The organism is Thermanaerothrix solaris (genome assembly GCF_032334255.1).
GTDB lineage: Bacteria > Chloroflexota > Anaerolineae > Anaerolineales > Anaerolineaceae > Thermanaerothrix > Thermanaerothrix solaris.
The window spans coordinates 1-56,875 of record NZ_JAUHMF010000002.1 but is presented as its reverse complement, the minus strand read 5'-3'; the positions used below and the strand labels follow the sequence as shown (position 1 = coordinate 56,875).

Genomic DNA, 56,875 nt, shown 5'->3' with positions numbered 1-56,875 from the left:
TTTGCCCTTAGTGCGCTTTTTCGCCTTGCCAAGAGCCTCAACCTCCTCACGCAGAGATGCGATTTGGAATTGGAGATGCCGAATCTCTTCGCGCAGTAGATCAACATGATGGCGCAGGTTCTGCACTTCCGCCCAAACCCGCTCGGTTGGAGGTTCCGATGGTGATGGCGCTTCGGCGAGTTCCACCCTCGCCGAGTCATCTGAAGCAGGCGCCTTGGTGATGGGCGCGGTGGCCAGAAGAGAGGGTTGCCGGGAATCGGACGTGCTGGCCGTTGGCAAGCGGGTGGTTTTGGCGGCGTTCACCGCTTCTACGAGCCACTGTTTAAATGCACCCGGTTCAATCTGGAGCAGCCGTTCATACGGGAGCGCCACACCGCCCTTTTCAATCAGCGCCGGGTTGCCCGGGGGCATACCGTTATAGGTCAGCACCAGCACCGGCACCCAGCGATAGCGAAGTGCTTCGATTGCCCCGGCCCAGGTGCCCCCCTTCTCTTTATCGCTTGCCACCACCACCGCCCAGTCGGCCAGGGTGTAGATGAGTTTATTACGCCCCATGGCATTGGGGACCGAAAAACCGGCTTCTGGGTGATAGGGGGTGAGGAGACACAGGTGGCCGCTGCGAATCCACTGCCCCCAGGTGCGTAAGGCGCGCATCAGGCTGTCCCCCAAAACCCCCACCGCATAACCGTGGGCGTCAAGCGCAGCTTGCATGCTCAGGCTGTCCACGCCTTTTGCCCCGCCGCTATAGACAATCCATCCGGAGTAACCACAGGCTTCTCCGATGCGTTGAGCTGCCTCTTGCGCCACCGCATCCGCGTGACGTGAACCCACCACGGCAACCCCGGACTGTTCGACCAGTTCGATGTTTCCGGCATAAAACAAGACCGGCGGCGCTAATTTGCCCAAACGTTCCTTATAACGCTTTGGGTAGAGCGCGTCGGCACGGGTGAGAGGAAAAATCCCCACATCGGCCAAGCGCTCCAGTTCGAAGGCCAACCCCACCCCGCGCTCAAGCAAAACCCGGTAGCGGTGAGCATTGCTTTCATCCCCCTCTAAAAGGTGGATGAGGGCATCTTCTTGCATCTGCAACAGATGCGCCGGGCGCAGATTATGCTGGCGCAACCGCTCGGCTAAGGCGTTCCATTCCGTCGGGGTGAGGGGAACAATTTCTTCGTCTCCCGACGTTTCTCCCTTTGCTCTTGGTTTAGCAGCCCTGGGTTCAGAAGGTAAACCCAGTCGTGAACAAAGGAGAAGGATGGCTTTTGCATCATCGGAAACAGGGGTCATGTGTTCCTCGCGGTCGCTTGTGCCAAGGCAAATGGATAAACGATCCCACTGCCATTCTTTCGGAGCAAATAGCCGGCGATGGTCATCGTCCAACCCGAGTCAAAGACATCATCAACCAGCAGGACTGGTCCGGGAAGGACCTTACCGCTAATTTTAATCGTGTTGAGCACATTTTTTGCCTGCATATAGTTGTTTTGCATGTCCTTTTGGGGCGGCGCATCGGCGATACGCTCCAAAACCGGGTAGAAGGGCAGGCCCAAACGTTGGGCTAAGCGCTGGGCGAAATCGGGCACCAGATGCGGTCGTCGCCGCGAGGGGATCGCCGTCACCCATTGGGGAAACGGATTAGGATTCCACACTTCCTTGATCAGTTGCGCCGCCGCTTCAACCAATTCATCCGCAAAACGGCCTTCCTCATATTTACCACTTCGCACCAGGCGTCCCCATCCGACGCGGCCATAGCGACACAAGGCGCGTCCAGTTGCATTTTGATAACTGGAGGAAAGGAAGGAGAGATCAGGAACCAATCCTGGTGGAAGTTGCTTGCGGGGAGGCAGGAGAATGATCTCATGCTTCAGGAAATCTTCGGCTTTTAGCACCAAGTCCGTCGAAACCGAGGTGGGTAGTCCTTCCCCGCGACACTGCGCGCAATGTCCGCAGGGCTCAGCATAAGGGTCATCCAACGCTTGCTGTAAAAATGCCATCAGGCAGCCCTGGTGGTAAATGTATTCCCGCATTTGGGTCTGCTCATGCCGACGTAACTGAGTAATACGCTCAATGCGCTCGGTATCTAGATTCAACGTCTGGCTGCGTGCAAAGTAACTACTATTATGGCCATTGAGCCGGCCAATATGACCCTCGACCTCTAAAATCTTGAGCGTCTTTTCAAGCATCCCTTTACTTACATTGATCTTCGCCATCAATTGGTTAAGCGAAAGCCCGCTATTTTGAGCCAGGGTCTGATGAACCTGATTGAAAACATGAACCGGGGGAAAGGCGGATTCGATGAAGTAGTCTTGGATATCTTCATCCTCGTCACCGGTGAGCAAAATACAATAAGCATGGTCTAAGCTGCGGCCTGCCCGCCCGATTTGCTGGTAATAGGCGATAGGAGAGCCCGGTCGCTGATAGTGGATGACAAAGCCAACGTCCGACTTATCAAACCCCATGCCCAAGGCCACCGTTGCTACCAAGACCTTGATCTCGTTGCGTAAGAAGCGTTGCTCCAACTCCTCACGTTTTTCGCTCCTGGAATGATAGGCTTCGGCCGCAATTCCTTGAGACTTTAACCAGGCAGCCACCTGTTCGGTATCGGGGACGGTCAGGCAGTAAACAATCCCGCTCCCAGGTAAACGGGGTAGATTCTCGGCCAACCAAGCCAAACGTTCGCTTTGATTGTGAAGCACGATATTCTGCAAATACAGGGATTTACGTGCCAGCGGGCCGCGCAGGATTAACAGGTCTTCGCCCAGTTGCTCGCGGATATCCGTTAGGACACGGTCGTTGGCGGTGGCGGTTGTACCCAACACCGGCACATTGGGCGGTAACGCCTTAAGAATGCGCACAATGCGCCGGTAATCGGGACGGAAATCATGCCCCCAATCCGAAATACAATGGGCTTCATCCACGACAAATAGCCCGATCCGACCGCGGATAACGTTGGTCAATAGATTTTGGAATTTATGGTTGGCTAACCGCTCGGGCGCGATCAGTAAAACATCACATGCATCTTGCCACAGTGCACGCTCCACCGACGGCCATTCCTCTTCATTATTGCTGTTGATGGTGTAGGCACGAATACCGATGCGCTTCGCCATTGCAATTTGATTGCGCATGAGCGAGAGCAAAGGGCTCACCAACAGCGTCAACCCTTTACCCTCATCTCGCAACAGCCGGGTAGCGATGAAATACACTAAGCTCTTGCCCCAACCGGTGGGCTGTACCACCAGAGCCCGCTGTTTGTGGATCGCCACTTTTTCAATGGCTTCCCATTGGCCGGGCCGGAACTCCGCGCCGTCGCCAAGCATTTGATGCAGGTGAGAAAGAGCGCGCTGGTAAGAAGGATCGGACATGAATGATAACCCCCGTCATTGGTGATGTGGTGAGCAGAAAAGCGACAAAATTCTAACCAAAACATATCTGTGTGTCAAGAAAATTGCTACCGGGATCGTGCAATCCAACTTCATGATGAAGAACGCCCAACCAGCGCTGCGAAAAAATAGCGTGGGGAATAATCACCTCGCTACTCCGCGAAGCCCGGCCGAAAAGCGCCCCCGGCCGGCCTTGCTCATCCGACTCGGTGCACCTGCTTACCGTCCTGCTCCCTAATTTCTCCCCTGCTCCGGGTTGCTCAGCGCCGCACTTTGGGCTAAAGTTAATGCATGCTGATCGCTACCACGGCCTGCACTTACCTGGGCATTGACCCGGGCGGGGGGCGTCCGCCCTTTGCCTACGCCGCGCTGGATGCCGATTTGCGCCTGCTGGCGTTGGGAAAGGGGCGGCTGGCCGATGTGTTAGCCTTTGCCGCCGGGCAGAGCCGTGCGCTGGTTGCCATCAATGCCCCACCCCGGCCGGTAGTCGTATCTCAGTCTCAATCTGCGCTCACGGGGATGGAGCTGTCCTCTGCACCCCAAGGGCAGCGCCTGGCCGAACGCCAGGTGCGTGAACGTGGCTGGCCGATCTATCGCACGCCGGCGCACTGGGACGAGGCACCTCCCTGGATGCGGCGCGGCTTTGCCCTCTACCGTCACCTGCACGATCTCGGTTACCAGCCGTATCCCCTGGACGAGGCAGCGCGCCAGTGGTTGGAAGTGCCCGCCGAGGCGGCGTTTACCGCCCTCTTGGGCCAGCCCCTGCTGCCGGCCCATCATCTTGAAGGGCGCTGGCAGCGCCAGATCCTGCTCGCCGATGCCGGGCTGGGCATCCAGGATCCCATGCGCTTTTTCGAAGAAATCACCCGCCACCGCCTGCGCCGTGGGCAATTGCCGATGCATCTCATTTACACCCCTGGCGAGTTGAACGCGCTGGTGGCGGCGTTTATCGCCTGGCTGGTCGCCCATCACCCCGACCAGGTGGTCATCCTGGGTGATCCGGAAAGCGGGCAGATGATCTTGCCCCGGGGTGAAGTCGCTCCGGGGGATTAACCCTGGGCCTGGCGGCGGCGCACCAGCAAATCGCACAATTCGCGCACCGCGCCGTAGCCCCCACGGCGGGTGAGGATGAGATCGGCGGCCCGCAGCACCTCCGGTTGGGCATCCGCCGGCGCTACGGCGCATCCCACCAGGGGGAAACAGGGCAGATCATTCGTATCGTTGCCCATGTAGACGACCCGCTGAGGATCAAGCCGGCGTTCGGCCAGCAGTTGACGCAGGGCCGGGGCTTTATCCTTCACCCCCTGGATAAACGGCAGGCCGATTTTACGGCAGCGCGCTTCCACCACCGGGTTGGTCTCGGCGGAAAGCACCAGCGCCTGAATGCCGGCCCGCATCAGCGCCTGGACGCCGATGCTATCTGAACGGTAAGCGGCAACGAACTCGTGCCCCTCACCATCAACCCAGACCCGGTTATCGGTCATCACCCCGTCGAAATCAAAGATTACCAGGTCCACCTGCTCCGGGAGCGGTCGCCGCTGCCCCGGCTGCACCATCGTCAGCCCGCCAAAATAGACCAGCCACTCCGCCCGCTGCCAGTCGGTGGGGGTATCAATGTCCACCGTGTAGCGCGGGTCAATCTGGAGCGGCAGGATCACCGCCCCGCTCATAGAGTGCTTCTCCAGGATGGTGCGAGTGCGGATGGCGTCAATGTGCCCCGTCTGCCAGAAGACCGGGGGCAGGCTCTGGCGCGGGGCGTTATAGGGTTCAGGCACGCCGGGCAGGGTGAGCAGGGGCTGTAAATGCCCATGCTCGGGATCAATGCGCCACATCTTGAACGGGTTCTGCCCTGCCGGCACCACCCCGCGCACTGAATCGGCCTCGGGATGGGCGAGCAGCAGGCGTACCGCCGCATCCACCAACCCCGGTGGGCGCACTGGCGAGGTGGGGCGCAACTGCACCACGATCTGCGGATGATAGTCCTCGTGTTCGGCCAGCCAGCGCAGCGCGTGCTGAAAGACCGGGAGGTCGGTGGTATCATCCTGGGCCAGTTCGGCCGGGCGCAGGAAGGGGGTTTCGGCGCCGTACTCGCGCGCCACCGCTGCGATTTCGGCATCATCGGTCGAAACCACCACGCGGGTAACCATCTCGGCCTGGCACGCCGCGGCGATGCTATAGGCAATCAGGGGGTGCCCGGCAAAGGGGCGGATGTTCTTACGCGGGATGCCCTTGGAGCCACCCCGCGCCGGGATGAGCGCAAGTACCTCGGGCGTCACCATGCTGTCCATCCCCCATCCACGATCAGGTTGGCCCCGGTCATATAGGATGACGCGTCCGAGGCGAGGAAAAGCAGCGCGCCGTTCATCTCATCCTTGCGCGCCATCCGCCCTAAGATCGTGCGGGCGGAATAGTTGCGCACGAAGTCTTCATCGTGTTGGTTATAGACCCCGCCGGGGGTGAGGGCATTGACCCGAATCTGCGTCCCGGCGTAGTAGGCAGCCAGGTATTTAGTAAAGCCCAGCACCCCCGCCTTGGTGACGGTGTAATACACCGGCTTGTAGCCCACCCGTTGACCATTGGCCCGCACATAAATGCGCTGATCGGGGCCGTTTAACCCATAGGTCGAGCAGATATTGATGATGCTCCCCTTGCCCTGCGCCAGCATGGGCCGGACACACGCCTGAGTGACCAGAAACACGCCGGTCAGGTTGACCGCCAGCGCCTGGTTCCACAGGTCGAGCGGGAAATCCTCGAACCGCCCGGGGATAATACCCCGCGCCAGGGCTTCGGGGTCAAACTTGGGGTCGAGTGCCGCGCTGTTGACCAGGATATCCAGGCGGCCATAGCGCGCCAACGTCGTTTCTACCATGGCTTGAACTGAAGTGGGGTTGGTCACGTCCAGGCTCACCCCCAGTGCCGTGTAGCCGTGGGCGGTCAGGTCGGCGGCAACGGCCTCTGCGGCGGTGTCCTGAATATCTGCCACCACTACCGCGGCGCCGGCCTCGGCCAGGGTGCGCGAGAATTCACGCCCCAACAAGCCCGCTCCGCCGGTGACCACAGCGACGCGACCATCCAGTTTGAACGAATCGAAAATGGTGGTCATGGCCTTCCCTCAAGGGCTGATGATAAAAACGCCTCTAACAGCACCCGTTGGCCGCGGCGGTTAGATTCATGGGCGGCCAGGGCAATTGCCAACGCGCGGATGCCATCGTCGAGGGTGCATTGCGCGGGTTCCTCGCCCCGCACCACCTTGCGGAAGTGGCGCAATTCATCCACGAACATGTGGTTGCGTTCAAATCCGGTGGGTGGGGTGTAGGTTTCCCAGGTTTCGGTGCTGGCATGATAAATGCGAGCGGTGCCATAGGTGTTATCCCAGCGGATCATGCCCTGGGTGCCAATGATTTCGAGGTGATGGTTGGGCGGGCGTTGGAGATAATCCAGGTGCACCTGGGCCAGGGCGCCGCTGGCGAACTGCAAGGTGATCTCGGCGGTATCTTCCACCGCCAGGTCGAGATCGCCCAGGGTGGCCAGGTGGGCGCTCACGCTTTCTACCTCACCCAGCAGCCAGCGGAGGTAGTCGAAAGGATGACACAGCGTCAGCACCACTCCGCCCCCCAGGTCGGGGCGGGCGGCGTAACTGCGGCGGTAATCCTCCCAGGGATGCCAGGCAGGCAGGTACTCACCCCAATGGGCGCGGGCGTGCACCACGCGGCCGATCAAGCCCTCATCCAGCCACCGCTTGATGCGGCGTAAACTGGGGTGAAACCGGAACTGAAACCCCACCAGCACCTGCACGCCGCTCTGCGCCACGGCGGCGCGCAGGTCGGCAACCCCTTCAAAAGTGTGGGCAATGGGTTTTTCCAACAGCAAATGGCAGCCCTGGCGGGCGGCGGGAATGGCCACATCCAGATGTAGCGCGGTGGGGTTGGCGACGATAACGACATCCGGGCGGTGCGCCAGTGCCGCCTCCAGGTCGGTCTCGACCACATAATCACGGAGTTCATCGTCGGGCAGGGTACTGCGGTGGGTGCGGTAGAACACCAAATCGCGCTCGCCCAGTTCGAGCAGGTTGCGAAAATGCCGCCGTCCGATGGAACCAAAACCGGCAATAAGGAATCTCATTCCCAACCTCCCTTAGGGCGTTGGAGCAGCGAGAGCAGGAACTCCCCGGTGCGCCGTCCGGCACTACCATCGGTGTAAGTGACCTCGTCACGGATGAAGCGCTGGCGGTTTTCGTGATCGGCGTGTGGATTTTGCAGATAATCATTGAGCGCCGCCGCCAGTTCGCGTTCGTTCAGCGCCACCTTGCCTGCCCCTGCGCGGCGAAAGCGCAAATGGGTGGGCCAGTTGCCGATTTTGGAGAGGGGCAGCGAGTATTTGCGCGGCACGTTCCAGCCACCGGGTACGTCCAGGCACACGCTGACGATGGGGCGGTCATGGATGGCCGTCTCTACCACCATGGTGGAGTAGACGGTGGTGAAGACATCCGCATGCGCCATCATCGAGGCTTTCTCGGGCATATCCTCGCCGGAGTAATGCCCCAATTCACCCCCGAGCGGCACCGGCTCGACGACATGGACGTGCGGAAGTTCGCGTGCCAGGCGGCGAATCTTTTCCGCTTCGTCCTGGAAGAGTTTGACGTTCCAAAAATGGTTGGGATGCAGACGCACCAGTAATTGCGCCGGTGCGACCAGAGCATCGCTGGCCACCAGGCGGGCCAGGGCTTCCACGTTTTGGTAATTAGGCGAGAACGAGACGAAACTGCAGGCATAGGCGATCAACTTGCGCTGGGGATCGAGACCATGCAGGCGGAAGTAATCCTCGCGCGGCATTTCCCAGGTGCGGCGGAAGTAGCCATCATACGAGGGGATGCCACCGATGTGGACGCGTTCCGGCGGCCAATCGGAACCGAGCACCAGTTCCTCCTTTTGGATCTGCGACCAGCAGGTGATCCAATCCACCGGGGCGCCGGGCAGGCTATAACTGCTGGGGTTGTCCCAACCCACGACCACAGCGGCGGTACGGATACCGCGGGCGGCGGCCTCGCGCAGCAGGTAGCGATCCAGCCGCCACCCGGGGGTGGCGGCCACGACCAAATCGGGCTGGTAGCGTTCGAAAAGGTCGGTATACAGGCCGGGGGTGAAGCGCAGTTGGGCACGGCGCAAGGCGCGCCGCGCCGCGCGGCTGTGGCGCAAAGCCAGCACGGCCAGCAAGGCCAGGGGCAGGAAAATGCGGCGGCGGTTGCCTGCTTCCACCATCACCTGGCGGATATAACTATCCGTAGCGCCGGTGTTAATGCGGCGCGAACTGCCCACACGACGCAGGAAGCCCAGCCACCACTGCCATTCGCCATGGTGCTGACGTTCGTAAGCACGCGCCTGAGCCAGACGCAAGCCCTCAAAGGTCAGGCCGGGGCGGCCGAAGCGTTGGGCCAGTTGCGCGGTCAGGCTGTCATCGCTGAGGACGATCACTTCGGCTCCGGCTTCGAGCAAAGTCGGGACGACATCACTTTGGAGGAAATAGACCACGGCCAGGCCGTGATCGGCGGAGATGAAAATGCGTGGTTTCTTCGTTTCCAGGATCATCGCTCCGAGTAGATTTCATATAACGCATTATAGAGTTGTAAAAAGTAACGTTTGAAGGGGCGGGCTTTGGCTAAGCGTCCCAACCATCGCCGGGGCAAACTGCCACCCGAGGGGAGAGAGAGTTGCGGGGACGCTGATATCGCGGTACCAAGCGCAGCCTCGACCTCGGGTTGCAGATGCGGGTCAATGGTGTTCCCCATGTGCACTACCAAGGGGCGAGAAGTGGAAAGATGCAGATACCCCAGGTCATCAATGCGTTGATTGAAGACCCGGTCTTCTTCGGGTGAAAGTCCACGCGTGGCCGGAAGCGGCAAGACTTGTTGTAAAACCTCGCGGTAGGCAATGAACTGCATGTGTGAAGCACCCAGCACCGCCGCCACGCCCTGTGCATTGCGCACCAGGGGCAAGGGCGTACTAAGATAACGCTGGCGCAGGTCGGCGGGAGCGTTGATCCCACGGCAGTATTCCTCCACCACCCAGGCTTCGGGAGTGTAGGGTTCGATTTGCTCGGGGGTGAAAACGTGTGCCGCGGCTCTTCCCTCACCCCGCAGGATATCAAAGAAGCAAGGTTGTGCGGTGACGATGCCGACCTGGGGAAATCCTTCCAGGATGTCCAGACTGGCCTGCAACCAACCACGGCGAAAGAACACGTCGGAATCTGCATAACCGACAATCGGGTTGGGCAGGGCTGCCAGAATCCAGTTAAGGGCACCGGTCTTGCCGAGATTGACTTCAGAACTGACCAGCCAACGAATCCAACCCGCCACCTGCATCTCGTTCAAAAAATCTTTGACCTCTCGGCAACTGCCATTGTCAAAGACCAACAGGTCGAACGGCTCTTGGGTATGGGCGTGCAGGCTCATCAGATGGGCACGCAGGATGCTCAGGCTCTGTTGAAAGTAGCCTTCCAGGTGAGGGATGAAGACCAGCGATGCCAGACCAATCTTTTGGGGTGTGTATGCGGGGGTATCAATTCGGGCCGGGTTTTGACCAATACGCATATTCACCCCTAGCGGTTGAAGTAAAGGCGAAAGATGGCATCATGCAGGCTAAGCAAGACCGCTCGCAGTGGTGACCAATCCCACAGCCGCCGTGAAACGCGCGGCGTCGTTGGCGCTTCTGGATAACGAATCCCGCGCAGGGTATTGCTCATATTCATCACCCGCGGCTCGGTCAGCATCAGGCGCAGGTAACCGGCCTGATTCATGCGCTCATCCAATTGCTTGACCTGCCCCATCGGGCGGTTCATGTCAAAGGGCAAAAATTCGGCCAAGACGGATTTATAAGCCACAAACTGCCAGTGCGAGGCGCCGGCAATCGCGCTCACCCCACGGTAGGTCAGGCGGAAGCATGAATCCTTCTCAAAATCCTGACGGATCACCTCGGGTTCTTGTCCCAGTGAACGGGCAAACTCATAATACGTTTCCCAGGGGATGAACTTACCCTCTTCCACCTGCACCTCGGGGTTGCTCTGCGCCCAGGCCAGGGTGTGGGTGAGGTACTCGCGTTTAGTGATAAAGGGGCGGCTGGTGACCATGCCCACGCGGGGAAAGGTTTCCAGTAAACGCACACTCTCGCTCAGCCAGCCGGGGTAAAAGAGGACATCATTGTCAGCATAGGCGATGATCTCGCCCGGCGCACCGCTGAGGATGATATTCCAGGCGCCGCCCTTGCCCAAATTCTTCTCCGAGAGGATGAGATACTGAATGTGCCCGGCGCGCTGCTCGCCCAGTAGGTAGTCCTGTACCTCGGCGCAACTCCCGTTATCGAAAACCAGCAAATCAAAAGGCAAGCCGGCATCCTGACGCACTGAATCCAGGCAGGTGCGCAAAACGTCCAGCATCTCGGCATAAAAGCCGCTCAAGAAGGGGATATAGTTAAGAATTGCTACTGTGATGCGCTCAGGACGCGCCACCTGGTTGACGAACTTGGCCGGATTCTGACCTACCCGCATACTTTCTCCTGGCCCGCAGGTTGAAGCGAGCCGTTTTGTATTCTACCACACCCCGCGGCTCTCTTCCCGTTGACAGGCGCGAACGGGCAGGGTATCCTTGAATCGCCATGGAGTTGGAGCAACTTAATCTTTTCCCCCGCGCGGCGTTGAGCGTGAGTGACCTCACCCAGTACCTGCGCACCCTGCTCGAAAGCGATGACCTCTTGCAAGATGTGTGGGTGCAGGGTGAGATCTCCAACCTCTCGCGCCCCACCTCGGGCCACATTTATTTCACCCTCAAGGACGAATATGCTGCCCTGCGCTGCGTCATCTGGCGCGCACAGGCGCAGCGCCTGCGGGTGGCGTTGCAAAATGGGCTGGCGGTGGAGGCGCACGGCTATATCAGCCTCTACGAGCGCGATGGGCAGTATCAACTCTACGTAGATGCCCTGCGCCTGGCGGGTGAGGGTGCCCTGTTTCAGGAATTTTTGCGCCTGAAGGCACGCCTGGAAGCCGAGGGCCTTTTTGAACCCGCGCGCAAGCGCCCCATACCTGCCTTCCCCCGGCGTATTGGATTGGTGACCTCGCCGACCGGCGCCGCGCTTCAGGATATGCTTAACATCATTCGCCAGCGTTACCCCCTGGTCGAGGTGGTGCTGGCGCCGGTCAGCGTGCAGGGCGATGAAGCCGCCGGTGAGGTGGTCCGCGCCATCGCCGACCTGAATCGCCGTGCCCAGCCCAGTGTGATCATCGTGGCGCGGGGCGGGGGCTCGCTGGAAGATTTGTGGGCGTTCAACGACGAGCGGGTGGTGCGGGCGATCGCCGCTTCCCAGGCGCCGGTTATCACCGGTATCGGCCATGAGACCGACTTCACCTTGGCCGATTTCGCCGCCGATCTGCGTGCCCCCACCCCTTCGGCGGCGGCAATGGCGGCTACGCCCGATGGCATGGAACTACGACACAAGGTGCGCCAGTTGGAGCGGCGGTTAGCCAGTGCGCTGGAAGCACGGGTGCAGGATGAGATGCACCGCTTGGTGCTTTTGCGACAGCAATTGGAACGCCTTTCGCCCTTGCGCCGCGTGCGTGAGGATCGTCAGCGCCTGGATTACCTGAGCACCTGGGCAGCTCACCATATTATCAGTGGATTGCATTTGCGCCGTCTGCGCCTGGAAAGCCTGGATGCTCGTCTCGAATCGCTCAACCCGCGGGCGGTGTTGGCGCGCGGTTATGCCATCTTGCAGCGCCCGGATGGTCAGGTGGTGCAATGGGTCGCGCAGGCCCAGTGCGGTGAGACCTTGCACGCCCACCTGGCCGATGGCTATTTGGTGACGCGGGTTGAATCGCTTCACCCCCACTCTACTTCCCCCGCCGATGGAGGTAGCCATGACGGAGACCTGGAAAGCCGTGGAATCACTCACTTATGAGGAAGCCTACGCCGAACTGGAGCAGTTGGTGCAACGTTTGGAAGCCGGCCAGCAGCCTCTGGATGAGGCCATCCGCCTGTTTGAACGCGGGCAGGCACTGATCCGTCACTGCCAGGCACTGCTCGATCAGGCCGAGTTACGCGTGCGCGAACTGGATCGCAGCCTCAACGCCGAAGCCGAAGAACCCCCGGAGGAGGTGGCGTTCTAAATGGTGTGGGAACAACTCTTAGCCAACCGTCCTCTGTTGGCCGGCTTGCTGGCGCTGTGGTTAGCCCAGTTTCTTAAAGTACCGATTGATTACTGGGTCAACCGGCGCTGGAATTGGAACATGTGGTTCAGCATGGGGGGCATGCCCTCATCTCATGCGGCGCTGATGGTGGCGACCACATTGGCGGTGGGCCTATACTATGGCTTTGATCATCCGGTCTTCGCGTTGGGGGTGGCGATTACGATGATCGTGCTGTACGATGCGGCAGGGGTGCGTCGGCAGGCGGGCGTGCACGCGCAGAAACTCAATGTCCTGTTTCAGGAACTTTTCAGCGGCCAGCCCATCTCTCAGGAACGGCTCAAGGAAATGCTCGGCCACACCCCACGCCAGGTGGCGGTGGGGAGCATATTGGGGGCACTGATTGCCCTGGGGATGTGGTGGTTGTGGCGATAAGCCCCAAAGGATAGGGTTGAAAGCGGGGCATCTGCGTTGAATGAGCGTATAATATTACTATGACGATTAAGTTTTTCCTTAACCGTGAACCGTAATGCGCACCTTTCAGACCCTCTCCACTCTGAACGCTTTACAGGCTGCCAGTGATGAGCGGCGTTTTCATCTTTTACGCCTGCTTATGCGCGCACCCGCCACCCTGACCCAATTGGCGCAGGAGGTGGGTCAGTCCCCTGCCTGGGTCCGTCATCACATACAGATTTTGCAACAGGCGGGATTGGTATACCTGGCCGAGGTGCGTAAGCGCGGGCGGACGACCGAAAAATACTACCGCGCCTGCGCCAATGGCTTGCTGCTCCAAAACTGGGTCTTACCCCTCACCCATCAGCCGGTGGTTCTTTTTGCCGGAAGCCATGATTTGGCCTTGGAACTTCTGGCCAATCAGGTGGAATCGCGCCTGCTCTTGCTGCTGATGCCCACGGGATCGCTCAACGGGCTGGTCGGCCTGCGGCAGGGTTTCTGCCATTTGGCGGGGGCACACTTGCATGAGACAAATGGGCAATTCAACCTGGAAACCCTCCGCCATCTTTTCCCGGATCGGGCCATGCATGTCGTGACGCTTGCCCACCGCGTTCAAGGGTTGATCCTGCCCCCGGGTAACCCCCGGGGTATTCGTGACCTCGGTGACCTGGCACGTCCGGGGGTGCGTTGGGTGGGACGTAACCCTGGCTCGGGCACACATTTGTGGCTGCAGCGCCGCCTCCGGGAACTGGGGTTCCGGCCTGAAGTCCCTTCTTGGGTGGCCTCGACGCATACCGAAGCCGCTGCTCGGGTTGCTCGAGGACAGGCCGATGTCGCCATCGGTTTGCAGGCGGCAGCCGCTCATTTTGGTCTAGATTTTATCCCCCTTTTTGAAGAGCGCTATGATCTGGTCTTTGAGCGTGAGCATCAGGAACGACTGCTTCCCTTGTTAGATGTTTTGAATGCGGGCGCATTCCGCAATGCGGTTGCGGCTCTGCCCGGTTATCGCACAACGTGCAGCGGTGACATCTACGACTTGGAGACAGAACCATGAACCGATATGGTCGGATTGGTTTGATCTTTTTGGTGATTTTGGTCGCTTGTACACCCCAAACTCACTCTGTAACGCCCAACGCCACATCCCAGGCGGGAGGATCCGTGCTTATTCTGGCCACCACGACCAGCACCCAAGATTCGGGGTTGCTGGACGTCTTAATCCCCCGCTTTGAGGCCCAAAGTGGCTACCAGGTCAAGACCGTTGCGGTGGGGAGTGGTCAAGCGCTCAAAATGGGTGAGGAAGGCAACGCGGATGTCTTGCTGGTGCATTCGCCTCAGGCTGAAGAGGCTTTCATGCAGGCCGGCTGGGGTAAGGACCGGGTGCGGGTTATGCATAACGATTTTGTCCTGCTGGGTCCACCATCCGACCCGGCTCAGATTCGTGGCCTGGACGTGGCCACTGCGCTGCGCACCATAGCGGAGAAAGGCGTTTTATTCGTCTCGCGGGGGGATAATTCAGGCACCCATGCGTTGGAATTGAGCCTCTGGCGACGCCTGAATCTGGATCCGCAGGGACAGCCCTGGTATCTGGAGACCGGGCAAGGTATGGGGGCCACACTGATGGTGGCGGCGGAAAAACAGGCCTATACCTTGAGTGACCGCGGTACGTTTCTGGCCTACCGTGACCGCATCGGGCTTGAAATTCTCGTGGAAGGCGATAAGGAATTGCAAAATATTTACCACGTCATCACCGTGAACCCTGAGCGGTGGCCCCAAGTGAATTATGCCGGCGCGGTTGCCTTGATGACGTTTCTCATCCATCCTGAAACGCAAAAAATTATTGCGAGTTTTGGTGTCGAACAATATGGCCAACCGCTCTTCTTTCCGGATGCGGGGCAACCCTAAAAGGTGAAACGAAAAAGGCATGGACACCGAGATTCTCGCCATCATCCTTCTCTCGCTCCGGGTTTCGCTGACGGCGACCTTGATCAGCCTGTTGGTTGGGCTACCGTTGGGCACGGCGCTGGCGTTGAGCCGTTTCCGGGGGCAGACCATGTTGCTCAGCCTGATCAATACCGGAATGGGATTACCGCCGGTGGTGGTGGGGCTGGTGGTAGCCATGTTGTTGTGGCGTTCGGGGCCATTGGGAACGTTAAACCTTATCTACACACCTACGGCAATCATCATTGCCCAGACATTGATTGCCCTGCCGGTTGTGGTCGGATTGACCGCCTCAGCGCTTCAACAGGTGGATGAGCGCCTGCGCTGGCAACTGGCGGGTTTGGGTGCCAGCACCTGGCAGCAGGTGCTTACCTTGTGGTTAGAAGCGCGATTGCCACTGCTGGCGGCTCTCATGGCTGGCTTTGGGGCGGTGATTTCCGAAGTGGGGGCCTCGATGATGGTCGGGGGAAATATCAAGGGACAGACCCGAGTGTTGACCACCGCCATTGTCCTGGAAACCAGCCGCGGCGCATTTGACCGTGCGTTGGTGCTCGGTGGACTACTGGTGGGCCTGACGTTTTTAGTCAATTGGGGGCTGACCGTGATTCAACAGCGAGGACGGCGATGAAGCCCTGGTTTGAGGTTCGCGACCTTTATCTGCCCCGCGCGCCTCATTTCACCCTCCATGTGGAGCACTTAAGCCTCGAGCGAGGAGAGGTACTGGCGATTGTGGGCCCAAATGGCTGTGGCAAGAGCACCCTCTTGCTGGCGTTGGCACATATTCTCAAACCGGTGCAGGGGGAAATCCGACTCAACGGTCACCTACCGGCGAATGATCTCGCTTACCGACGTCAAATTGCCCTGGTCTTGCAAGATGCGCTGTTGCTGAACACCAGCGTGTGGAATAACGTCACGTTGGGGTTGCGTTTCCGCGGCCTACCGCGCCCCGAAGTGCGACGGCGGGCTGAGTATTGGCTGGAACGATTGGGTATCCGCCACCTGGCACATTGGCCGGCAACCAAACTTTCGGGTGGCGAAGCGCAGCGGGTGAGCCTGGCGCGGGCATTGGCCCTAGAACCGGCCCTACTGCTGTTGGACGAGCCCTTTGCTGCCTTAGACGCTCCAACCCGTGAACGTCTGTATACCGACCTTCAAGCCATTTGGCGCGAAACCCAAACCACAACCCTCTTGGTCACCCATGATCTTGAGGAGGCGCGGCGATTGGGAACACGATTGGGAATCATGCTGGCGGGGCGCATTGTGCAGATGGGCGCGCCGGAAGAGGTTTTAGCGCGCGCGGCGGGTGAGCAGGTTGGGGCTTACTTGAAACATTCCCATCCCAAGCGGGCTTTCAATCCTTGATCTCGCGGAACTCGCCATCCACAATGTCGTCGGGTGCGTCGGTTGGTGTGGGTGGCACGCCCTCAACCAACGCCCGCCAATGTTCGGCCACCACCTCGGGCGGGCAGAGTTCAACGAAAATGGCCATCCCCAGCCACACTACGGCGGCATCGTCCAGTGGACCGAGGACCAAATCGGGGATGAATAGATACGCCACGGCGAGCACTGGGATAACTTTTAACAACGGGTGCACCCGCCGATCACGCAGCAAGCGCAGAATTAAGCGGGCCCGGGTGATCAGGTTACCGCCCTCGAAGGGCTGAATAGACTTGGGAAGGCCACGGGGCATCATTCACCTCTACCTTGATTATACCGCCGGAAGAGGCGTCGCCGTCGCCAGCGCAAGTAGGGGGCAACTACTTTCCGCACCAAGTACTTGGCAACGATGGGCGAGAACCAGGAGCCTCCATCGCGAAAGTGGACGCGCAGCATCTCGGGCCAACAGCGATCATCGGCCATAATGGTCTTGGCATCGCTGTGCAGACGGAAATTGGCCCACACCCGCGGGACGTAATGCAGCGGGGCTTCGCGTGCCAGGCGCACCCATAGGTCGTAATCCATGGCGAAGTAGAAAGTGGGGTCAAGTGGGCCAACCTTGCGCCATAAGGCGGCGCGGAAGAAGGCAGCCTGCTGAGGGATGTGGACGTAGCCGCGGCGCAGGCGACGGTAATCGGTCTGGGCGGCGGGGAAGCGCCCGATCACGCGTCCGTACTCGTCAATGTAGTTGGCGTCCCCATAAACCATACCCACTTCGGGATGGGCTTGCAGGTATGCCACTGCCTCGCTCACCGCGCCGGGCTCGTAGGTATCGTCGGAGTTGAGCCAGGCCAGGATCTCCCCATGGGCGTGGGCAAAGCCCTTGTTGATCGCATCGGTCTGGCCGCGGTCGGGCTCGGAGATCCACCAGGCCAGGCGGTCGGCGTACTTCTGGATGATCTCCACACTGCCATCGGTGGAACCGCCATCCACGATGAGGTATTCCAGGCGGGGGTAGTCCTGGCTTAGCACAGACTGGATGGTGGCTTCTAGGAAGCGCGCCTGATTGAATGAAGGCGTGACAATGGAGACCAGCGGCAGGTCGGTCATGAGGTTTCGCTCAGCCATTCAAATCCCTGCGCGGTGAGGATCAGGCGTTTGCGTCCATGTTGGGTTCGGCGGCGCAGGGAGCGATACCCGAGGAAAAGGGATTGCAGCCCTAGCACTCCCCCCAGTGCCTGTACCACCTTGTACCAACGCCGGATGACCTGACGCGGTTGCCAGTGCCAGGCATGAGCAAAATGTCGGAGAGCTTCGCGCGGTTGCCCGGCATCAATCAGCCGCCGCGCGGCAAAGATGTGCAGCCCGGCGTAGATACGTTCGCGGTGGGCGGAAAAAACGGCGGTAAAACGCGGATCTTGTTCCAGGGAACGGATCAGCGCAAAGGCTTCTTTCACAAAGGTGGCGGCTTGGGCGATGGTCTTGGCTTGCTCATGGGTGCGTTCGATAGCCCAGAAGCTGTCAGCGTGATAAATCGGGCCATGGGCGGCCAGACGAATCCACAGATCATGATCTAAAATCAGGTGGAATTCCGGTCGTAAGTACCCGACGGCTTCAAGGGCGCTGCGACGCATAAAAACAGTGGGCTGTAATAAGACCTCAAAAGCGAGTAAATCTATCAGATCATATTGGGGATAACGATGCCAATCGAGTAAATAGCCCTCGGCATCCACCATAACCCCATCCGCGTAGACCATGCTGGCCTCAGGATGGGCTTGCAGCGTTGCGACAGCCTGGCTGACCACCTGTGGAGTGTAATAAGCGTCATCGGAATTGAGCCAGGCAACGATCTCACCCTGGGCACGGGCAAAGCCCTTGTTGATCGCATCCGCTTGCCCGCGGTCGGGTTCGGAGATCCACCCGGCCAGGCGGTCGGCGTACTTCTGGATGATCTCCACACTGCCATCGGTAGATGCGCCGTCAATAACGAAATACTCAATACGCGGGTAATCCTGCATCAGCACCGAGCGCAAGGTGGTCTCGAGATAAGGCGCCTGGTTGTAAGAGGGGGTGATGATGGAAACTAGGGGAGGGGCCATGAAAGCCTAGTCGAACAGATGGTTGTAATCCACTTTGGGGAAAATGGTCAGTTTGCCCCCCACGGTGGCGTCCAAAATAGAGCGTCCGGCGGCCTCGTAAGCGGCGCGCGCCATCCGATAGGCGCGTTCCGAGCCTTCCAAATCCGGCAGTTGCCACTTAAAGCCCTTACCGAAATAGTTGGGCGCAAAGTGGTTGGGGTCATCACCTTCCGAGACCACTGCCGCGTTGGGTGGGCCCTGGGTAGCGAAGTTGTGATCCACCCCGATTAGAATAACTTGCGCGAAACCCATGAAAAAAGCCAGTTGCATGGCGACATAGGTTACCGTGAAACCCTCAAAGAGACGCCCAGTAGCCTCACCGCTGAAATTCTCCGCTCCGGTGTAATCGGTATCCAAGAACAGGGTATGGGGGTCGTCGGCGAACCAGCGGCGAGCGCGCCAGGTAATGAACTTGGGTAATGTGAGGGCTCTGATCTCATCGGCGCACTGCTGGAGCACCAGGTCATTGACTGAAACCAAGTATGTTGTGGTAAAACCCACTTCGGGGAAGAGCAGGTAGATGCGGTTGAGGCCAAAGGTGATCTCGTGACGCAAGGGCGAAAGATCCATCTTGCGTAGGCTCGGCCCGTTGCCGATGATGAAACAACGCTGCCCGGCATGGCGATTGCGGTATTCTTCCAAGCGGCGGCGGTTCATGGCCCACCGCAGGCTGAACCAGCGGGCCAGCACGTGTTGCCCACGGTTGTGCCAACTCCAATAGGTCTGCGACCCCAGATGCCAGAGGGGGGAGGGAACAATGCGTTTCAACGCTTGGCGATTCACGCGCCTCACTCCGTGCTCAATCTTGCTGTGGCACCGCCATCCACGACCAGGGCCTGCCCGGTCATGAACGAGGATTCGCGCGAGTCGGCCAGGAAGTAAATGGCGCGGGCAATCTCTTCCGGCTGGCCGATACGCCCGTTGACGGTGCGGCGGGCCAGATTCTCCAGACGTTCGTGAATGTCCTCACCGCTCACGTGGCCGCGGTTTAGCCCGGCGCGCAACATCGGCGTATCCACCGCGCCAGGCAAAATGGCATTGACGCGGATGTTATCCGGGGCAAATTCAATCGCCATGGCGCGCGTGAGGGCCAGCAAGCCGCCCTTGCTGGCCGCATAGGCGGCAATGTTGGCCGAGGTCTGAATGGCGTGCACCGATGAGACGTTGACGATGGCGCTCTCGCCGGCGGCCTTGAGCAGAGGATAGGCCAGTTTGACTCCCAGGAAGACCGAGCGCAGGTTCGAGGCCATCACGGCGTCCCATTCTTCGACAGTGGTCTCCAAGAAGGGCTTGGCGATCTGAATGGCAGCGTTGTTGACCAATGCATGCAAGCGGTCGGTGAAGGTCTGGGCGCGCTCGAAGATGGCGGAGATGTTTTCGGCTTGGGCGATGTCGGATTGGATGAACAAGCCATTAGCAGGAAAATCCGTGCCAAAGGGGGCGCGATCCACACCGATCACCCGCCAACCCCGTTCGGCAAACAGGCGCACCGTGGCGCGGCCAATTCCCCCTGCTGCGCCGGTGATCAAGACATAGCGTTCTCGGGATGACATATCCGCATCCACCTCGCTTTCTACGGATTCGGGCTTAGGCGGGCTTGCCAGGTAGCCAACTCATCGGTTGGCAGCTCCAGGCCCGCGAAGAGATTGCGCAGGGTATTCCAATGCACGCGCTCCCAGGCGGCGGGGCTGGCATTGGCGTTGTGTGCCGCCAGCAGGACGTTCTCCATCCGCCGCAGGGGCGAATCGAGCGGCAGCGGTTCGACCTCGAACACATCCAGCGCCGCCCCGGCAATGCGCCCGCTCCGCAGCGCTTCGATCAAGGCCGGTTCATCCACCACCGGGCCGCGCGCGGTGTTGATGAGCACTGCCGTTGGTTTCATCCAGCCCAGGGTTTCGGCGTTGATCAGGTGATAACTGGTGGGGTTGAGGTCGCAGTTCAGGCTGACAAAATCAGACCGCTCCAACAGATCGCGCAGGGTGGTCATTTCCACCCCGAATTCAGCGATGAAATCAGGGGCAATCGGGACAATATCGTTACCCAGCAATTTCATCCCAAAGGCACGCGCCCGCCGCAGGACGGCTTTGCCGATGTTGCCCACCCCGATCACGCCCAGGGTGCATTCGCTGAGTGAGCGAGCGAGCAGTTTTTCCCAGCCCCCGCTCTTAAGGGCACGATCCATCCAGGGCAGTTGACGGGCAAAGGCCAGGATGTAGCCCATGACGGTATCGGCAACCGGCAGGGTGAAGGCGTTGGGGGTATTACACACCTGAATGCCCAGCCGGGTGGCGGCGGCACGGTCAATCGAATCGATCCCCGTGCCCCACTTGGAGATGACTTTGAGGCGGGGAGAACAGGCCTCCAGCACGCGCGCGCTAAAACGGTCATCACCGCACAAGGCGCCATCGAACTGCCCGGCATAGGCCAGCAAGTCTTCCTCTTCCAGGCGTTCGCGCACCACCGGCGTGATCAGGTCAATCTGATACGCCGTGAACAGGGGCCGGAAGCGCTCCAGCACGGCTAGAAAATAAGGCGCAGAGATGAGAACAGTATATCCCAAGGGCCACCCTCAGGCGAAGATTTGCGCATGGGATTATACCATGATGCCTTTTCCTCTATTCCGTGCTACGAGCCAGACAGAAACGCGCCGTGCTGCCAGGGCTCCACATCCCGCCGCTGCCAGAATGAGGGGTAAAAATGCCATCCCTATACGGATCAATGCCTCCATCCTTCACTCCAGCATTTCCTGAATTATAGAAGCGTTTGGCAAAGGGAAAGGGGCGTAACAGATTTTCTACCTCACCCAGAATCGCGTATAATTGCAGGCATGAGCCTCTCACGTGAACAAGTCGAACACATTGCCCATCTGGCACGCCTGGAATTGACCGAAGACGAACTGGAGCGCTATCGCCAACAACTTTCAGCCATCCTGGATTACGCCGCGCGCTTGCAAACGCTGGATACTAGCGGCATCCCACCCACAGCCAGCGTGCTGCCCCCGCGTAGCGTCCTGCGTCCGGATGAGCCGCGGGCCGGCCTCAGCCGCGAGGCGCTGCTGCGCAACGCACCCCAGGTCGAGAATGGCCAGTTCCGCGTGCCCCCGGTGTTGGAGTAGCCCATGACCGCGTTGACCGATTTCACCGTGCACCAGGCGCTGGCGGCGCTGGCGCAGGGCGAAGTCTCCAGCCGTGACCTCACCCGCGCTTGCCTGGATCAGATTGAGCGCCTGGAGCCAATCCTGCATACCTTTATCACCTTCACCCCCGATTTGGCGCTGGCCCAGGCCGAAGCCGCCGACGCGCGTCGCGCGGCAGCCCGCCATCATCCCGATGAACCGCTCCCCCCACTCTTGGGGCTGCCCATCGCGATCAAAGATCTGCTGACCCTGGAGGGCGTGCGCTGCACCTGCGGATCGCGTATCCTGGAAAACTTTGTTCCTCCTTATACCGCCACCGCCGTGCAGCACTTGCTGGAAGCAGGGGTAGTCGTGGTTGGCAAGACGAACACCGATGAATTCGCCATGGGCTCTTCGACCGAGAATTCGGCCTATGGCCCTACCCGCAACCCGTGGGATACCACTCGCGTGCCGGGGGGTTCCAGCGGCGGTAGTGCGGCAGCGGTTGCTGCGCGCATGATACCGGCGGCGTTGGGCACCGATACCGGCGGCAGTGTGCGCCAGCCGGCTTCGTTCTGCGGGGTGAGCGGCATCAAACCGACCTACGGACGGGTCTCACGTTATGGGTTGGTGGCATATGGCTCATCCCTGGATACGGTCGGTGCCTTTGCCCGCACTGTGGCTGATGTGGCCCTGCTCTTCAGCCTGATCGCCGGTTACGATCCGCTCGATTCCACCACCCTGGATGTGCCCGTCCCGACCATCACCTTGCCCGCGGAACCCGATTTGCGCGGCCTGCGCGTGGGTGTGCCGCGGGAGTACTTCATCGGCGGGTTGCAGCCGGAGGTGGAGCAGGCAGTGCGCCAGGCCATCGCCGTGCTAGAATCGCTCGGCGCCAGCGTACATGAGGTCAGCTTGCCCCATACCGAATATGCCCTGCCGGTGTATTACCTGATCGCCCCCGCCGAGGCCTCGGCCAACCTGGCGCGCTACGACGGCGTGCGCTATGGCCTGCGCGTGGAAAGCGATGCTCTGTGGGAAATGTTCCGCCGCACCCGCGGGCAGGGCTTTGGAGCCGAAGTCAAACGGCGTATCATGCTCGGCACCTATGCCCTTTCCGCCGGGTATTACGAGGCCTATTACGGCCAGGCGCAGAAGGTGCGCACCCTGATCAAGCGCGATTTCGAAACCGCTTTTGAGTCCGTGGATGTCATCGCCGCGCCGGTGGCGCCCACCACGGCCTTCCGCCTCGGCGAGCACACCGAAGACCCGCTGGCGATGTACCTGGAGGATGTCTTCACCCTGCCTTGTAACCTGGCTGGCGTACCCGGGTTGGCTTTCCCGGTTGGTTTTGATGGCAATGGCATGCCCATCGGCATTCAACTGATGGGGCCGCACTTCCGCGAAGACGTGCTCTTCAAAGCGGCCCACGCCTATCAATTGGTCACCGACTGGCACCAACGCAAGCCACCCCTGGCCTGAGCCGCGGCGCAACCCCCGGACGCGCGTATGCGTAGATATAAGGGCTGATCCTCACCGGACGGCACTTATGTCGCAAAGGAGAAAGAACAATGACCTCGACCCCACCCTCTGCGGTTGTCCTGCCTGAAGAACGCGGTCCCGGCTGTCTGATTCGGCTGCTGTATTTCATTTTCATCGGCTTGTGGGTTGGCGGGATCGTGACTGCCCTCGCCTGGGTGCTCAATGTGACCATCATTGGCCTTCCGCTGGGGCTGTGGCTGCTCAACCGCTTGCCCGTGATTATGACCCTGCGCCCCGTGCGCCGAGAAACGCAGGTGGTGGTTGTGGATGGACGGGTGCAGTTGCGTCGCCGCGATCTGCCTCAATATCCCTTTCTGGTACGCGCAGCGTATTTCCTGCTCATCGGCTGGTGGTTCAGCCTGATCTGGATGACAATGGCCTGGTTGCTGACCGGTCTGAGCCTGGGGTTGGGCCTGCCCCTGGCGTTCTGGATGTTCGACCAGGTGCCGTTTGTTACCACGTTGGCCCGCCTGTAAATTCAACCCTTGCGCCGGTTTCCCCCGGCCAATCATGGAGCCTAAAACGATGTGGAATGATCTGCCCTCGGATGCCTCAACCCTGATGTCCTGGACGTGGACGAATTTCGAGCCTTACTACCAGGATCTGCTCCAACGCCCCTTGCGGGCGGAGACGGTCAATGCCTGGCTGGAAGATTGGTCGGCGTTGGACGAGCGGCTGATGGAACTGCGCAGCCGCCTGCATGTGGCGACTGCCGTCAACACCGCTGATGAAGTGGCTCGCCAGCGCCTGGATGCTTTCTTCGATCATGTTTTCCCCCAGGCGATGGCCGCGGAACAAAAACTAAAACAGAAACTGCTCGCCAGCGGGCTGGAGCCAGCGGGGTTTGAGATCCCCCTGCGCAACATGCGCGCCGAGGTGGCGCTTTTCCGTGAGGAAAACTTGCCCCTGTTGGCCGAGGAGCAAAAGTTAGTCCAGGAGTACGATCGCATTGTTGGCGCACAAACGGTGATGTGGGAAGGCCAGGAACGCACGCCTCAGCAGATGCGTCCTGTGCTACAAGATCCCGACCGGGCGCGGCGTGAAGCGGCTTGGCGCTTGGTAACCCAGCGTCAGATGGCCGACCGTGCGGCGCTCAACGACCTGTGGGTCAAACTCTTCCGCCTGCGTCAGCAGATTGCCCACAACGCCGGCTTTGCCAGTTATCGCGACTACCGCTGGCAGCAATTGCTGCGCTTCGATTACACGCCTGCCGATTGTGAGCGCTTCCGTGAGGCCATTGCCGACGTGGTAGTGCCGCAGGCTGTGGCGCGGTACGAACGTCGCCGCCGGCTGATGGGCATAACCACCCTGCGCCCCTGGGATCTTGAAGCCGACCCGCTGAAACGCCCGCCGCTGCGCCCCTTCCGCGTGGCTGACGAACTGGCCGAGCGCGCGATGCACATCTTTGCCCAGGTAGATGCCACTCTGGGGCAGTATTTTGAGATCATGCGCCGCGAAAACCTCTTGGATCTGGAAAATCGCAAGAACAAAGCCCCCGGTGGGTTCTGCACGGAGTTCGCCGTTCAGCGCCGTCCTTTCATCTTCATGAACGCGGTTGGCATCCATGACGATGTAAGCACCTTGGTGCATGAGGGCGGACATGCCTTCCACGTCTTTGAAACCGCCCCTATCCGTCTGGTGCACCTGCTAGAGATACCGATGGAGTTCGCCGAGGTGGCCTCGATGAGCATGGAATACCTGACCCTACCCTACCTCGAAGCGGCCCGCGGTGGCTTTTATCCGACCGCCGAGGCTAACCGCGCCCGCGTGGAACAAATGGAAGGGGCATTGCTCTTCTGGCCGTTCATGGCGGTGGTGGATGGCTTCCAGCACTGGGCGTATACCCATCCTGAAGAGGCCGTAGACCCCGCCCGCTGCGATGCGACTTGGGCAGCGCTGTGGCAGCGCTTCATGGCCGGCGTGGATTGGAGCGGGCTGGAGGAGGAAATGAAGACCGGCTGGCAGCGCAAACTGCATATCTACGAGGTGCCGTTCTACTACATCGAGTATGGACTGGCGCAACTGGGCGCGCTGCAGGTTTGGCGCAACGCCCAACGCGATCAAGGTGAGGCCGTCACCGCTTACCGCCGTGCGTTGGCGCTGGGCGGCAGTCGCCCCCTGCCCGAACTCTATCGCACAGCGGGCGCGCGCTTCTCGTTTGAGGCAGGGCTCTTCCGCGAGGTGACGGACGCCATGCAGGCAGCCCTGCACACCTGGGAAGACGACCAGCAGGGGAGGTAAATCCCATGGCAGAACGATCAACCGTCGTGGCCCTGGTGCCGATGCGCCACCACTCCGAGCGGGTGCCGGGTAAAAACTACCGCCCGCTAGCGGGAAAGCCGCTCTTTCATCACATCCTGGATACCCTTCGGCGCTGCCCCTCGATCACCCAGATCGCTGTGGACACCGATTCGCCGATCATCATCGAGGGCCTGCGCGAGCACTACCCCCAGGTGGTGATCATCGAGCGACCCCCGCATCTGTGCGGGGATGCCGTGCCGATGAACGAAATCTTGATGCACGATACCGCCTTGCTGGAAGCCGATTTTTACCTCCAAACCCACAGCACCAACCCGCTGCTGCGCGCCGAGACGATTGAACGGGCAATCCAAACCCTGCTCGATCTTTATCCCGCTTACGATAGCCTTTTCGGGGTGACGCGCATCCAAACCCGCCTGTGGGATCAATTGGCGCGCCCGATTAACCATAATCCGAATATTCTTTTGCGCACGCAGGACTTGCCCCCAATCTACGAAGAAAACTCGTGCCTTTACCTCTTCACTCGCCAGACGTTAGTGCAACGGCGCAACCGCATCGGCGAGCGCCCGTATCTCTTCGAGATCCCGCGCGAAGAGGCGCTGGACATTGATGAACCCCTGGATTTCATCATTGCGGATTTGTTGCTCAGCCGGCGCACGGCCTAGAACATGCTCATCTGCGCCGTCTCGCGCCAGAGGGGCGGGTCGCTATCTAGCAGGGCATCCCACAGGTCATGCCCAAGGTCGGCCTGGCTGGCCATGCGGTGCAAGTGACGGAATTTGAGCACGTGCCAGCTGCGCTGCAGGGCCGCTGCCAGGCGCGGATCGCGCTGTAGTTTATAAGCCAGCAAGCCGGCGCGACTGCCCGGCAACACCAGCACGTGGTGCTGGGCCTGTGGCTGGGGCGCGGTGAGAAATCGCCACACCATGGCCGAGGCCAGCAAGTAAAAGGCATAGCGCACCTCATTGCTGGGCGGATGCCGCCAGAGGAGGGGATTTTCTCCCTCTGCCTGATACCCCAACCGCGCCGCCAGGTGGCGCAGGGCGTGCGCCACGGCCTGCAGGTCGCGGCGGCGCTGGTCGGGCTGATCCTGCGGGCGGAGTTGCCACTGCCCGGTTTGGGTCTCCATCTCTTGCGCGTAGGAGGTGAGAATCGCTCGCAGCAGGGCTCGCCGCGGTGTGATCAGGCCGGGAAAGTGCCGGCGCATGGCTTGCTCGACCTCTACTGCAGTCACTATGGGATGGTTGAGCAAATAACCGACCACGGCCTTTTCGGCGCGGTCGGCCAGGGGCAGGGTCTCGGGAGCGGGCGGCACGGTCAACCCCCAGCGCGGGCCACTTTCGCCCTCGGCGCGGGCGTGCAGGCGGGTGAAGGTGGACGCATCGGCCAGGACTTCGTTCACCAGGGCCTGCAGGCGTCCGGCATAACCGGTGGGCATGTCCTCGATGGTGGCGGGCAGGTAGCCGTGTGCGCTCAGGGCCAGGATGCCCTCCAAAAAGAGGGGCAGGTAGTCGGCGGGTTCGGCGCGGTCGTTCAGGTGGTGCTGAAGCGCCTGGTGCAGACAGGGCTTGGGACTATCGGTAGGGGTGGGGAGCGGCGTCGTGCGCACCTGCCAGGTGGTTTGCAGGGCCGGTGCTTCGGGATCATACGCCAGCGCTTTAGCCTCCCACCCGGCGGTGTGCGCCCCCAGGAGAACGGCTAAAGCGGCCGCCGGGGTCAGTTCATCCGCCATCAGCCAGAGCGGGGTTTCCGGGTGCACCAGGCGTGCCGGCGGGCGCAAGGCATGGTGCAGGGCATGTGCAAGCCAGTTCCAGGCCGCGGCACGTGGGTTGAGCAGCCCGAGCAGCGGGCGGGCGACATCCTCGCCCCACAACCAGGCGCTCCATAAGACCGAGAGCCCCCAGAAGGCTGCACTAGGGCGGGTGAGCACGGCCAGTACCGCGCCAAAGGCAGGAAGGTCGGGTTGGGTCGCCAGGGTTCGCATACGCCCGCGGAAGAGGCAAATCCCTCCCTCCGGCGGGGGTAGCGCCGGCCATTGGGTAAGCGGGATGGGTGTGGTAAACTCGCCCCAGAGGGCAAGGACGTCATCCAAGGCCTGCATCAAATTGATTTCCAAGAAGACAGGGGGGGATTGCAACAGGCGCGGGCGCAGCGGGGTGGGCGGCCACGGCCAGAGTGCTGTGCCGCGGTCGAGCAGAGGAATCAACAGGGCATGGAGCAGGGTGCGTTGTTCAGGGGTGAGGCCGGGGCCTTCGCTGCGATTGAGCAGGGTGAAGAGCACCGTCAGGGCGCGGGGTGGGTAGAGGTGCAGCAGGTTTTCGGCGGCGGAGCGCGCTTCACCTTCGGCCACGGCGCCGAGGCGGCTGAGCGCCCGCGCGCGGTGGAGCGGGGCCGTGCCAATAGATTGCAAGATAGCCTGGTCCTCGGGGGTGAGGGTGAATTCGCCCTGTTCACCGCAATGGGGGCAGTGGAGCAGGCGCGCATGGGGTTGGTGGGCGCCGCGCTGCCAGAGGTAACCTGAGGCCGGGATAACGGCCTTACACCGCGGGCAGGTGGTCTGATACAGGCTGAGCAGGTACTGTTCCAGGCGTTGTTCCCCGCGGCGGGTGGCCAGCAGGGCGGCCAGGGCTTTGCGGAAGGCATCTCCACCCGGGCCGGCGGCCAGGTTTTGGAGCAGAAATGCCAGCAGAGGGTGATTGCAGGCCACCAGGACACGATAACCGGCCTGTGCGGCTTCAAGCGCTACCTGCGGGTGTAAGCCAAGGGGATCAAGCACCCATGCCCCGGCCGGGACGTGGGTATTCAGCCACTCACGCAGGCTACCGACGGGCAAGCGCGGCAGGTAGCGTTCAAGGGGGAGCGAGGGAAAGATGCCGCTGCCGAGGAGGTAAGGCGCGGCTTGGGTGTCCATACATTAATTTTAGCCGAAAGTCACGGGTGACCGGGTCAGTCTGAACCAGGGGGTGACCCAAGGCGATGCGATTGAAGCGCGGGATCATATCCCAAGGATTCTCCCCCGCCCCAAACCGCAGGTGGAGGTGTGGTGGCGTCTGAATGTCCAAATCATCGTCAGGCCCCCATCGCGGCGACGTTGCGGGGGGAGGTGTTACCCCACCGGTTTGGCCATGGCTCGTTTTGTTCCTGAGCCAAATCGCCCGATTGCCACTGGTTTCAACCCCAGGAACCACTTACAAGCGTTTGAACCTTTGCGGATCTGGCGCCGGCAGGCTGGGTTGACCGACGGCGAGGTGACTGCTTTCGGCCCTGACACGCGCCAGGGGATAACCTTGGCCTTGGCAGCCTTGTATCAAGAAGGTGACACCTGGACTTCGGGCGCCGATGTTGTCCACGAGATTGGTGTGTGGGATTAAAAGAGCCTGCCAAAGGGCAGGCTCATCAAGAACTCGGGGGCGGCGTTCCCCCAAAAAATGCACCGTGTGTGACTCACCGGGGACTCGAACCCCGAACCCGCTGTTGGATATTTGTTATAGGAAAGTAAGGGCCTAAATCAACCGCTGTTATATCGCGGGTGTAATACTCTACCATGCGAATATCTGACCATCGTCCTGCAATCTGAACCAATCGTGATGGGGCACCGGCGCGGATAGTCATTACAGCAAACGTTCGACGAAAGTCGTGCGGAGATAATTTGAACCCCAGTTTTTCACCCCATTTCCTTACAATTACTTTCAGGCCATCTCGAGTGACCTGAAATAACCTTGTGTTATTTGGGTCTCGGTAAGGAAGCCATTTAGAAATGGCTTCTGCTGTGTGGCCGGAAAAATAGGCCTTTTCCCATCGGCCACCTTTGATCTTGACCAATACTTCCCGTTCTTGCAGATCTAAGTCATTGATCTGTACATTGGCAATTTCGTTAACGCGTAAGCCGGTATCCAACGCGAAACAAGCAATGGCATAATCCCGACAGCCCTTTTTGGTTGTTGTGTCAAAAGAATTTAATATCTGAATTATCTGTTCAACCTTCAGAGTTCGCCCCGGATGTGGCTTCTCGCGCTTTATTCGCAGACGCAGAACCGGATGATTTTCACCATATTTCCATCGGAAGAAATGTCGTATTGCAACCGAAGCGACGTGTTGGCGTGAATTTCCCCATCGGGTAGATCGGAGAAAAGCCAAAACGTCGGTAACTGTGCAGTTTTCGGGATCAACATGGGAAAGGAAGACTTTAAGTATGTCTCGATACTGTTCCTCTGTTCTTTTACTAAAGGCATTCTCGGCGAAGAAAGTATCCAAAGTGGTGAGATCAACGGCGTGGTCTAACATGAATGTCCTCCTCGACTGAGATAATATTTGTCGGAAGGACAAAGTAAAGAAGGTTTATTGTAAATCTCAACGTTGTCATAAGATATATAAATCTTACCGATGGTTAGTTTTGGGCTGGCAGTCTTGACGATCTGCAGCGTATAGATACAATGAAACAAAATAAAACAATTTCAGCCCCACCGCGCGCATCGGTGAGGCTGAGACGGCAACGCGGTCGGGGCGCGTTGCGGCAGAATCTAGGATAGCAAACTTTTGCCGCCCGCGCAAGTTGACCGCAATGCGCGGGCGAATTAACTGATTGGGGATTACACTTTATAAATGTGATTTCTCTTATTTAATTAATCGGATGATACTATGAGCAATAAAGTTCTACATTCTACACGTCCAATATTTGGTGGGCACGAGAAATTTACCTTTCGTTATAGTTGGCTTAAAAAAGGATTGGATGCTATCTTGGAGGATCCCGAAATATTTTTACGAGAAGATGCCTTTGTCGTTTTGGGGGTTGGCAAAAACATGGCAACGTCTATTCGCTATTGGATGCTTTGCTTGGGATTATGCGAGAGATCTTCGGAACACTCTGGTTCTTTGAGACCTACACCTTTGGGGTATCACTTACTCGCTGATGATGGGTGGGACCCTTATTTAGAAGATATAGGGTCTCTTTGGTTATTACATTGGCAACTTGCAAGCAATCAGCAATACGGATTAGTATGGTATCTTGTTTTCTCCCGCTATTTCAACGTTGAGTTCCATAAAAACAATTTGATGGAATTTCTAAAGCATCAATTAGCACAGAGGGGAATTGAAACTACAGAGGGCATGATTGAGCGGGAAATAAACGTTTTTATTCACACCTACGTACCTGTGCAAAGCAGAAAAGGAAATAGGGAGGAAAGTCTAGACTGTCCACTAGTAGACTTGGATCTAATTCACTTTGTCCCAGAAGATGGGAGTTATCGTTTTAATGTGGGTGAAAAACCATCATTACCTACCGCTATCGTCGGGTATGCTCTGATTAACTTTTTTGAAGAAAAGTTATCATATCAGCGAACAGTGGCATTGGATGAATGCATATACGCTCCAGGTAGCCCTGGCCAGATTTTTAAGTTGGATGAAAGTAGTATGATATCCTATTTGGAGGGCTTAGAAATTCTTACAAATGGAGTTCTAAGATTGAATGAAACAGCTGGCTTACGGCAAGTTCACATCCTTTCCGTATCCAAGGATTTAGGATGGAGTTTATTAAGGGAATACTATGCCTGATACCCTACTAAGCAACATTATTCGCATTCGTTCTAACTATTTACGAGCAATTCGTTTGGAAGATGATATTTCCAATAGTAATATATTGGGAGGATATACTCTAACCGTACAAGCGCTCAATACTCTAAAACGCATTACAGAAGGTATAACTAACCACTCAAGGGCATGGACGCTAACCGGTCCCTATGGTTCCGGAAAATCATTTTTTGGCTTGTTCTTGGCCAATTTACTTGACCCACACCGTTATGGCCACGCTATGGCCTGGAAAATGATCTCAGTGGTAGACCCATTAATAGCGGCACAATTACAACAAACCTTGAAAGAAAACGGGGGGATTTTGAGTGTGATCGTGACCGGAGCGCGCGCCTCTTTACAGGAATGTTTGGCGCGTGGTTTTTCAAAAGTTTTAGATGAAGATAACCACCTACACGAACTCAAGCAAAGTCTGGAAAACGTCCGGTATAGTGATAGCGGAACCTTCTTGAAGTGGGTTAGGACTTTCGTATCACAAGTAAGTCAGTACAGAGATAATACCAATGGTGTGTTGATCCTACTTGACGAGATGGGGAAAGTTCTAGAGCATGCCACATCTAATTCACAGGAAAGTGACATATACCTCCTTCAAGAATTGGCAGAATTTTCTGCTCGCAGCAACTCACATCCGTTTATATTTATTGGCATATTGCATCAAGCTTTTGAAACGTACGCAGCCTTTCTGAGTCAATCCGCCCGACGGGAGTGGGCAAAAGTACAGGGGCGCTTTGAAGATATTCCTTATCATGAGGCTCCCACTCAGCAGATGAGGCTTCTTGCTGACGCTTTTGGTAAACACTCTGTTGCTTTACCAGTATCAAAGCCCATCCTGATGACATGGTGTCCCCCCGGCATGAACTTAGATGAATTTGAGGGACTATGCCAAAAGGTATATCCACTTCACCCCAGCGTTTTTGTGGCTTTGCCCTATATATTTCGCCGTCTAGGTCAAAACGAGCGTTCCCTCTTTACCTACCTTTCTTCTCAAGAACCATTTGGGTTTCAGGAGTTTCTATCCACGCATAAGTTTGGAGATATTCTTTATTTGCCTAATTTGTTTGATTACCTTGCAGCTAATTACCAAGCTACTATCTATTCCACGAGTCGCGCACGACCCCTAACCGAAGCTTTAGAGCGATTAGAAAACACCCTGTCTCTTAGAGAGATAGAAAAAGACTTGCTCAAGACAATAGGTTTGCTCAATTGGTTAAGCGAAACCAGTCCCATACAGGCCACAGAAAAGACGATCATTAGCGCCCTTACCCCCGCATATCCTGAATCAGAACTTTATACAACATTAGGAACGCTTCAGCACAAATCGTTTATTACCTATCGCCGGTTTAACCATGTGTATGCAATTTGGCAGGGTAGTGATGTTGATCTTGAAGAGCGTTTGCAGATAGCCCGCTCTAGAGTAGAAACCACCCTGAGTATAGCTGAGATCTTGCAGAGATATTTGCCCCCTCGTCCTCTGCTAGCCCATCGCCATAGTTACATAACAGGGACCCAACGTTTTTTTGAGGTAAGGTATTTAGATTCTCACAACAAAGATACAATTTCATTAGATGCTTCGCAAAACAATAGCGGCGTGGTTTTGTTATGTCTTCCAGGTTCAATGGCAGAAGAGGAAGAATTTGAACGATGGGTACATAACGAGGAAATTTCCCGACGACTCAATCTGGTTGTTGGAATTGCCCCCCGTGCTATTCATCTGCGGGAATTAGTACGAGAATTTCGAGCATTGCATTGGACAAAGGAGAACACTCCGGAGCTGCGTGACGACCCTATAGCCCGAAAGGAATGGCGAACGCGGTTAGCTCTCCTTGAGCATGCTATTCGCACAGAATTGGACCATGCCTTTAACCTTAGGCAAGGTTATATTTCGAAAGGGTCTCGGTGGTATTACCGAGGAAATGAAGTCTTCCCAAAATCGCGCTCTGGTCTTTCGGGTTTGCTGTCGGATATCTGTGATACGCTTTATTCTTCTTCACCCAAGTTATGGAATGAGCTTCTCAATCGCCAAGAGTTGACAGCACAAGGCGCAGGAGCGCGACGAAGACTTATTGAAGCAATTTTGACCCAATCAGACAAACCCCTAATGGGAATTGAGAAGTTTCCTCCAGAACGCAGCATGTACGAAACACTTTTGAAACGCGGTGGATTGCATCGTTGGTCAGATGGTGTTTGGCAAATTGTCCCACCCGCACAAAAAGATCCGCTAAATTTATGCCCAACTTGGGAAGCGATAAGTCATTTCATCTTTGGTGGTTTGCCTGAACCACGTCCTTTGACTGATTTGTATGATATTTTATTCGCTCCTCCCTATGGCGTAACTCCAGGACTAGCACCAGTTTTGTTAGCGTTGTTCTATAAGGTGCATGAAAATGAAATTACCTTGTACAAGGAAGGAACGCTTATAATTGATCCAAACGTTGCAGATTGGGAAGTTCTACTGCGGCGGCCAGAATTATTTTCTATTGCGGGATGCCGGGTAAGCGGTTTACGCGCTGCTATCCTGGAAAGAATGGCAAGAGGTTTGCATGTTCAACCTTATATAATGCCAATAGTGCGCTCTTTAATTGGACGTCTCAAAGCTCTCCCTGAATACGCTCAGCGGACACGAAATCTCCCAGAATCTGCTCTAAACTTACGTCAAGCTGCCGAAAGAACCCGTTCTCCAGAACGATTTCTTTTTGTGGAGCTTCCTGAGGCATTGGGACTGCCGCCATTTGAAGAAGAAGAATTTGATCCTAAACGTTTTGACGAATTTTTTGAGCGACTAAACCTTGCCTTAGAAGCGTTGGCCAATTCCACACCACGTTTACTGGTATGGGCACGAGATGTTTGGCTCTCTTCTTGTGGACTACCCAGTGGAGAAGAAGGCTGGGCAATCTTTCGCTCAGAATGCCAGAAAATGGCTGTTCGTGTAACGCATCCCCAACTTGTTCCATTGGTAAAACGCGCGGCAGAAGCCCCTGAATCTCGCTCTGCTTTGGAGAGTGTTCTAGCCTTTATTGCTAACCGCCCGCCTCGCACCTGGACCGATACCGATGCCGAGCGCTTTGAAGCACGGGCGGAACATCTAGGAGCATTGTGGCGTGTTGAAGCAGGGCTAACAGATGATCTTTTGTTACCGCCAGAATTGCGCGAACGCAGTCAGAAAATAGCGAACGAGTTAGAAACTTATCTTCGATCCCTAGAGTCAAACAAGCTGGTCCTTCGGGCTGCTTTACAAACTCTTACGCTGCGCCTAAGAGAATAACGATTATGGAAAATTTCTGTAGAGTCCCTCGAGGTGTTAAATGAGCAGTGAACAACCTGTACGGCACATTGTCTCGCTCTCTGGGGGGAAAGACAGTACGGCCTTGGCTATTTACCTACGCGATCGCATTCCTGACTTGGAGTACGTCTTTTGCGATACTGGGGAAGAGCTTCCGGAAACCTATGAGTACTTGGATAGATTGGAGATTTTTCTTGGCAAAGAAATAAAGAAGATCAAAGCACGTCAATCCTTTGAAGACATGCTAAAAGCCCGTGGAGGTTTTTTACCTTCCGGGCAGGTGCGTTGGTGTACAGAATATCTTAAAATAAAGCCTTTTGAAGAGTTTGTGGGAGATAGCATTTGTCATAACTACATTGGTATTCGCGCTGATGAAATCCATCGTAAAGGCTATATTTCTACCAAACCCAACATCATCCCACATTACCCCTTCATTGAGGAAAACATAAAAAAAGAGGATGTTATCAGGATACTAGAAGAAAGCGGTTTGGGACTACCTGCATATTATGAATGGCGCTCACGATCTGGTTGTTATTTTTGCTTCTTTCAGCAAAAAAACGAGTGGCTTGGATTACTTAGACATCACCCTGATTTGTACGAAAAAGCAGAAAGCTATGAAAAGGAAAACCCAGAAACTGGTGAACGGTATACATGGATGCCAAAAGAAAGTTTAAGAGATTTGCGTTCTCCGGAGCGGCAAAAATCAATTATACAAGAATTTGAGCGCCGCAAGACGCGTCAACAGCGACCGGAATCTAAATTAGCATTGATTGATTTATTTGATGCCGAAGAAACCAATGAGGAAAGTTGCCTGATTTGTCATCTATAGGGAAACGAACACAATGAACCTCACATTTCATCGCACGTTCTCTTTTTCACGTTCATCAGTGATGAAAGTCCTTGACATTGCCCAAAAGAATCCGGGTTTCAAGCAATCAGACTTAGCAGCCAATACGGATTTGGGCACAATTTATCAGGAGGCCATGCCCCGTTATGCCAAACGGGCGGGTTTGTTGGATGAGAAAAACCAGCTTACTTCGTTTGGCCGCTTCGTGACAGAATTTGACCCATATTTGGAAAAAATGGGCACCCAATGGCTGTTGCATTACCATCTGTCCGCGCCACATCGCCCTACAGTTTTCTGGCACTACCTGGTAACCCGATGGTTTATTCCCGGCAATACTTTCACTGCCAAGCAACTTTTAGAAGATTTGATGATTTTTTTGCAACACAATACAGGAAAAACTCTTTCTTCCCGTTCAGTTCGTTCTACTGTCACCATCTTCATTGGCACTTATCTCAAAAGCGATGGGCTGAAACGCCTTGGTTTGATCGAAGAATTCGAGAAAGATACTTATCGCGTACCCCAGAGTCCCCGTCCTCCCACCTGGGCGCTGGGTTATGCGTTGGCGGATTACTGGCAGGCGCATTACGGAGAGCGGTTGACCGTCAACCTAGACGATTTGACTGGTAAAAACTTTGCCGGGCTTTTCCTCCTAGGTGAAGAAGGTTTGACCGAGTTGCTAATCGAACTTAAACAGGAAGGGATGATTGATTTGCATCGTATTGCGTCTCCTTACCAAGTCGTATTACTTCAATCCAGTTTGGAGCTCGCGTTGGAACGGTTGTACAAATAGATGCTTCTGGACTAAGGGGGCATTATGGTTGATATTCATTCTCTTGTTCAGCAACTTCTTCAACCCGGTGTACGAAAAAGTGTGGGGGTGTGGTTTTTCCCCTTGGAGTATTTAGGACAGGAAGAGGACATTGCGTGGAGACTTGGACTGCAACCTTTGGATGCAAGGGGAGCATTTCTGGAAAGACTTCCGGAAGGTGCCACTCATTCTGGATTAAGAACACGCTACGCTCATGAGAAATTGTTTGAGTTCATAACCGCACTAGGAGACGAAATTTGCAACCGGAATTGCTTGCTACTTTACACTTTTGACTTGCTCTTATTGGCTTTAGAAGTAGATGCTCGAGAACAATTTTGGAAAGCAACCCTGAAATTGCCTTATCTTCGGACAAAACTAATCATCGCCTTACCTGAAAACGCTCGTTTCTTGCTTAGCGCCACTGCAGAATTTGTATCCCAAATTGCTGTGGGTTCTTTGTAAATTAACACGTCTATGGAGGAGGGAAATATGCTCATTAAAGATTTGGTTCATATGGACGAATATGGTTCTTTCCGCTCGGATGTTCAACTGAGCGACTATGATAATCCATCTCTGAATCGAGAATTGTTGAACAACTATATTTTTACAGTTAGTGCGCCAGTAACCAGTCAGGCGGGACGGGACGTGGCGGCGAAAGATGTTCTCGACATGCTCAGGGACGCCTTTACAATCGAACGTGCAGGATCTGATTTCAATCGCATGGTGCTCACAGCTAACTACGGTCGAGGCAAAAGTCATCTTGCGCTTGTACTTGCTAACTTATTCAGCCGTCCGTCGAATTCCACGGAAGTTGAGGTCATCTTTGAGCGCCTTGGACAAGCCCTGAACAATCCTGCTCAGTTGAATGTATATCGAGAGTTCAAGGAGTCCAAAGGTGAATTTTTGGTTATGCGCTTGCGCGGTGACGCCATAAATGATCTGCAAGAAGGTTTTTTACGCGCCTTGGAACAGGCCCTAAGAGAGCATGATTCTACTCGTGGAATAGCTTTACCTTTTTGGTACATCAAAGCGGAGGAGTGGTTGAATGCTCAAAGCCAGGAAATTCTTCAGAAGATCGAAAATTATTTAGCCACCAAAGAGCATACCGATTTAGCCATTCTGCGTCAAGATCTTCGAAAAACAGGAAGTTATGAACTCATTCGTGAAGCCATCAAACATGCTATAGGACTCTATCCAGACTTTGGGCGGGAATTAAACTTATCCGAATTAATTGATTGGGTGGTGGACGAAGTTTGCGAGCCCAATAAGCTGGGTGGACTCTTAATCCTGTTTGATGAATTCAGCCTGTTTCTTCAAAAATACGCCACCTCTCGTACTCCTGGAAAGTTACAGGAATTACTCAATGGCATTAGTAATCATCCGGGGAAAAGCGCCTTCCTGGCTTTTACTCAGTTGGACATTGAAAGTGTGGTGGAAACATACGCCCAGGGCAACAGGCGAGAAGATGTGAAACGAGAGTTAGATCGTTTACCGAAATATAAACGCGCCCGTCTTTTCTCGCTCATGGAAGGGGTGCTGGACGCTTATCTCAAGCAGGATGAAGCTTTCTGGAATGCCTGGTGTAACAGGCAAAAGGTTAAGTCAACCATGGTGCGTAATCGCGAAACCTTGTTCACGTATTTTCCAAAGCGCTATAGTGAGACTTTGAAATGGGACCATAACATGGTTGAAAAGGTTATCGTGCGTGGATGTTATCCCCTTCATCCACTAACTACGGCTATCCTTTCTACCCACACTTTCGAGGCCGGAGCAGGGGAAAATCCGCGAACGGCTTTGCATTTTGTGCGGGATCGTTGGAGCAAAGGTATTCGTGACCAACCTGCCGAACGCGAGGATGGAACTCCCAACTTTATTTTTGCCATTGAATTGGTAGATTTCTTTGAAGAGCAAATCTCCAAGAAATGGTATGAAGCGTATCGGACTGCTCTAGAGAATCCTCCCATTGATCTTACTGAGAATCATAAAGCTGTGTTGAAGGCTTTGTTGCTTCAGCGTGCGGTGAGTGAACTTAGGGTGAGTGAACTTAGTTCGCAAGTAAGAAGAGGGAGCGACCAAATTGAACTGCTGAGTGATTTGTCTGGGTTAGGTTCCGCCCAGGTTTCCTCCCTATTGAGAGAACTAGCCGAGGGTCGAGTGATCCAAAAAAACGGTAATTTTTATTCGTTCTTCCCTGTGGGGGCACGCTCTCCTGAAGCGGACCGAATCATTGAAGAGGCAGTGCAAAAAACGCCTGTGGACCGCTCCTTACTGGAGAAGATTGCTAAAGCCATTCCCTCCTTTACAATTTCTCAGACCTTTGGACATCCAGATGATTGGGCGCCCCAACAAGTAGTCTTAACAAAAGACTTTTTCAATATCGAGACACTGCGAGAATTAACCTCCCAATATCGCATTGGACCAAACGATACGATAGAGGAAAGCCCGCGCGGAGTTATCGTCTGGTTATTGGCTAGTAGTGAAGAGGAAAAGTTATGGCTTCGTCAAAATGCCCAAGCCTTGCTGGATTCCGTTTTAGACACAAAACCACACCCATTACCGATTTTGATTGTTTTACCCAATAAGGTAAATCCCGGTTTATTAAATGCCGCTCGGCGAAAAATAGCCCTTGACAGTCTGGATTTGAACCAGCGCGAAAAAATTGGCTCCATAATATTGAAGGACGAGCAAAGCCGTGCTGACACAGAAATAAAAATGGGCCTTTTCGAACTTTTAGGCGATTCTGAACACTACCCTGATTTATCGCGGCAAATTCATGAATATGCATTGCCCAGGGCGTATTTGACATCCGTTCAAACTCTCAATAGATATTCTATCAAAGAAGTCTTACGAGAATGCTATCGTCAGGCTTATCCATATCGTGTAGAGTTTTCAGACAAGCCGGTCTTTTCCAAAGGAGTAAATCATTTACGGACGGCAGTAGAAAATATATCTCGCGGTCTGTTTGGGGACACAGTAGGGTCCGGCATTCAGAACCTAAAGAACAAAGACATGCAGTATGTGGTGGTTCAAGAATATCTGATTAAGAAATGGGGCTTACTAGACCCAGAGAATTTCAGAGTAAAGGAGCCAACCTCTCGTGCGCTTCGCGAAGCCTGGAATCGTTTAGAAAACGCTTTCCCTCCTGATGGCAGAGAAACCCTAGCCAAAGGGGTGCTTGTTGAACTCCTCAATCCTCCTTATGGGCATGATTACAACACTCTGACTTTGCTCCTTGCCGCATGGATTGGTTTCCACCGTTATGAAATCCAATTGAGTCTTGGAGGAAGAGTCAAAACATTAGGAGAATTCAAAGAAATCTTTAACAACGCGAAAGGCCCTAAAGGATTCCTTGATACATTAATCACCCAAGGATTTGCGGTTCGTCGTATCAACCTTGATGAACAATTCGAGGAAATTGATAGGATTATAGATCGAATCAAGAAGAAGGATCCGCCTTTCAGTATTGATGAAGCGCATCGAATCCTCTCAAAATTTAAACAAATAAAATCCCATCCCAAGTTACCCCAAAATAAGGCAGAATTGATCGAGTCATATTGTCGTTTGCTCGAACAACATCTTGACATAGCACAAAAATATGACCAACAAATCGAGGATTGGCTCTCGCGATTACAATCAGCCGATTTTGAAAAGTTGATTGGATTGGAAAAATTTTTGCACCAGGTCCAAGTTCCTGATTTAGTGGTTCCATCAAAGCCCCACTTAGATATTTTGCGAAAAGAGTGGGAGAAGTCTTTAGAAGAGCAACTGGAGAATTTATGCAACCGGTATTCTCAACTCAATGATTTAAGTCATTACACAGAACACAAAAATCAACTACAAAAAGCATTAAGAGAATTAAAACGTTTCCCTATTCTTGCTCATAAGGTTCAAAGTGCTCTGGATCAACTCGACCAACGATTTTTGGAACTCAGACAAGCAGAGGACGAAAAACCCATTGTAGCTGAAATCAATAGTATGGATGAGTCAGCGAGATTGGCGAGTTTATACCAGTACCGAACACGGCTGAATGAACTGAGTAACCTTTCACAGCGAACAGAAAATTTGCGAAAGAGCAAACTAGAAAAGATTGAAACTCGGATTCAACAATTTGAGCAATTGGTCGAGAGGCTCCCTGAGGCAGTTGAAACAGCAAAGAGCCTTTCTGAATTGAAGAAACAAAAGGATCTCCTTTTAAAAAATATGGATCAAACACAGGACACACCCTTATATCACCGATTTTTAGAAATTCAGACCTCGATTGAGCGTCTTGAAGGCTTTTTTGATGAGCTTCGGGTTCTTGACTATATGCCATCTCGTACACCGTCTGATCTGGATTCAAAAGATCAGCGGATCGCTGAAATTGAGAAGAAGTACTCGAATATCCTTAGCAAATCACAGCGTGAAATACTTGGAGAAGAACGGAGGAAAATAGACGCTACTCGCCAGCAGGAAGAGCAAAAAGCCCGCCAATGGTTGATAGATCTTAACAGCCGTTATTCCAGTGATGCTCAACCCAATGAATTATTAGATATCGCTCTGAAGCCCCCAGAATTTCTCCCAATCGAAGACCGGGAGAAATTGAATCAACTGATTCAAGCACTACAACTGAAAGTAGAAAAGGACATTATAAGGAAAATAGAAGTTTTGTTCTTGAAGTTGGATGATGAAGCACGCCGTAATTGCCTGAAACGATTACAAGAATTAATGGGGAAATTTTAACGATGATGGATATACTTCTCGATCCTGACGGTGATGTCTCAAACCCAATGGATTTCATTCTGATTGAGACCGAAGTAGATTTTCTTCGTTATGCTACTTCGGGAGAAAAACTCTTTATCCGTGGATCAGATTTATGTGCATGGGCAGAAGCCTTTTATAGTTTGCGCAATATCCATGTACGGATAGTTGAATCACCTTCAAAGGTTTTGAGACAGGTTTTTCCCGAATTAACTGCTGAGCAAGCCAGAGAGATTGCTCAAAAAATTGACAAAGAATTTGTTTCGCCTGAGGAAATATCTATCGTTCATGTTTTAAGTGCCTGTTTTCCAACAGACAATTCTCTATGGCACGGTGAATCCTCTCTTGAACATGCCGCTCGCTGGTTAATCTGGTGGTTGGTAAATAATCCCTCTCCCGCTGAGAAAATAATTCTTGGGAAATTTGCTTCGTTAATGGAACAAAATGCCGAGGAAGAGGTTATTAAAGAACTTTACCGTGCTAAAGATGTTGATCATGCAAGGTCTTTGTTATGGCGATGGCTTGGTGCAGAAAAGCCATTTATAAAGCACCTAAAAGAATTTCCCATCGAATTGCCTTCCCAATTATTGGATGAGCTCAAACAGGCATGGATGAAATTTATTATCTCCAGCCAAGGAACTTTCTTTATAGAGGCGAAAACCTTACCACTGCCTCTATTTCTGCGTAAAGAATTGGCCCTTCTGACCTCAGAGTATCTTAAGAACAATCCACAAGTACTTGACCGCAAAATTCTGGAGGCGATACAGCCTTTTGTTTCCAATCAAATTTTATCTGAGCTAGAAAAACATGTTCCGCCTCCTATTCCTTCATCCTTGCCCGAGGAAGAAAGTGCTGTTTTGTCTTGGTTCGAGAAGGAATATTTTCCATATCGCCGCTGGCAGGCATCTTACGGCGATGAAAATTCACGTCAAATTGTCCTTAAACTCGCGCAAAATTTTGCCCGTTGGTTGCTTGAGCGATATCCAAAATGGCTGCTTGAAGGGCAGGGCATAACTTATCAAAAATTTGCTCACTTATCCTCACATCCTTCTGACTCTAATGTAGTCACCTTTTGTGTTATTTTAGATGGAATGCCCATATGGGATGTAGATCAATTTCTCCAAATGATATCTGAGACGTCTAATCGGTTGACTCTTTTGCAGAAATCTTACTGCTTCTCAACACTTCCTACAGTGACTGAATTTGCTAAGGAGGCCCTTTTAAGAGGCGTTCCGCCATATCTTGTAGATGAAATGAATCTGCTTGGTGAGACTTTACCAAGTAATTGTTCTCCAGGGAAGAAATTACAACAAATTCAGCCTGGAAAAATTTGGTTCTGGCGTTTAGAACAACCTGATAAAGCCTATCACTTCGCACAGAGAGACAAACTCGAGAAAATGGTCTCTTCTGAACTTCGAATGATAGCGCAGGAAATCGAAGAAATTGTAAAAAAAGTACCTGATCAAATTCGCCTAAATGTCTTGATTACCAGTGACCACGGCCGATTGATGAACAGTCGTTCACCGCGTCAATTACCCATTGAAGATGATATGCTGTTTCACGGACGTGCAGCATGGGGTACTTTTCAACGCCACTTTCCGGTATGTGGTTTTGAAATTAATGAAGATGAAGAATGGGTTGAGCTCTACGGGGAACGCTTTGGGATAAGACATAATTTACGTATTGCATGGAATGAGTCCTGTTTTGGGAATTCAAATGATTACGAAGCCTACCCCCATGGCGGGTTATTCCCTGAAGAGGTCATCGTTCCCTGGCTCTTATTTGAGCGTGACGCTAAAATACCCGAACCTGAAATTTCTATCATTGGTGAAGGTGAAGAAGACATGGCTGGTAAACTTTTCGTCTCCATCATCAATCCCAGTCATATTACACTTGTATGCCAAGATATTGAATTATTCGGTGAAAATTATTTTGAAAAGATTAGTATCAATGAGACCATCCCACCATTGAAAAAGCAAGAATTCGAAAAAAATCTTACTCCTTGGCCTAAGAAGTCGAGTGTAGGAAACTTAACTGCCAGAATAATATTTTCTTTACCCAATGGCAGAAATTTCACCGAAGAGATTACCCCTGACTTGAAGGTTCAGGTTCTATATCAAAAATCTGATGATCTATTCAAGGAACTGAATTTATGAACCCCTTTACGCAAGAAGCACTCAATGAAAAAGTAAAAAATGTTTTTGGACGTTTAGCAATAGATAAAAGACGCCTACCCAGCAGCCAATTGATGAGGCGAAATGTTCCCGCCTACGTAGCGGAATGGGTTTTAGATAGCCTAGCACCTGGCGAAGGTAAAGTTACCCAAGAAGAACTAGATAAAATTCAATCTTGGGCTGATCGTTATTTGCCTCTCCCTAATGAAGCAAACGTCATAAAAAACCGACTCCTAAATGGGGAAGTCATAAAAATCTTAACTCCTGTAGAAGTAGAAGTTGTTCTTACAAAACAACGAAAGGAACGGGTAGCACAACTCAAACTTCTTGGGTTGCATGAAGTCTATATCAATGATGGAATTGTTGAGGAATTTCCCGATTTACTCAAACAAGGTATGTGGGGAGTGACGGAACTTATTGCAACTAAAGAAGGGGTTGCAATTGTCTCTTTCAAACCAATGCAAGCCATTTTAAATTTAGAGTTGTTCAAACAGAAGAGAGCGTTTTTTTCTTTGGATGAATGGCGTGCTTTGCTATTGACCTCCATGGGATACAACCCTTGGGCTTTCAATGAACGCGAAAAAACTTATTTGCTCTGTCGTTTGCTCCCTCTTGTGGAAAAGAATCTTCACCTATTGGAACTTGCCCCAAAAGGAACTGGAAAGAGTTATCTTTACGAAAATATCAATCCTCGAGTCCGCCTTGTAAGCGGCGGAAATATCTCTCCTGCAGTATTATTTGTTAATAATGCTACCGGACAATGGGGATTATTAGCCCGCTTCGCCGTAGTTGTGTTGGATGAAGTTCAAACAATAAAATTTGAAAGACCGCAAGAAATTGTAGGCGGCTTAAAGGGATTTTTAGCAAATGGCAAATTAACAAGAGGAGGACTGTATGAAACGGCCAGTTCATGCAGCTTGGTAATGTTAGCAAACATACTTTTGGACAATCAGCAACAGCCAATCAATTATCCAATTGTTAAAGAGTTACCTGAATTCTTACAAGAGACAGCCTTTATTGACCGTCTTCGAGGTATTTTACCCGGATGGAAAATCCGCAAATTAAGTAGCGAATCCTTTGCACAAGGGATAGGATTAAAATCTGATTTCTTTGGGGACGCATTACTTGCGTTGCGCGAAGACATAATTGCAAATGAATATGTAAATCGCAGGCTTCATTTAAAGGGAAAGAAACTGTACACGCGTAATGAGGAGGCTATACGTCTTATTGCAAGTGGCCTGATGAAATTACAATTTCCTCATGGAGAAATCACAACCGAAGAATTTGAGATCTTTTGTGTTCGTCCTGCCATTGAATTGCGGCAATTAGTTTGGGATCAGCTTTATATTCTTGATTCCGAGTATCGGCAATATGATGAAAAACTAGAATATGAAATAATATGAAGCCCGTAAAACAACCAATTTACCTTGACTATAACGCTACGACACCTTGCGATCCAAGAGTTGTACAAGCGATGTTACCGTACTTCACGGAAATTTATGGAAATCCGGCAAATGGACTGCACGTGTTAGGGCGCAAGGCAGCTTTGGCTGTAGAAACAGCTCGCGAACGGGTAGCAAATTTGATAAATGCTCAGCCAAGTGAAATCTTCTTTACATCCGGTGCTACTGAGAGCAATCATCTTGCAATTTTAGGAACTGCGGAGTATGCGCCTGTTACACGTCGAAAAATCCTTACCTGTGCCATTGAGCACAAGGCTGTGCTTGCGCCTTGTAAACGTCTTGCAGAAAGAGGTTTTGAGGTTGTAATTTTACCTGTAGATGAAAATGGTATAGTGCGCTTTTCCGATCTAGAAAAAGCACTTGATGAAAATACTTTTCTTGTTTCTATTCAGAGTGCTAATAACGAAATTGGTACTTTACAACCCATTTCAAAAATTGCTTCAATAGCTCACCATTACGGTGCTCTTGTTCACACGGATGCTGCCCAAGCGGCTGGAAAAATTCCAGTGGATGTGAATGAATGGGAAGTGGACTTGCTTTCACTTAGTGCCCATAAGATGTACGGTCCCAAAGGCATTGGTGCGCTTTACGTTCGCGGGGGGAAACGGAAAATCCCCATTCGTCCCATGTTAGAAGGAGGTGGACAAGAGAGCGGCCTACGAGCCGGAACTTTAAATGTTCCAGGAATTGTTGGCTTCGGTGCGGCTTGCGAAATAGCGATTGCCGAAATGCCTAAAGAAAGTGCTAGAATGCAATCCTTACGGGATGAGTTAGAGAAAGATCTCCTAAAGAATATTCCGAATCTTCGAATCAATGCTCGTGCTGCGCCTCGCCTTCCGAATACAAGTAGTTTAACGTTTGAGGGAGAAGAAGCGGATGCTTTACTTGCTCGACTTCCTCAACTAATGATGAGCACAGGATCGGCCTGTAATACTGGTGCTCTTGAGCCCTCTCATGTTTTGCTAGCAATTGGGCTTACTCGACAACAGGCATCATCTTCCATACGGATATCCATAGGACGGATGACAACAGAAAACGATATTCAAGTTATAACTGAACAAATTCTTTTTACAATACTAAAGACAACCTAAAAATCTTACTTTCCCCTGTTGACACTACATAAAATAAAAAGCGAGCCGGGCTGGGTAAGCCCGGCTCTATTCCCGCAGGGACTAGCCCGCATAGGCGGATTGCAGGCTGAGGAACGCCCGCGCCATGCGCTGCAAATGGACGTTCTTCGTGTCGTTCTTGGTGTTGAACCCTTTGCCGTCCAACGATGCACACCAGCGCACCCAGCCCTGACCTTCCTTGCCCAACGCCCAGATCTCCGCTAGGCTCTTGCCGTTGTATCGTCCAAAGTGGACGACCGTTGACCCCGGCTCGGCTGCGGCGGCTCCCGCCTGCTCAGTTTCGGCTTCCGCTGGCTCAGGCTCAAAGCCCAGTTTGCGCAGGTTTTCGGCCAGCGTCTCATCGGCAGGCTTGGCGGGCGCGGTAACCTGAGTCTCGACGGCGATCTCGTCAGGGTGACATGCCCACACCGGTAACTCGGGTGGGTTGATGATCGCTCGACGCTTCTCGTCATACGTGCACCACTCTTGGGGCAAGCGATAGAGATAGCGCCCGAGACCAAAGTCGGAACAGACGCGTTTGAATGCCTGCGCAAAAGCGCTGGTGAAGGCGTTTTCATCGCTCAGTTTGGACTCACCCACGTTCACCCGCGTCACACCGTCCAGCGTCAGCGATACAACTGCCGCCACCTTGTCGCCCGTCAGCAGGAACTGCGCCGAGGATTCCCACTCCGGATATACCTGATCCAGACGATCCTCATACTCGCGCATATCCACATACGCCGCGGCCAGGGCGCGTTGCTTGTCCGCACTGATCGCCTGCGGTTTCCATTCCACCAGTCCGCTGTGGAATGGGACGGCTAATTGTGCCAAAAGGTCTTTGAACATGATCCACCTCCACGAATGGTTTCGTGCCCCCGTCCGCCGCCGGGGGCAATGGGTGTTTGCCCTGCGGCGTCAGGGGGAGACCACACGGCTCCCTTCCACCCATGACCGCGGTCATGGACGGAGAGGAACCGTGCGGCCTGAGGTGATCATGTCCGTTCCGCCTATGCGATTGTTAATGTGCTACCCCTTGCGGGACATCACCCCGGCGGACTTGCACCGCCCAAAGGCTCTCTGCAGGGTGGAGTTTGCGGTTGGGCAGGGCTTGTGGCCCTGCCGGGGTGTTACTCGCTCGCCATGCTCGCCATTTGATCTCGCCAGATCGTCTCCAGCAATGGAGTGATCTGCTTCCGCCAGCCCGGTTCGACCTTTTCCAGACAGTCGAGACACAGAACATAACTGCCGACCATCGGCGCCGGATTCAGCGGTACATGTTTGTTACACAGGTCGCAATACACCTCGTCCGCGGTCAGCACAATCCTGGGCATGTCACACCTCCCCCAGCGCCTGCACATATAGAATGTGCTTGCACGGGAATTTTTCCCCGTGTTTCTCGAAGTCCGGGCAGGTGCAGCGCCAGCCTTTTGGAAGATGGACGACCTGGTAGGTGCGCGGATTGCGCCGGTTGGTCTGGCACGACCAGACTTCAAAAATCGTGACCGGTTGACCGTTGTGGCGCACCGTGAAGCGATCCCGCAAGCGGATGTCGCCGGTTTCAGCGCCCCGAGCGGCTTTGAGTAATCGCTTGGCTATTTCGCCGTTCATGGTCATTCTCCTTTCTCTCCCTGGCGCCACCCCGCCAGGGAGATTTGTGTGATCTCCCTGGAGTGGCAGGGTTGGAAAGGATTAGCGGAGACGCTTGCGCGAGAGGACTTTGAAGCAATACGGGCAATAGGTGAACACGCTGTTTCCCGATTGCACGGTTTTGGGATACTCGTGCGGGCAGCGTTTTTGCCACTGCTTGACGCACATATCCTCGTCCTGCCCGGTATCCTCGCGTCTCGCCATGACCGCGTGGCGATGCCATTTGCCACAGACGCGGCAGAACCAAGTGCCCATAGTTATCCTCCTTCGGGTCGGCGCCGCACCGCCGACCCATGGGGTATGGATCGGCGGGCAGGTGCGGCTGCCCGAAAGAGAACGAGTGCAGGCGAGCGATATAACCTTGTTAAGGTGCTGCGCCCTTGCGGGCAGGTCACTCCTGCGGGATTTGCACCCGCACAGGGCACTGTGCGGAGTGAAGAGAGAGATGAGCGGGTAGCCCATCTCGTGGAACGATCATTTGCGCTTCAGCGCCCCAGCCAGCACGCTCACCAGCGCCGCTTTGCGCTCTTCGTTATCCCGGCTCAGTGCCAGGATGAGCAGCACCTTGAGCGCCAGCAAGCCGCCCAGGAACAGTATCGGCGTGACGACCAGCAACAGCGCCGCAAGCGCAAACGCCATTTGGGGATTCACGGTTCACCTCCTGTCTTTGGGATCCCCGTCCGCCGTCCCCCCTCACCGCAGGCGGGGATCCCAAAGCGGAGCGCCCGCGTCACCCGTTGTTAACGTTCCACGTCCTCACAGGGCTTGTGGCCACCGTGCGGAGTTGACCCGTGCGGACTTGCACCGCATTCCGGCACTCTGCCGGGCCGAAAACAAAATACGCCAGAGCCTTTGATCACGCCCTCAAGCGGACAGGGCAGGCTCTGGCGGGTAGCCAGCGCATTGGGGAGACTTGTGGTCGTCCCTAATCTGCTAACCAGATTATAACAAACTTTTCGCTTCATGCAACTCACCACTCTTCCGCCCACAGCGGATCACCCTCGCTCACCGCGACCAGCCTGCCCGCGATCAGCGTCTCCACATCCGTGGCGTGTCCGTGTTCTGCCGCATGACGGCAGTCCGCCACCAGCACCCCGCGCTCTTCCACGTTGCGCGCCACCAGTGCCACCCGCCCGCCGTTCAGTTCCGCATTCATGCGCCATTTGGCGTTTCCCTCATGCAGGCGCGTACCGGTCTCCACCTCGACATACAAGCGCTGCTCTCCCCTGGTGATTACCAGGTCAGGGCGGGCATTCCCGTTCACCTCGGGCAGCACCTCCACCGTCCAGCCTCGCAGCCGCGCAGCGGACGCGAACAGCAGCACCGCCAGGGTGTGCCCCTCCTGCTTCTCGCCTTCATGCAAGCGGATCAGGCGCTCCCAATCGCTTTCCACCACCGGCCAGCCCAGCGCCCGGCAAAACCGCTTCCCTTCCTCGCTCAGCCGCGCCACCGCCAGGCGCGTCGGCAGGCTGCCCGTCACCTGCAGGGTGAGCGTTTGGCGCACGATCAGCCCGCTCTCCTCCAGCGCCTCGAACACCCTGCGGATCGCCCCGCTGCGGTACTGCGCTCCGGTGGCATCGCCCACATACCGCCCGATTTCCACCTGCACGCTCAAGCCCTCTGCCAGGCACTTCAGCACCATCCCTCGCCGCTTCAGGTGCAGTTCGGCATCCGCCTTGCTCATCTCCGCCCGCACCTGCCAGCGGTGCTCCCAGGCTTTGGGGATTTTCGGCAGCGTGAAGCCCGCCAGCCGTCCTTCCCCGGCGGATACCAGCAGCGGGTTCACCTGCGCCACCCGCTCTACCGGCGGCACCTCATACCCCCTTTCCCGCACCCGCGCCAGTTCCCGCTCCAGCGCGGCGATCTTCGCCTGCAAAGCGGCAATCTCCGCCGCCTGTCCGCTGCCGTTGGCCTTGCCCCAGCCTTCCCCCTGCGAAGTAAGCGAGATCGAGAGGAAGAAACTGCGCCACTCCTCCGGCTTCCAACTGCTCGGCGCGGACGGGTCCAACTGCCGCATCTGCTCCAGCTTCTCCCCTGCCAGGCGGTACGCCAGTTCGGTCAGCACCCCCGTCAGCGCCCGTACCTTGCGCTCCGCCAGGTCGCGAAAATTGCGCTCGGCCGCGAGCAAATCATCCAGCATGCGCAACCGCAAGTCATCCACCATTGCCCAGCGCCTCCAGCGCCCGCTGCACCGCCTCCACCGCGGCGTTGTAATCACCGATCCCGCTCGCCCAATCCAGCACCGCCTGCGCCGCGTCCGCCACCCGCTGCCGCTCATCCGCCAGCGTTTCCACCTTTCCCTCCGCCAGGTCACGGCGTACGCCCTGCACCACGACCTGCGCCCGCGCCGGATCGGGCACACCGCTTTCCAGCAGTTCCGCCAAGCGATTGGTGTCCTCCAACAGTGCCAGCCGTTCGGCGCGATAGGCTTGCCGGAGTTTGCGCACCTGCCATTCCTGCCACGTCAGCAGGCGGTTGCCCTCGGGCGTGAACGCCCGTCCGAGGAACATCAGCCCCAGCAAAAGCGCCAGCCCGATTCCGACCAGAATCAGGTTACCCTTCTTGATCTCACTCACGTCAATCTCCATTGCACCTCCTGCCGATACGGTCGTGGTCGAGGGGTGCGCCCCCAGTGAGCGCCGACCCTCCCTTGCCGGTCACTGCAGCAACCGCATCAGGGTGCGGGTAATGCCCGCATAGTAGCCCATCAGCGCCTCGACAATCAACCGTCCCACGATCACCGTGAGCGCCACCCGAACCAGCAGCGCCCACATCGCGCCTGCCAGCGCCTTCGTCATCGCTCACCTCCACGTCGGGAGTGTGAGCATCCGACGCCCCAGTGACGTCAGACTGCCCCGGGGAACGGTCTGACGTCAGGGTGTGGCAAAGCGCATCCTGGCGCCTATCGTGGCTCGGACGGTCACCTCCTGATTCGGGATCATCGTCAGCCGCACCCGCGCTTGCGCCCGACACTGCACCCGCGCGTTGTCCCAGTCCAGGTTGAGCGCCAACGACGGCACATACTCAACCGCCGTCCTCTCCGCCAGCATCTGGTAGAAGGTGTTCTGCGCCCGCCCCACCAGATACCAGTTCGCCAGGTAGCGGTCGTCCCGCAACCGCTGCCAGGTCAGCCGGTCGCCCACGCTCCACGAGACGTCCGCACACGCGGCATCGGCCGCCTGAGCAAGCCGCGTGCGCACGTACCACAGCCGCGTCCCGTCGCCCACCAGCAGCATCAGCGGAACCACCACCACCGCCAGGAACACCGCTGCCCAGGCCAGGCTTGACCCTCGCTCAGGCTTGTGAAAACGCATCACCAGCCCTCCTGACGGAAGTACGCCCGCGCCGTCCCCTGGAATTGGGACGGCGTGCTCACTCCGAACAGGCTTGCCAGTCCGCCGAAGTAGTTCGGCACGCGGTAGGTCACCGCCACCTCGATGCGTGCCCCCGGACGTCCGCCGCCGCTCACGCTCACCGTGTAACTGCCGACCCGCACGGCGTTGACTTTCGTGAGCGCGGCCGAGTAGGCCTCTCCGGGCTGGTTCGCCAGGGCTACGCTGCCCATCCGCGCCCCGTATTCGGCGGCATTCCCGGCGTTCACCGCCGCAAAGCCCAAAAGCGCCAGGTTCACCAGCGCCAGGCTGACCAGGAGCAGGACGGGCAGGGCCAGCGCTGCTTCGTCCAGTTCGGCCGTCCTGCGGCACAGCCGTCGGAACATCTCCGTCCCCTTAACTGCCTAATTGCGCCGCCATCTGCTGGAACTTGGCGGCGATGGCCTGTCCCAGTGGGGACAAGCCCACGACAGCCGCGAGCACGAACAGGGCGATCAGCAGCGCCTTCTCGTCCAGTTCGGCGGTGCGGTTGCGCAGCCGCAGATACATCAGTGTCAAGCGATCCGTAAGTGTCATTTTGCACCTCCTCGTGTAAAGATTGAATTAAAGCAAAACGCACACCTCCCCGGGGCAGGGCTTGCGGTGCACGTCTGCCCGTAGCATACCAGAATCAAACCGCCGGTGCAAGCCGTTCAGTTGTATTGCGTGTTTTTAGGGGCAATGTATAATAAAAATATGGGTTCCTCTGAAGTCACTTCCCTATCGTCTCGAGTCAAGATCACCCCAACTATGTTGAAATGGGCGCGGGAACGTGTGGGGCTGGATTACGCCAATACAGCTCAAAAAATAGGGGTTAAGCCGGAAGTCATTCAAAGTTGGGAGAGTGGTGAATCGGCTCCTACTTTTCGTCAACTTGAGAAACTGAGCAAAACTCTCCATGTCCCTTTAGGGTATTTGTTCCTATCTCAACCACCACAAACGGTTTCTGCTATTCCTGATTTCCGCTCGCTACCTCACTCCAGACCAGGACGCTTTAGCCCTGATCTTGAAGCCGTATTAAACGATGCCAGGCGCAAACAAGCCTGGTTGCGTGAATGGCGGATTGAGGAATCTGTTGCCCCTCTGGATTTCGTAGGAAAATTTTCCCTCGAAGACCCACCCGAGTTAATTGCCGAGAATATTCGTTCTACATTAAACCTTCCATCCCCCACTGCTTACCGGCTAAAAAACTGGCAAGAGCATTTACGCAGATTAGTGGAACACGCAGAGAAAACAGGCATCGTGGTTATTCGCAATGGTGTTGTGCTGTCCGATAATCATCGCCCGTTGAATTTGGAGGAGTTTCGCGGTTTCAATTTGCGAGACGAATATGCTCCCCTAGTATTCATCAATGCCCAGGACAGCATCGCCGGACAAATCTTTACCCTGGCCCACGAGTTGGCTCACCTCTGGATTGGAGAAGAGGGAATTTCCAACCCCTTCACTGTCGAAAATCCTATACATCTACCGGAAATTGAACGGTTTTGTAATCGGATTGCAGCAGAACTGCTTGTCCCAAAGCAGGTTTTCCTGAAGAAGTGGGATCTCCATGACCAATCTATTCCGGCTGTTCTCAACTCCGCTCAGCAGTTTGCCGAGGAATTTAGGGTCAGCCCTCTGGTCATTCTCTTGCGCGCTTACGAATTAGACGCACTCGATGAACCGACTTTTCGAGCAACTTACCAGGAAGCCTTTAGAAATCTTCAGCGTGTCAACGATCAAAAAAAAGGCGGGGGAAACTTCTTTGCTACATGGCAGGCGCGCAACAGCAAAACCTTGGTCAGTGAGATTTTTTCTGCGCTACAACAGGGAAGAGCGCTTTATCTTGAATCGGCGCGATTGTTGAACACAAACATCGCAACCCTTGAAAAGGCATTCGCAAGATACAAACAAGGGCGGTTATGAAGTATTGCCTGGACACCAATGCTTTCATTGAGCCAAGTAAGGGGTGGTACGCTTTTGATATCGCTCCTTCTTTTTGGAATGCTCTTATACAGTGGAGTCAGAAGAAACTCCTCTGTAGTATCCAGCCAGTCTTCAACGAGATTGTGAATCACAAGGAGGAAGATGATTTAGTCAGATGGGCAAAACAATACCATGATGAATTATTTCTCTTGCCAGACGAAAAAACCTGGTCAGAGTTGAGAAATATTGCTAATCTGGTGATGGGCGTTTATGAGGATCACCTTGCAGAAGGTTTCCTTGGTTGCGCCGATCCAATTGTCATCGCATACGCTAAAGCCCATCAGCTTATTGTCGTTACAGAAGAAAGGATAAGAAAAGAAGAACTTAATTCAAACGGTAAGGTAGGAGGCAAGAAAATTAAGATACCCAATGTTTGTGAGCGAATAGGTGTTAGTTGGGTGAACACGGTTGATATGCTCAGAGACTTGAAATTCCAGTTTTAATACCACAGTTGTATTGCGTGTTTTTTGCCCCTTACGGGGCTGAAAACGCGCAGTTTTCGTGCGTTTTTGGGCGATTTACGCAATACAACACGCCTTGTATTGCGGGTTTTATGGCATATAATCAAGAATGATGACGCCAATTGTGATGCAAATCGGGCCTTATCGTTTCTTTCGCGCACCTTATGCCCAACAAGTGCGTGTTGAGGACAACGCCCTTGTTGTGGAATTGCAAGATAGACGAACGCTGTCCGTTCCACTGGCATTTTTTCCACGCCTGCTCCACGGCAAGCCGGAAGAGCGCCGGAATTTTCGCCTGATCGGGGATGGAGAAGGCATTCACTGGCCAGACCTGGACGAGGACATCAGCATTGAACATCTCCTGCTGGGTATTCCCTCCGGCGAAAGCGCCGCTTCTCTGCAGCGCTGGTTAGAAAAGCGTCAAGGACGCTAAATAAGCCACTTCCGCCGAAACCAACCGATAAGCCGGTTAATAGCACATCAGTACAGCACAGAGAATAAGGATGAACAATGGCAGAAGAAGCAATTACACTGATCCCTCCTGGAAAACTGCAATGTGTTGTAACTGGCAAACTTCGCCCTGATACGCCTGAAGAACACGTTCGCCAGCGCATAGCGCGCAGCCTGTTGGAAGACTACGGCTACAACAAGGCAGACATTGAAATCGAGTTTACCGTCAACCTCGGCAGCAGTAAGAAGCGGGTGGACATTGCCATTTTCCCGCCTCGCACCGACCACAAACAAGAAAACATCAAGATTATCGTCGAGTGCAAACGGGAAGAAGTTCGCCCCACCGACCGAGATAACGGCGTTGAACAACTGAAATCTTATCTTGCCGCCTGTCCCAATGCCCGCTTTGGAATGTGGATTGGCTCAGAACTCCAAGTTTGGGAGCGGCTTGTTTCTGATGCGGGTGAAGTTTATTTTGCCGAAGCAACCGACATCCCACGTTTCGGGTATGAAGCCCCTCAGCCTATCACGTTTTCTGAACTGGTCCCTGCCCACGAAGAACTGATTGCCATCTTCAAACGCTGTCACAACTACATTTACGGTAACCAGGGGTTACAGAAAGAACCCGCATTTCAAGAATTGCTCAAATTGATTTTCTGCAAGGTTTATGATGAAGATACCTCCACAGGCGAAATGCGTTTCTTCATCAGCAACGATGAGCGCCGTTCCGAAATCGGGCAAAGGCGGCTGAAACAGACGATTGACCAACTGTTTGAAGAGGTAAAAACTCGCTATCCATACATCTTTGCCAAGGATGAACAGATTCGCTTGGACAATCGAGTTCTGGCATACGTTGTCGGCGAACTTCAACGTTACTCGCTCCTGCAAACGCTTGCAGATGTCAAGGGCGCGGCTTATGAACAACTTGTAGGGAGCAACCTGCGCGGCGATAGGGGTGAATTCTTTACGCCGCGTAACGTTTGCGAGATGGCGGCGCGAATGACACTGGCTACTTATCCGCGCGATAAATGGCTGAAACTCCGCATCCTTGACCCTGCCTGTGGTACGGGCGGCTTTCTCGTTTCGGTAATGAATATATGGCGTGAGTATTTGGAATCCGTCCAACGCGCCAAATGGAAGAACGAGAGCAAGGCGCTGGAAGAAACCATAAGACTACTGCGAGAAACCGCCAATCAGTATCTTTCGGGTATAGACTTCAATCCTGTGTTAGTGCGGGCGGCGCAAATGAACCTTGTGATGCACGGCGACGGCTCGACCAACGTGTATCATGCCAACTCGCTTTTGCCGCCTGGTGAGTGGACGGGTGAAATCACTAAACACATTAAATTGGGCAGTTTCGATATTATTCTTACCAATCCGCCGTTTGGCTCCAAGATACCGATTGACGATCCCCACATCCTGGCACAGTTCGAGTTGTCCACCTTTGAGATGGAGAACGGGGCGCGCCGCGCTTCGATGCCGCCGGAGCAATTATTCATCGAGCGTTGTTTGCAACTTCTGAAGCCAGGCGGACGGCTGGCAATTGTCTTGCCCGATAGCATTCTCTCTAACCCTGGGCTGGCGTTCATCCGCCGTTGGATTCTCAAGCGGGCACGGGTCATCGCCAGCGTGGATTTACCGCAAGTCACCTTCGAGCCGTACACGGGCACACAGACCAGCGTTTTGCTCCTGCAAAAGAAAACCGATGAAGAAATGCGCATCGAGCGGCAGGCGGGCAAACCACTTGATTACGAAATCTTTATGGCCACCCCCGAAGCCGTTGGACACGACCGGCGAGGCGAGATTCTCTACCTGCGAACTCCCGAAGGCGAACTGATTGAGTACGAAGATACGGTCACGATCACGCGGCGCAATCCAAGCGGGCAACTGGTGACCGAACGCCGCCAGCAAAAAGTGCGTGAAAAGTTTGACCAACTGCCTGAAGTGGTGCGTTACTTTACCGAGTGGGTTTCCAAACCAGAACGAATGAGATGGCTCAATGGTTGAAATGAATACTGCGCCTATCATCACCCGCGAAGAACGCCGCCAGCAATTCATTGAATCAGGCTGGTGGGTTTCCATTCCCCTTGCTACCATCCCCGCCCATTGGTTGTACCAGGGAGAAAACAGACTGGATGGCGGCTACTACACCGCTGAAGCCAACGCTGCATTTCGAGCAGTGAACGATTGCGGTTTTGAAGTTCAAGTATTAGAGAAAGTTACCGCGCCAATTTGGTATCCGGGTAGATTTAAGCGAATCTACGCCAAAAGCCCAACGGATGGGACACCTTTTCTCACAGCGTCTGAAATGCTCCAGTTTCGACCAACGAGCACAGAATATCTAGCCAATAATACAAGTGCGGTTGATATTTGTAAGGTGCAAAACGGTTGGATACTTGTAACCCGCTCCGGGACAGTTGGAAGGTGCGTCATCGTTGGAAAGCGACTTGGAAAATTCGCTATTACAGATGATGCTATTCGAGTACAAGCCAAAGGTGTGCCTGTAGGTTATTTGTATGCTTACCTTTCATCTTGGATTGGACAAGTCCTGATCTCGAAAGACCAGTACGGTTCGGCAATCAAGCATCTTGAACCCCACCATCTGGCAAACGTCCCCGTGCCGCTGCCGCCAGAAGAGATCCAGGCGGAAATTCACGCCGAGATTATGCGGGCGTATGCCCTGCGCGATGAAGCCAATGAATTGCTCGATGAAGCCGACCGGCTATTGCACGAGAAGTTAGGGCTACCCGTTTTCGACGAAAGCCTTGTGCCATATTTGCCCGCGCCCTCCGCGCCGTGCCTGCCCACCAATCGTCCCGAAATGCCGCATCCAAAGGCGTTTAGCATCAGGGCTTCTGAATTGGCAGACCGCTTTGATGCTTCGTTCCACGTGCCAATTGCGAGAACAGCGGTTAAACTTCTGCGTGATGGCCTCTATGAACCTGTGCAACTTGGGAGCATTGCGGATGATATTATTGTCGCTCCGCGCTTCAAGCGCATCTATGTACCAAAAGAATACGGTGTTCCTTTTCTGCAAGGTTCTCACTTGCCGCAAATGCGTCCGTATGATTTGAAGTATCTCTCACGTACAAAGCAGACGAATTTGGAACGTTGGATTATCCATAAAGGATGGGTGTTGGTTACTTGCTCTGGCACGATTGGGCGTGTTGGATTGGTCTCATCATATATGGACAAGTGGGCGGCATCTCAGCATCTACTGCGCATCGTTCCTGATTACCATCAAGGTCATCCTGGCTACATTGCCGCCTTCCTGATGACGCCGTATGGGCAGCACCAGTTGACGGCGAAAATCTACGGCGGCGTTGTTGATGAGTTGACCGAAGAAGACACGCGCGCAGTCTGGATACCCAATGCCCCATTGGAAATTCAACGAGAGATCGGCGAGCGAGTTGTCCAGGCCTTTGAGAAAAAAGATGAAGCCAGCGCGATAGAAGAAGCGGCTATCCGTAAAGTGGAAAATCTTTTGCAGAAAAGAGAAGCGGCATAACCTGCGTACCACCTGACGCCCCTGTCGCTGAAACCAACCCTCAAACGAATATCCAGGCCACTCCCCCCACCACAAACCCCACATAGCCCGGCATCCTGCGCTCAC

The 56,875-nt window shown here is 54.8% G+C and carries 55 protein-coding genes (1 of these 55 cut by a window edge); 29 read left to right on the top strand and 26 right to left on the bottom strand.

The annotated features are described in order from the left end of the window. Positions 1-1,287: the 5' portion of a DNA-processing protein DprA gene (locus tag QYE77_RS08550; RefSeq protein ID WP_315624974.1), read on the bottom strand. It extends 60 nt beyond the left edge of the window; the window shows 1,287 of its 1,347 coding nt (coding positions 1-1,287); its start codon is at positions 1,285-1,287; its stop codon lies beyond the left edge, outside the window. Next, a complete protein-coding gene (locus QYE77_RS08545; protein WP_315624973.1) occupies positions 1,284-3,359 on the bottom strand; it encodes a RecQ family ATP-dependent DNA helicase in 2,076 nt (691 codons plus the stop codon). Before QYE77_RS08545 ends, QYE77_RS08550 begins: the two co-directional genes overlap by 4 nt. A 309-nt stretch (positions 3,360-3,668) precedes the next feature. Here QYE77_RS08545 and QYE77_RS08540 point away from each other — a divergent pair, with 309 nt between their 5' ends. Continuing rightward, positions 3,669-4,430: a DUF429 domain-containing protein gene (locus QYE77_RS08540; RefSeq protein ID WP_315624972.1), complete on the top strand. Its 762-nt coding sequence runs from the start codon at positions 3,669-3,671 to the stop codon at positions 4,428-4,430. Here the strand turns inward: QYE77_RS08540 and QYE77_RS08535 are convergent. The 6 genes from QYE77_RS08535 to QYE77_RS08510 are packed head-to-tail and all read right to left on the bottom strand — an operon-like array spanning position 4,427 to position 10,916. After that, positions 4,427-5,665: an acylneuraminate cytidylyltransferase gene (locus QYE77_RS08535; protein WP_315624971.1), complete on the bottom strand. Its 1,239-nt coding sequence runs from the start codon at positions 5,663-5,665 to the stop codon at positions 4,427-4,429. The genes QYE77_RS08540 and QYE77_RS08535 overlap by 4 nt on opposite strands. Continuing rightward, positions 5,650-6,480 (bottom strand): SDR family oxidoreductase, encoded by an 831-nt coding sequence (locus QYE77_RS08530; protein WP_315624970.1) that lies wholly within the window; start codon positions 6,478-6,480, stop codon positions 5,650-5,652. Before QYE77_RS08530 ends, QYE77_RS08535 begins: the two co-directional genes overlap by 16 nt. Continuing rightward, the gene (locus QYE77_RS08525; RefSeq protein ID WP_315624969.1) at positions 6,477-7,499 is read right to left on the bottom strand and encodes a Gfo/Idh/MocA family protein; all 1,023 of its coding nucleotides are present in this window, start codon (positions 7,497-7,499) and stop codon (positions 6,477-6,479) included. Before QYE77_RS08525 ends, QYE77_RS08530 begins: the two co-directional genes overlap by 4 nt. After that, entirely contained in the window at positions 7,496-8,962 is a 1,467-nt protein-coding gene (locus QYE77_RS08520; protein WP_315624968.1) for a CDP-glycerol glycerophosphotransferase family protein, read from the bottom strand. The genes QYE77_RS08525 and QYE77_RS08520 overlap by 4 nt, the downstream gene beginning before the upstream one ends. Further along, positions 8,959-9,963 (bottom strand): glycosyltransferase family A protein, encoded by a 1,005-nt coding sequence (locus QYE77_RS08515; protein WP_315624967.1) that lies wholly within the window; start codon positions 9,961-9,963, stop codon positions 8,959-8,961. Before QYE77_RS08515 ends, QYE77_RS08520 begins: the two co-directional genes overlap by 4 nt. A gap of 8 nt (positions 9,964-9,971) precedes the next feature. Continuing rightward, positions 9,972-10,916 carry a glycosyltransferase family A protein gene (locus tag QYE77_RS08510; RefSeq protein WP_315624966.1) on the bottom strand — a complete coding sequence of 315 codons (945 nt, stop codon included), beginning with the start codon at positions 10,914-10,916 and terminating at the stop codon, positions 9,972-9,974. Positions 10,917-11,023: 107 nt separating this feature from the next. Here QYE77_RS08510 and xseA point away from each other — a divergent pair, with 107 nt between their 5' ends. The 7 genes from xseA to QYE77_RS08475 all read left to right on the top strand — a co-directional run bounded on the left by xseA (position 11,024) and on the right by QYE77_RS08475 (position 16,298). Next, complete coding sequence (gene xseA, locus QYE77_RS08505; protein WP_315624965.1) at positions 11,024-12,319, top strand: exodeoxyribonuclease VII large subunit; 1,296 nt, start codon at positions 11,024-11,026, stop codon at positions 12,317-12,319. After that, positions 12,279-12,527 (top strand): exodeoxyribonuclease VII small subunit, encoded by a 249-nt coding sequence (gene xseB, locus QYE77_RS08500; protein ID WP_315624964.1) that lies wholly within the window; start codon positions 12,279-12,281, stop codon positions 12,525-12,527. The genes xseA and xseB overlap by 41 nt, the downstream gene beginning before the upstream one ends. After that, complete coding sequence (locus QYE77_RS08495) at positions 12,528-12,980, top strand: divergent PAP2 family protein (protein WP_315624963.1); 453 nt, start codon at positions 12,528-12,530, stop codon at positions 12,978-12,980. A 94-nt stretch (positions 12,981-13,074) separates the two neighbouring features. Continuing rightward, entirely contained in the window at positions 13,075-14,052 is a 978-nt protein-coding gene (locus QYE77_RS08490; protein WP_315624962.1) for a substrate-binding domain-containing protein, read from the top strand. Beyond that, on the top strand, positions 14,049-14,900 hold the full coding sequence (locus QYE77_RS08485; RefSeq protein WP_315624961.1) for an ABC transporter substrate-binding protein: 852 nt from the start codon (positions 14,049-14,051) through the stop codon (positions 14,898-14,900). The genes QYE77_RS08490 and QYE77_RS08485 overlap by 4 nt, the downstream gene beginning before the upstream one ends. A gap of 19 nt (positions 14,901-14,919) precedes the next feature. Continuing rightward, positions 14,920-15,564 (top strand): ABC transporter permease, encoded by a 645-nt coding sequence (locus QYE77_RS08480; protein ID WP_315624960.1) that lies wholly within the window; start codon positions 14,920-14,922, stop codon positions 15,562-15,564. Further along, positions 15,561-16,298, top strand: a complete 738-nt coding sequence (locus QYE77_RS08475) for an ABC transporter ATP-binding protein (RefSeq protein WP_315624959.1) — start codon at positions 15,561-15,563, stop codon at positions 16,296-16,298. Before QYE77_RS08480 ends, QYE77_RS08475 begins: the two co-directional genes overlap by 4 nt. Here QYE77_RS08475 and QYE77_RS08470 read toward each other — a convergent pair. The 7 genes from QYE77_RS08470 to QYE77_RS08440 are packed head-to-tail and all read right to left on the bottom strand — an operon-like array spanning position 16,288 to position 21,179. Then, positions 16,288-16,629 carry a YkvA family protein gene (locus tag QYE77_RS08470; protein WP_315624958.1) on the bottom strand — a complete coding sequence of 114 codons (342 nt, stop codon included), beginning with the start codon at positions 16,627-16,629 and terminating at the stop codon, positions 16,288-16,290. The genes QYE77_RS08475 and QYE77_RS08470 overlap by 11 nt on opposite strands. Further along, positions 16,626-17,441, bottom strand: coding sequence for a glycosyltransferase family 2 protein (locus tag QYE77_RS08465; protein WP_315624957.1), 816 nt, complete (start codon positions 17,439-17,441; stop codon positions 16,626-16,628). The genes QYE77_RS08470 and QYE77_RS08465 overlap by 4 nt, the downstream gene beginning before the upstream one ends. After that, complete coding sequence (locus QYE77_RS08460; RefSeq protein ID WP_315624956.1) at positions 17,420-18,412, bottom strand: glycosyltransferase family 2 protein; 993 nt, start codon at positions 18,410-18,412, stop codon at positions 17,420-17,422. The genes QYE77_RS08465 and QYE77_RS08460 overlap by 22 nt, the downstream gene beginning before the upstream one ends. Before the next feature lie 6 nt (positions 18,413-18,418). Continuing rightward, positions 18,419-19,234 (bottom strand): 6-hydroxymethylpterin diphosphokinase MptE-like protein, encoded by an 816-nt coding sequence (locus QYE77_RS08455; RefSeq protein ID WP_315624955.1) that lies wholly within the window; start codon positions 19,232-19,234, stop codon positions 18,419-18,421. 5 nt (positions 19,235-19,239) lie between these two features. Then, positions 19,240-20,004 (bottom strand): SDR family NAD(P)-dependent oxidoreductase, encoded by a 765-nt coding sequence (locus QYE77_RS08450; protein ID WP_315624954.1) that lies wholly within the window; start codon positions 20,002-20,004, stop codon positions 19,240-19,242. Between the two features lie 20 nt (positions 20,005-20,024). Beyond that, positions 20,025-21,011 (bottom strand): phosphoglycerate dehydrogenase, encoded by a 987-nt coding sequence (locus tag QYE77_RS08445; protein ID WP_315624953.1) that lies wholly within the window; start codon positions 21,009-21,011, stop codon positions 20,025-20,027. Between the two features lie 33 nt (positions 21,012-21,044). Next, positions 21,045-21,179: a hypothetical protein gene (locus QYE77_RS08440; protein WP_315624952.1), complete on the bottom strand. Its 135-nt coding sequence runs from the start codon at positions 21,177-21,179 to the stop codon at positions 21,045-21,047. A gap of 99 nt (positions 21,180-21,278) precedes the next feature. On the opposite strand from QYE77_RS08440, the gene gatC reads away from it, so the two are divergent. From gatC to QYE77_RS08415, 5 genes are all read left to right on the top strand, one after another. Next, positions 21,279-21,566, top strand: a complete 288-nt coding sequence (gatC, locus tag QYE77_RS08435; RefSeq protein WP_315624951.1) for an Asp-tRNA(Asn)/Glu-tRNA(Gln) amidotransferase subunit GatC — start codon at positions 21,279-21,281, stop codon at positions 21,564-21,566. Between the two features lie 3 nt (positions 21,567-21,569). Then, positions 21,570-23,048, top strand: a complete 1,479-nt coding sequence (gene gatA / locus QYE77_RS08430) for an Asp-tRNA(Asn)/Glu-tRNA(Gln) amidotransferase subunit GatA (protein WP_315624950.1) — start codon at positions 21,570-21,572, stop codon at positions 23,046-23,048. An 89-nt stretch (positions 23,049-23,137) separates the two neighbouring features. Further along, positions 23,138-23,584 carry a YccF domain-containing protein gene (locus QYE77_RS08425; RefSeq protein ID WP_315624949.1) on the top strand — a complete coding sequence of 149 codons (447 nt, stop codon included), beginning with the start codon at positions 23,138-23,140 and terminating at the stop codon, positions 23,582-23,584. A 49-nt stretch (positions 23,585-23,633) separates the two neighbouring features. Continuing rightward, complete coding sequence (locus tag QYE77_RS08420; protein ID WP_315624948.1) at positions 23,634-25,349, top strand: M3 family oligoendopeptidase; 1,716 nt, start codon at positions 23,634-23,636, stop codon at positions 25,347-25,349. A 5-nt stretch (positions 25,350-25,354) separates the two neighbouring features. Continuing rightward, complete coding sequence (locus tag QYE77_RS08415; RefSeq protein ID WP_315624947.1) at positions 25,355-26,032, top strand: acylneuraminate cytidylyltransferase family protein; 678 nt, start codon at positions 25,355-25,357, stop codon at positions 26,030-26,032. Here QYE77_RS08415 and QYE77_RS08410 read toward each other — a convergent pair. Continuing rightward, positions 26,029-28,278, bottom strand: a complete 2,250-nt coding sequence (locus tag QYE77_RS08410; protein WP_315624946.1) for a hypothetical protein — start codon at positions 28,276-28,278, stop codon at positions 26,029-26,031. The genes QYE77_RS08415 and QYE77_RS08410 overlap by 4 nt on opposite strands. A gap of 214 nt (positions 28,279-28,492) precedes the next feature. On the opposite strand from QYE77_RS08410, the gene QYE77_RS08405 reads away from it, so the two are divergent. After that, positions 28,493-28,738, top strand: a complete 246-nt coding sequence (locus QYE77_RS08405; protein WP_315624945.1) for a hypothetical protein — start codon at positions 28,493-28,495, stop codon at positions 28,736-28,738. A gap of 73 nt (positions 28,739-28,811) precedes the next feature. Here the strand turns inward: QYE77_RS08405 and QYE77_RS08400 are convergent, their stop codons facing one another. After that, positions 28,812-29,651, bottom strand: coding sequence for a tyrosine-type recombinase/integrase (locus QYE77_RS08400; RefSeq protein ID WP_315624944.1), 840 nt, complete (start codon positions 29,649-29,651; stop codon positions 28,812-28,814). A gap of 354 nt (positions 29,652-30,005) precedes the next feature. Between QYE77_RS08400 and QYE77_RS08395 the strand changes: the two genes are divergently transcribed. Genes QYE77_RS08395 through QYE77_RS08355 form a run of 9 tightly spaced genes read left to right on the top strand, consistent with a single transcriptional unit; the run spans position 30,006 to position 45,350 of the window. Continuing rightward, positions 30,006-30,917: a DUF4007 family protein gene (locus QYE77_RS08395; protein WP_315624943.1), complete on the top strand. Its 912-nt coding sequence runs from the start codon at positions 30,006-30,008 to the stop codon at positions 30,915-30,917. Beyond that, a complete protein-coding gene (locus QYE77_RS08390) occupies positions 30,910-34,212 on the top strand; it encodes a hypothetical protein (protein WP_315624942.1) in 3,303 nt (1,100 codons plus the stop codon). Before QYE77_RS08395 ends, QYE77_RS08390 begins: the two co-directional genes overlap by 8 nt. A gap of 40 nt (positions 34,213-34,252) precedes the next feature. Then, positions 34,253-35,059, top strand: coding sequence for a phosphoadenosine phosphosulfate reductase family protein (locus tag QYE77_RS08385; protein WP_315624941.1), 807 nt, complete (start codon positions 34,253-34,255; stop codon positions 35,057-35,059). A 13-nt stretch (positions 35,060-35,072) separates the two neighbouring features. Beyond that, positions 35,073-35,867 carry a DUF4007 family protein gene (locus tag QYE77_RS08380; protein ID WP_315624940.1) on the top strand — a complete coding sequence of 265 codons (795 nt, stop codon included), beginning with the start codon at positions 35,073-35,075 and terminating at the stop codon, positions 35,865-35,867. 24 nt (positions 35,868-35,891) lie between these two features. Continuing rightward, entirely contained in the window at positions 35,892-36,347 is a 456-nt protein-coding gene (locus QYE77_RS08375) for a hypothetical protein (protein ID WP_315624939.1), read from the top strand. A 27-nt stretch (positions 36,348-36,374) separates the two neighbouring features. Beyond that, positions 36,375-40,604 carry a coiled-coil domain-containing protein gene (locus QYE77_RS08370; protein ID WP_315624938.1) on the top strand — a complete coding sequence of 1,410 codons (4,230 nt, stop codon included), beginning with the start codon at positions 36,375-36,377 and terminating at the stop codon, positions 40,602-40,604. Then, positions 40,565-42,778 (top strand): hypothetical protein, encoded by a 2,214-nt coding sequence (locus QYE77_RS08365; protein ID WP_315624937.1) that lies wholly within the window; start codon positions 40,565-40,567, stop codon positions 42,776-42,778. Before QYE77_RS08370 ends, QYE77_RS08365 begins: the two co-directional genes overlap by 40 nt. Beyond that, positions 42,775-44,199: a BREX system Lon protease-like protein BrxL gene (gene brxL / locus QYE77_RS08360; RefSeq protein ID WP_315624936.1), complete on the top strand. Its 1,425-nt coding sequence runs from the start codon at positions 42,775-42,777 to the stop codon at positions 44,197-44,199. Before QYE77_RS08365 ends, brxL begins: the two co-directional genes overlap by 4 nt. Beyond that, the gene (locus tag QYE77_RS08355; protein ID WP_315624935.1) at positions 44,196-45,350 is read left to right on the top strand and encodes a cysteine desulfurase family protein; all 1,155 of its coding nucleotides are present in this window, start codon (positions 44,196-44,198) and stop codon (positions 45,348-45,350) included. Before brxL ends, QYE77_RS08355 begins: the two co-directional genes overlap by 4 nt. Positions 45,351-45,431: 81 nt before the next feature. On the opposite strand, the gene QYE77_RS08350 is transcribed toward QYE77_RS08355, so the two are convergent. From QYE77_RS08350 to QYE77_RS08340, 3 genes are all read right to left on the bottom strand, one after another. Continuing rightward, positions 45,432-46,214: a Rad52/Rad22 family DNA repair protein gene (locus QYE77_RS08350; RefSeq protein WP_315624934.1), complete on the bottom strand. Its 783-nt coding sequence runs from the start codon at positions 46,212-46,214 to the stop codon at positions 45,432-45,434. Positions 46,215-46,495: 281 nt separating this feature from the next. Beyond that, a complete protein-coding gene (locus tag QYE77_RS08345; RefSeq protein WP_315624933.1) occupies positions 46,496-46,699 on the bottom strand; it encodes a hypothetical protein in 204 nt (67 codons plus the stop codon). Position 46,700: 1 nt separating this feature from the next. Then, positions 46,701-46,976: an SWIM zinc finger family protein gene (locus QYE77_RS08340; protein ID WP_315623068.1), complete on the bottom strand. Its 276-nt coding sequence runs from the start codon at positions 46,974-46,976 to the stop codon at positions 46,701-46,703. 48 nt (positions 46,977-47,024) lie between these two features. Between QYE77_RS08340 and QYE77_RS08335 the strand changes: the two genes are divergently transcribed. Next, a complete protein-coding gene (locus tag QYE77_RS08335) occupies positions 47,025-47,759 on the top strand; it encodes a hypothetical protein (RefSeq protein ID WP_315624932.1) in 735 nt (244 codons plus the stop codon). Between the two features lie 226 nt (positions 47,760-47,985). On the opposite strand, the gene QYE77_RS08330 is transcribed toward QYE77_RS08335, so the two are convergent. The 6 genes from QYE77_RS08330 to QYE77_RS08305 form a co-directional block, all read right to left on the bottom strand. After that, complete coding sequence (locus QYE77_RS08330) at positions 47,986-49,179, bottom strand: hypothetical protein (protein ID WP_315624931.1); 1,194 nt, start codon at positions 49,177-49,179, stop codon at positions 47,986-47,988. Continuing rightward, positions 49,169-49,603, bottom strand: a complete 435-nt coding sequence (locus QYE77_RS08325) for a hypothetical protein (RefSeq protein WP_315624930.1) — start codon at positions 49,601-49,603, stop codon at positions 49,169-49,171. Before QYE77_RS08325 ends, QYE77_RS08330 begins: the two co-directional genes overlap by 11 nt. A 69-nt stretch (positions 49,604-49,672) precedes the next feature. Next, positions 49,673-49,813 (bottom strand): hypothetical protein, encoded by a 141-nt coding sequence (locus tag QYE77_RS08320; RefSeq protein ID WP_315624929.1) that lies wholly within the window; start codon positions 49,811-49,813, stop codon positions 49,673-49,675. A 75-nt stretch (positions 49,814-49,888) separates the two neighbouring features. Then, positions 49,889-50,329: a pilus assembly protein TadG-related protein gene (locus QYE77_RS08315; RefSeq protein WP_315624928.1), complete on the bottom strand. Its 441-nt coding sequence runs from the start codon at positions 50,327-50,329 to the stop codon at positions 49,889-49,891. Further along, positions 50,329-50,733 carry a hypothetical protein gene (locus QYE77_RS08310; protein ID WP_315624927.1) on the bottom strand — a complete coding sequence of 135 codons (405 nt, stop codon included), beginning with the start codon at positions 50,731-50,733 and terminating at the stop codon, positions 50,329-50,331. The genes QYE77_RS08315 and QYE77_RS08310 overlap by 1 nt, the downstream gene beginning before the upstream one ends. Before the next feature lie 10 nt (positions 50,734-50,743). Then, positions 50,744-50,923: a hypothetical protein gene (locus QYE77_RS08305; protein ID WP_315623052.1), complete on the bottom strand. Its 180-nt coding sequence runs from the start codon at positions 50,921-50,923 to the stop codon at positions 50,744-50,746. Between the two features lie 159 nt (positions 50,924-51,082). On the opposite strand from QYE77_RS08305, the gene QYE77_RS08300 reads away from it, so the two are divergent. The 5 genes from QYE77_RS08300 (at position 51,083) to QYE77_RS08280 (ending at position 56,770) form a co-directional block, all read left to right on the top strand. Further along, positions 51,083-52,291 (top strand): XRE family transcriptional regulator, encoded by a 1,209-nt coding sequence (locus QYE77_RS08300; protein ID WP_315624926.1) that lies wholly within the window; start codon positions 51,083-51,085, stop codon positions 52,289-52,291. After that, a complete protein-coding gene (locus QYE77_RS08295) occupies positions 52,288-52,794 on the top strand; it encodes a DUF4411 family protein (protein WP_315624925.1) in 507 nt (168 codons plus the stop codon). The genes QYE77_RS08300 and QYE77_RS08295 overlap by 4 nt, the downstream gene beginning before the upstream one ends. A gap of 127 nt (positions 52,795-52,921) precedes the next feature. Then, on the top strand, positions 52,922-53,245 hold the full coding sequence (locus QYE77_RS08290) for a DUF2442 domain-containing protein (RefSeq protein ID WP_315624924.1): 324 nt from the start codon (positions 52,922-52,924) through the stop codon (positions 53,243-53,245). A gap of 77 nt (positions 53,246-53,322) precedes the next feature. Beyond that, positions 53,323-55,269 carry an N-6 DNA methylase gene (locus tag QYE77_RS08285; protein ID WP_315624923.1) on the top strand — a complete coding sequence of 649 codons (1,947 nt, stop codon included), beginning with the start codon at positions 53,323-53,325 and terminating at the stop codon, positions 55,267-55,269. Next, entirely contained in the window at positions 55,262-56,770 is a 1,509-nt protein-coding gene (locus QYE77_RS08280; protein WP_315624922.1) for a restriction endonuclease subunit S, read from the top strand. The genes QYE77_RS08285 and QYE77_RS08280 overlap by 8 nt, the downstream gene beginning before the upstream one ends. Positions 56,771-56,875: the final 105 nt, after the last annotated feature.

Bases quoted from the DNA above. Each gene is read 5' to 3' on its own strand.
- QYE77_RS08545 (WP_315624973.1), bottom strand. From the start codon at position 3,359: ATGTCCGATCCTTCTTACCAGCGCGCTCTTTCTCACCTGCATCAAATG.
- QYE77_RS08540 (WP_315624972.1), top strand. From the start codon at position 3,669: ATGCTGATCGCTACCACGGCCTGCACTTACCTGGGCATTGACCCGGGC.
- QYE77_RS08535 (WP_315624971.1), bottom strand. From the start codon at position 5,665: ATGGACAGCATGGTGACGCCCGAGGTACTTGCGCTCATCCCGGCGCGG.
- QYE77_RS08530 (WP_315624970.1), bottom strand. From the start codon at position 6,480: ATGACCACCATTTTCGATTCGTTCAAACTGGATGGTCGCGTCGCTGTG.
- QYE77_RS08525 (WP_315624969.1), bottom strand. From the start codon at position 7,499: ATGAGATTCCTTATTGCCGGTTTTGGTTCCATCGGACGGCGGCATTTT.
- QYE77_RS08520 (WP_315624968.1), bottom strand. From the start codon at position 8,962: ATGATCCTGGAAACGAAGAAACCACGCATTTTCATCTCCGCCGATCAC.
- QYE77_RS08515 (WP_315624967.1), bottom strand. From the start codon at position 9,963: ATGCGTATTGGTCAAAACCCGGCCCGAATTGATACCCCCGCATACACA.
- QYE77_RS08510 (WP_315624966.1), bottom strand. From the start codon at position 10,916: ATGCGGGTAGGTCAGAATCCGGCCAAGTTCGTCAACCAGGTGGCGCGT.
- xseA (WP_315624965.1), top strand. From the start codon at position 11,024: ATGGAGTTGGAGCAACTTAATCTTTTCCCCCGCGCGGCGTTGAGCGTG.
- xseB (WP_315624964.1), top strand. From the start codon at position 12,279: ATGACGGAGACCTGGAAAGCCGTGGAATCACTCACTTATGAGGAAGCC.
- QYE77_RS08495 (WP_315624963.1), top strand. From the start codon at position 12,528: ATGGTGTGGGAACAACTCTTAGCCAACCGTCCTCTGTTGGCCGGCTTG.
- QYE77_RS08490 (WP_315624962.1), top strand. From the start codon at position 13,075: ATGCGCACCTTTCAGACCCTCTCCACTCTGAACGCTTTACAGGCTGCC.
- QYE77_RS08485 (WP_315624961.1), top strand. From the start codon at position 14,049: ATGAACCGATATGGTCGGATTGGTTTGATCTTTTTGGTGATTTTGGTC.
- QYE77_RS08480 (WP_315624960.1), top strand. From the start codon at position 14,920: ATGGACACCGAGATTCTCGCCATCATCCTTCTCTCGCTCCGGGTTTCG.
- QYE77_RS08475 (WP_315624959.1), top strand. From the start codon at position 15,561: ATGAAGCCCTGGTTTGAGGTTCGCGACCTTTATCTGCCCCGCGCGCCT.
- QYE77_RS08470 (WP_315624958.1), bottom strand. From the start codon at position 16,629: ATGATGCCCCGTGGCCTTCCCAAGTCTATTCAGCCCTTCGAGGGCGGT.
- QYE77_RS08465 (WP_315624957.1), bottom strand. From the start codon at position 17,441: ATGGCTGAGCGAAACCTCATGACCGACCTGCCGCTGGTCTCCATTGTC.
- QYE77_RS08460 (WP_315624956.1), bottom strand. From the start codon at position 18,412: ATGGCCCCTCCCCTAGTTTCCATCATCACCCCCTCTTACAACCAGGCG.
- QYE77_RS08450 (WP_315624954.1), bottom strand. From the start codon at position 20,004: ATGTCATCCCGAGAACGCTATGTCTTGATCACCGGCGCAGCAGGGGGA.
- QYE77_RS08440 (WP_315624952.1), bottom strand. From the start codon at position 21,179: ATGGAGGCATTGATCCGTATAGGGATGGCATTTTTACCCCTCATTCTG.
- gatC (WP_315624951.1), top strand. From the start codon at position 21,279: ATGAGCCTCTCACGTGAACAAGTCGAACACATTGCCCATCTGGCACGC.
- gatA (WP_315624950.1), top strand. From the start codon at position 21,570: ATGACCGCGTTGACCGATTTCACCGTGCACCAGGCGCTGGCGGCGCTG.
- QYE77_RS08425 (WP_315624949.1), top strand. From the start codon at position 23,138: ATGACCTCGACCCCACCCTCTGCGGTTGTCCTGCCTGAAGAACGCGGT.
- QYE77_RS08420 (WP_315624948.1), top strand. From the start codon at position 23,634: ATGTGGAATGATCTGCCCTCGGATGCCTCAACCCTGATGTCCTGGACG.
- QYE77_RS08415 (WP_315624947.1), top strand. From the start codon at position 25,355: ATGGCAGAACGATCAACCGTCGTGGCCCTGGTGCCGATGCGCCACCAC.
- QYE77_RS08410 (WP_315624946.1), bottom strand. From the start codon at position 28,278: ATGGACACCCAAGCCGCGCCTTACCTCCTCGGCAGCGGCATCTTTCCC.
- QYE77_RS08405 (WP_315624945.1), top strand. From the start codon at position 28,493: ATGGCTCGTTTTGTTCCTGAGCCAAATCGCCCGATTGCCACTGGTTTC.
- QYE77_RS08400 (WP_315624944.1), bottom strand. From the start codon at position 29,651: ATGTTAGACCACGCCGTTGATCTCACCACTTTGGATACTTTCTTCGCC.
- QYE77_RS08395 (WP_315624943.1), top strand. From the start codon at position 30,006: ATGAGCAATAAAGTTCTACATTCTACACGTCCAATATTTGGTGGGCAC.
- QYE77_RS08390 (WP_315624942.1), top strand. From the start codon at position 30,910: ATGCCTGATACCCTACTAAGCAACATTATTCGCATTCGTTCTAACTAT.
- QYE77_RS08385 (WP_315624941.1), top strand. From the start codon at position 34,253: ATGAGCAGTGAACAACCTGTACGGCACATTGTCTCGCTCTCTGGGGGG.
- QYE77_RS08380 (WP_315624940.1), top strand. From the start codon at position 35,073: ATGAACCTCACATTTCATCGCACGTTCTCTTTTTCACGTTCATCAGTG.
- QYE77_RS08375 (WP_315624939.1), top strand. From the start codon at position 35,892: ATGGTTGATATTCATTCTCTTGTTCAGCAACTTCTTCAACCCGGTGTA.
- QYE77_RS08370 (WP_315624938.1), top strand. From the start codon at position 36,375: ATGCTCATTAAAGATTTGGTTCATATGGACGAATATGGTTCTTTCCGC.
- brxL (WP_315624936.1), top strand. From the start codon at position 42,775: ATGAACCCCTTTACGCAAGAAGCACTCAATGAAAAAGTAAAAAATGTT.
- QYE77_RS08355 (WP_315624935.1), top strand. From the start codon at position 44,196: ATGAAGCCCGTAAAACAACCAATTTACCTTGACTATAACGCTACGACA.
- QYE77_RS08350 (WP_315624934.1), bottom strand. From the start codon at position 46,214: ATGTTCAAAGACCTTTTGGCACAATTAGCCGTCCCATTCCACAGCGGA.
- QYE77_RS08345 (WP_315624933.1), bottom strand. From the start codon at position 46,699: ATGCCCAGGATTGTGCTGACCGCGGACGAGGTGTATTGCGACCTGTGT.
- QYE77_RS08340 (WP_315623068.1), bottom strand. From the start codon at position 46,976: ATGAACGGCGAAATAGCCAAGCGATTACTCAAAGCCGCTCGGGGCGCT.
- QYE77_RS08330 (WP_315624931.1), bottom strand. From the start codon at position 49,179: ATGGTGGATGACTTGCGGTTGCGCATGCTGGATGATTTGCTCGCGGCC.
- QYE77_RS08325 (WP_315624930.1), bottom strand. From the start codon at position 49,603: ATGGAGATTGACGTGAGTGAGATCAAGAAGGGTAACCTGATTCTGGTC.
- QYE77_RS08320 (WP_315624929.1), bottom strand. From the start codon at position 49,813: ATGACGAAGGCGCTGGCAGGCGCGATGTGGGCGCTGCTGGTTCGGGTG.
- QYE77_RS08315 (WP_315624928.1), bottom strand. From the start codon at position 50,329: ATGCGTTTTCACAAGCCTGAGCGAGGGTCAAGCCTGGCCTGGGCAGCG.
- QYE77_RS08310 (WP_315624927.1), bottom strand. From the start codon at position 50,733: ATGTTCCGACGGCTGTGCCGCAGGACGGCCGAACTGGACGAAGCAGCG.
- QYE77_RS08305 (WP_315623052.1), bottom strand. From the start codon at position 50,923: ATGACACTTACGGATCGCTTGACACTGATGTATCTGCGGCTGCGCAAC.
- QYE77_RS08300 (WP_315624926.1), top strand. From the start codon at position 51,083: ATGGGTTCCTCTGAAGTCACTTCCCTATCGTCTCGAGTCAAGATCACC.
- QYE77_RS08295 (WP_315624925.1), top strand. From the start codon at position 52,288: ATGAAGTATTGCCTGGACACCAATGCTTTCATTGAGCCAAGTAAGGGG.
- QYE77_RS08290 (WP_315624924.1), top strand. From the start codon at position 52,922: ATGATGACGCCAATTGTGATGCAAATCGGGCCTTATCGTTTCTTTCGC.
- QYE77_RS08285 (WP_315624923.1), top strand. From the start codon at position 53,323: ATGGCAGAAGAAGCAATTACACTGATCCCTCCTGGAAAACTGCAATGT.
- QYE77_RS08280 (WP_315624922.1), top strand. From the start codon at position 55,262: ATGGTTGAAATGAATACTGCGCCTATCATCACCCGCGAAGAACGCCGC.